This is a genomic window from Tessaracoccus rhinocerotis (assembly GCF_007197885.1).
GTDB lineage: Bacteria > Actinomycetota > Actinomycetes > Propionibacteriales > Propionibacteriaceae > Arachnia > Arachnia rhinocerotis.
In genome coordinates, this window is record NZ_VKKG01000002.1 from 113,161 (window position 1) to 170,831 (window position 57,671).

Annotated in this window: 43 protein-coding genes (1 of these 43 running past the window's edge); 19 read left to right on the forward strand and 24 right to left on the reverse strand. The window is 66.8% G+C overall.

Annotated features, from left to right (window positions below; all coding sequences use genetic code 11):
- Positions 1-165: 165 nt before the first annotated feature.
- The 6 genes from FOJ82_RS05695 (at position 166) to FOJ82_RS05720 (ending at position 6,626) form a co-directional block, all read left to right on the forward strand.
- Complete coding sequence (locus FOJ82_RS05695) at positions 166-1,101, forward strand: carbohydrate ABC transporter permease (RefSeq protein ID WP_143937510.1); 936 nt, start codon at positions 166-168, stop codon at positions 1,099-1,101.
- Positions 1,094-2,020, forward strand: coding sequence for a carbohydrate ABC transporter permease (locus FOJ82_RS05700; RefSeq protein ID WP_143937511.1), 927 nt, complete (start codon positions 1,094-1,096; stop codon positions 2,018-2,020). The genes FOJ82_RS05695 and FOJ82_RS05700 overlap by 8 nt, the downstream gene beginning before the upstream one ends.
- Before the next feature lie 109 nt (positions 2,021-2,129).
- The gene (locus FOJ82_RS05705) at positions 2,130-3,509 is read left to right on the forward strand and encodes an ABC transporter substrate-binding protein (protein WP_143937512.1); all 1,380 of its coding nucleotides are present in this window, start codon (positions 2,130-2,132) and stop codon (positions 3,507-3,509) included.
- A gap of 85 nt (positions 3,510-3,594) precedes the next feature.
- Positions 3,595-5,013: a glucuronate isomerase gene (gene uxaC, locus FOJ82_RS05710; protein ID WP_143937513.1), complete on the forward strand. Its 1,419-nt coding sequence runs from the start codon at positions 3,595-3,597 to the stop codon at positions 5,011-5,013.
- An 81-nt stretch (positions 5,014-5,094) separates the two neighbouring features.
- Positions 5,095-6,093: a LacI family DNA-binding transcriptional regulator gene (locus tag FOJ82_RS05715; RefSeq protein ID WP_143937514.1), complete on the forward strand. Its 999-nt coding sequence runs from the start codon at positions 5,095-5,097 to the stop codon at positions 6,091-6,093.
- 17 nt (positions 6,094-6,110) lie between these two features.
- Complete coding sequence (locus FOJ82_RS05720; protein WP_143937515.1) at positions 6,111-6,626, forward strand: mycothiol transferase; 516 nt, start codon at positions 6,111-6,113, stop codon at positions 6,624-6,626.
- On the opposite strand, the gene FOJ82_RS05725 is transcribed toward FOJ82_RS05720, so the two are convergent.
- The 5 genes from FOJ82_RS05725 to FOJ82_RS05745 all read right to left on the reverse strand — a co-directional run bounded on the left by FOJ82_RS05725 (position 6,620) and on the right by FOJ82_RS05745 (position 12,633).
- Positions 6,620-7,192: a cysteine hydrolase family protein gene (locus FOJ82_RS05725; RefSeq protein ID WP_221933065.1), complete on the reverse strand. Its 573-nt coding sequence runs from the start codon at positions 7,190-7,192 to the stop codon at positions 6,620-6,622. The two genes, FOJ82_RS05720 and FOJ82_RS05725, sit on opposite strands and share 7 nt — an antisense overlap.
- 14 nt (positions 7,193-7,206) lie before the next feature.
- Complete coding sequence (locus FOJ82_RS05730) at positions 7,207-8,658, reverse strand: purine-cytosine permease family protein (RefSeq protein WP_143937516.1); 1,452 nt, start codon at positions 8,656-8,658, stop codon at positions 7,207-7,209.
- 30 nt (positions 8,659-8,688) lie between these two features.
- Complete coding sequence (gene typA, locus FOJ82_RS05735; RefSeq protein WP_143937517.1) at positions 8,689-10,548, reverse strand: translational GTPase TypA; 1,860 nt, start codon at positions 10,546-10,548, stop codon at positions 8,689-8,691.
- A 78-nt stretch (positions 10,549-10,626) separates the two neighbouring features.
- Entirely contained in the window at positions 10,627-11,076 is a 450-nt protein-coding gene (locus FOJ82_RS05740; RefSeq protein WP_143937518.1) for a DUF3151 domain-containing protein, read from the reverse strand.
- Positions 11,077-11,280: 204 nt separating this feature from the next.
- A complete protein-coding gene (locus FOJ82_RS05745; RefSeq protein ID WP_221933048.1) occupies positions 11,281-12,633 on the reverse strand; it encodes a sugar transferase in 1,353 nt (450 codons plus the stop codon).
- Between the two features lie 265 nt (positions 12,634-12,898).
- Here FOJ82_RS05745 and FOJ82_RS05750 point away from each other — a divergent pair, with 265 nt between their 5' ends.
- Positions 12,899-14,233: a glycosyltransferase family 4 protein gene (locus tag FOJ82_RS05750; protein ID WP_143937519.1), complete on the forward strand. Its 1,335-nt coding sequence runs from the start codon at positions 12,899-12,901 to the stop codon at positions 14,231-14,233.
- Between the two features lie 43 nt (positions 14,234-14,276).
- On the opposite strand, the gene FOJ82_RS05755 is transcribed toward FOJ82_RS05750, so the two are convergent.
- Both FOJ82_RS05755 and FOJ82_RS05760 read right to left on the reverse strand, forming a co-directional pair.
- Positions 14,277-14,969 carry an insulinase family protein gene (locus tag FOJ82_RS05755; protein WP_143937520.1) on the reverse strand — a complete coding sequence of 231 codons (693 nt, stop codon included), beginning with the start codon at positions 14,967-14,969 and terminating at the stop codon, positions 14,277-14,279.
- 99 nt (positions 14,970-15,068) lie between these two features.
- Positions 15,069-15,905 carry a glycosyltransferase family 2 protein gene (locus tag FOJ82_RS05760; RefSeq protein ID WP_143937521.1) on the reverse strand — a complete coding sequence of 279 codons (837 nt, stop codon included), beginning with the start codon at positions 15,903-15,905 and terminating at the stop codon, positions 15,069-15,071.
- 123 nt (positions 15,906-16,028) lie between these two features.
- On the opposite strand from FOJ82_RS05760, the gene FOJ82_RS05765 reads away from it, so the two are divergent.
- The 5 genes from FOJ82_RS05765 to asnB (FOJ82_RS05785) all read left to right on the forward strand — a co-directional run bounded on the left by FOJ82_RS05765 (position 16,029) and on the right by asnB (FOJ82_RS05785) (position 22,072).
- Positions 16,029-17,294, forward strand: a complete 1,266-nt coding sequence (locus FOJ82_RS05765) for a Coenzyme F420 hydrogenase/dehydrogenase, beta subunit C-terminal domain (protein WP_143937522.1) — start codon at positions 16,029-16,031, stop codon at positions 17,292-17,294.
- Complete coding sequence (locus FOJ82_RS16860; RefSeq protein WP_143937523.1) at positions 17,291-17,908, forward strand: CatB-related O-acetyltransferase; 618 nt, start codon at positions 17,291-17,293, stop codon at positions 17,906-17,908. Before FOJ82_RS05765 ends, FOJ82_RS16860 begins: the two co-directional genes overlap by 4 nt.
- Before the next feature lie 224 nt (positions 17,909-18,132).
- Positions 18,133-19,017: a glycosyltransferase family 2 protein gene (locus FOJ82_RS05775; protein ID WP_185975644.1), complete on the forward strand. Its 885-nt coding sequence runs from the start codon at positions 18,133-18,135 to the stop codon at positions 19,015-19,017.
- A gap of 227 nt (positions 19,018-19,244) precedes the next feature.
- Positions 19,245-20,204: a glycosyltransferase gene (locus FOJ82_RS05780; RefSeq protein WP_185975645.1), complete on the forward strand. Its 960-nt coding sequence runs from the start codon at positions 19,245-19,247 to the stop codon at positions 20,202-20,204.
- Positions 20,204-22,072 (forward strand): asparagine synthase (glutamine-hydrolyzing), encoded by a 1,869-nt coding sequence (gene asnB, locus FOJ82_RS05785; protein ID WP_143937526.1) that lies wholly within the window; start codon positions 20,204-20,206, stop codon positions 22,070-22,072. The genes FOJ82_RS05780 and asnB (FOJ82_RS05785) overlap by 1 nt, the downstream gene beginning before the upstream one ends.
- A gap of 17 nt (positions 22,073-22,089) precedes the next feature.
- Here asnB (FOJ82_RS05785) and FOJ82_RS16935 read toward each other — a convergent pair whose 3' ends face one another.
- From FOJ82_RS16935 to FOJ82_RS05845, 12 genes are all read right to left on the reverse strand, one after another.
- Entirely contained in the window at positions 22,090-22,704 is a 615-nt protein-coding gene (locus FOJ82_RS16935) for a serine O-acetyltransferase (RefSeq protein WP_143937527.1), read from the reverse strand.
- A gap of 124 nt (positions 22,705-22,828) precedes the next feature.
- On the reverse strand, positions 22,829-23,839 hold the full coding sequence (locus FOJ82_RS05795) for an O-antigen ligase family protein (protein ID WP_185975646.1): 1,011 nt from the start codon (positions 23,837-23,839) through the stop codon (positions 22,829-22,831).
- A gap of 377 nt (positions 23,840-24,216) precedes the next feature.
- The gene (locus tag FOJ82_RS05800; RefSeq protein WP_143937529.1) at positions 24,217-24,672 is read right to left on the reverse strand and encodes a hypothetical protein; all 456 of its coding nucleotides are present in this window, start codon (positions 24,670-24,672) and stop codon (positions 24,217-24,219) included.
- A 207-nt stretch (positions 24,673-24,879) separates the two neighbouring features.
- Positions 24,880-26,067, reverse strand: coding sequence for a polysaccharide pyruvyl transferase family protein (locus FOJ82_RS05805; RefSeq protein WP_143937530.1), 1,188 nt, complete (start codon positions 26,065-26,067; stop codon positions 24,880-24,882).
- Between the two features lie 75 nt (positions 26,068-26,142).
- Complete coding sequence (locus FOJ82_RS05810) at positions 26,143-27,138, reverse strand: right-handed parallel beta-helix repeat-containing protein (protein ID WP_143937531.1); 996 nt, start codon at positions 27,136-27,138, stop codon at positions 26,143-26,145.
- Positions 27,139-27,238: 100 nt separating this feature from the next.
- Positions 27,239-27,883, reverse strand: coding sequence for a right-handed parallel beta-helix repeat-containing protein (locus tag FOJ82_RS16140; protein WP_185975647.1), 645 nt, complete (start codon positions 27,881-27,883; stop codon positions 27,239-27,241).
- Between the two features lie 689 nt (positions 27,884-28,572).
- Positions 28,573-29,892 carry a right-handed parallel beta-helix repeat-containing protein gene (locus FOJ82_RS05820; protein WP_143937533.1) on the reverse strand — a complete coding sequence of 440 codons (1,320 nt, stop codon included), beginning with the start codon at positions 29,890-29,892 and terminating at the stop codon, positions 28,573-28,575.
- Positions 29,893-30,287: 395 nt separating this feature from the next.
- Positions 30,288-31,793 (reverse strand): oligosaccharide flippase family protein, encoded by a 1,506-nt coding sequence (locus FOJ82_RS05825; RefSeq protein WP_143937534.1) that lies wholly within the window; start codon positions 31,791-31,793, stop codon positions 30,288-30,290.
- 3 nt (positions 31,794-31,796) lie between these two features.
- Complete coding sequence (nadE, locus tag FOJ82_RS05830) at positions 31,797-32,789, reverse strand: NAD(+) synthase (protein ID WP_143937535.1); 993 nt, start codon at positions 32,787-32,789, stop codon at positions 31,797-31,799.
- Complete coding sequence (gene asnB / locus FOJ82_RS05835) at positions 32,786-34,783, reverse strand: asparagine synthase (glutamine-hydrolyzing) (RefSeq protein WP_143937536.1); 1,998 nt, start codon at positions 34,781-34,783, stop codon at positions 32,786-32,788. Before asnB (FOJ82_RS05835) ends, nadE begins: the two co-directional genes overlap by 4 nt.
- Positions 34,783-34,989, reverse strand: coding sequence for a hypothetical protein (locus tag FOJ82_RS05840; RefSeq protein ID WP_143937537.1), 207 nt, complete (start codon positions 34,987-34,989; stop codon positions 34,783-34,785). Before FOJ82_RS05840 ends, asnB (FOJ82_RS05835) begins: the two co-directional genes overlap by 1 nt.
- Complete coding sequence (locus FOJ82_RS05845; protein WP_143937538.1) at positions 34,986-35,249, reverse strand: phosphopantetheine-binding protein; 264 nt, start codon at positions 35,247-35,249, stop codon at positions 34,986-34,988. Before FOJ82_RS05845 ends, FOJ82_RS05840 begins: the two co-directional genes overlap by 4 nt.
- Before the next feature lie 89 nt (positions 35,250-35,338).
- Between FOJ82_RS05845 and FOJ82_RS05850 the strand changes: the two genes are divergently transcribed.
- The 3 genes from FOJ82_RS05850 to FOJ82_RS05860 are packed head-to-tail and all read left to right on the forward strand — an operon-like array spanning position 35,339 to position 38,062.
- Complete coding sequence (locus tag FOJ82_RS05850; RefSeq protein ID WP_143937539.1) at positions 35,339-36,829, forward strand: class I adenylate-forming enzyme family protein; 1,491 nt, start codon at positions 35,339-35,341, stop codon at positions 36,827-36,829.
- A gap of 26 nt (positions 36,830-36,855) precedes the next feature.
- The gene (locus FOJ82_RS05855; protein WP_143937540.1) at positions 36,856-37,674 is read left to right on the forward strand and encodes a hypothetical protein; all 819 of its coding nucleotides are present in this window, start codon (positions 36,856-36,858) and stop codon (positions 37,672-37,674) included.
- 1 nt (position 37,675) lies between these two features.
- Positions 37,676-38,062: a holo-ACP synthase gene (locus FOJ82_RS05860; protein WP_143937541.1), complete on the forward strand. Its 387-nt coding sequence runs from the start codon at positions 37,676-37,678 to the stop codon at positions 38,060-38,062.
- A gap of 33 nt (positions 38,063-38,095) precedes the next feature.
- Here the strand turns inward: FOJ82_RS05860 and FOJ82_RS05865 are convergent, their stop codons facing one another.
- The 5 genes from FOJ82_RS05865 to dhaK form a co-directional block, all read right to left on the reverse strand.
- Positions 38,096-41,995 carry a metallophosphoesterase gene (locus tag FOJ82_RS05865; protein WP_143937542.1) on the reverse strand — a complete coding sequence of 1,300 codons (3,900 nt, stop codon included), beginning with the start codon at positions 41,993-41,995 and terminating at the stop codon, positions 38,096-38,098.
- Between the two features lie 100 nt (positions 41,996-42,095).
- Positions 42,096-43,025: a patatin-like phospholipase family protein gene (locus FOJ82_RS05870; protein WP_281279931.1), complete on the reverse strand. Its 930-nt coding sequence runs from the start codon at positions 43,023-43,025 to the stop codon at positions 42,096-42,098.
- The gene (gene ptsP / locus FOJ82_RS05875) at positions 43,006-45,444 is read right to left on the reverse strand and encodes a phosphoenolpyruvate--protein phosphotransferase (RefSeq protein WP_185975648.1); all 2,439 of its coding nucleotides are present in this window, start codon (positions 45,442-45,444) and stop codon (positions 43,006-43,008) included. Before ptsP ends, FOJ82_RS05870 begins: the two co-directional genes overlap by 20 nt.
- A 10-nt stretch (positions 45,445-45,454) precedes the next feature.
- Positions 45,455-46,096, reverse strand: a complete 642-nt coding sequence (gene dhaL / locus FOJ82_RS05880; protein ID WP_143937975.1) for a dihydroxyacetone kinase subunit DhaL — start codon at positions 46,094-46,096, stop codon at positions 45,455-45,457.
- 2 nt (positions 46,097-46,098) lie between these two features.
- Entirely contained in the window at positions 46,099-47,094 is a 996-nt protein-coding gene (gene dhaK, locus FOJ82_RS05885; protein WP_143937544.1) for a dihydroxyacetone kinase subunit DhaK, read from the reverse strand.
- Positions 47,095-47,345: 251 nt separating this feature from the next.
- Here dhaK and FOJ82_RS05890 point away from each other — a divergent pair, with 251 nt between their 5' ends.
- The 4 genes from FOJ82_RS05890 to FOJ82_RS05905 all read left to right on the forward strand — a co-directional run.
- Positions 47,346-48,629: an adenylosuccinate synthase gene (locus tag FOJ82_RS05890; protein ID WP_143937545.1), complete on the forward strand. Its 1,284-nt coding sequence runs from the start codon at positions 47,346-47,348 to the stop codon at positions 48,627-48,629.
- A 5-nt stretch (positions 48,630-48,634) separates the two neighbouring features.
- A complete protein-coding gene (locus FOJ82_RS05895; protein WP_143937546.1) occupies positions 48,635-48,859 on the forward strand; it encodes a hypothetical protein in 225 nt (74 codons plus the stop codon).
- A 176-nt stretch (positions 48,860-49,035) separates the two neighbouring features.
- Positions 49,036-54,393 (forward strand): immunoglobulin-like domain-containing protein, encoded by a 5,358-nt coding sequence (locus tag FOJ82_RS05900; protein ID WP_143937547.1) that lies wholly within the window; start codon positions 49,036-49,038, stop codon positions 54,391-54,393.
- Positions 54,394-54,513: 120 nt separating this feature from the next.
- Positions 54,514-57,671 carry the 5' portion of a beta-L-arabinofuranosidase domain-containing protein gene (locus FOJ82_RS05905; RefSeq protein WP_143937548.1) on the forward strand. Its footprint extends 1,120 nt past the window's final position, so only the first 3,158 of its 4,278 coding nucleotides appear in the window; its start codon is at positions 54,514-54,516; its stop codon lies beyond the right edge, outside the window.

Here is a 57,671-nt window from a genome sequence, read left to right on the forward strand (position 1 = left end):
CCCGAAACCTGTCGATTTGGTCTGATCAGATGGACAGGGGTCAGCGTAGCAGTCGGAGAAAGCGCTAACAGCAGTGTCGCTGGAAGCTCTGGGACGTCGACGAGGATCACCCGAGGAGAGAAGTGAAGCAGCCATCCACCCATCCGAGGCAGGAACGGGGACGCCATGTCCGTTCTCAGTGAACTGGGCAGCCTCCGCAAGTCGAAGTCTCTCGACCGGGGCCCCTCGCAGCGCCACGACGGCAAGTGGGCGCTGTTCTTCCTGGCGCCCTGGTTCGTCGGGCTCGTGCTCATCGTCGCGGGACCGCTGCTGGCCTCGCTCTACCTGTCGCTGACCGACTACGACCTGCTGTCCAACGCGAACTTCATCGGCCTCGAGAACTACGTCGAGATGTTCGGTGACAGGCGGCTGCGCAAGTCGCTGGTTGTCACGTTCACCTACGTGATCGTCTCCGTGCCGCTGCAGCTGATGGCCGCACTCGGGCTCGCGCTGCTGCTGGACCGCGGACTGCGAGGGCTGGCCATCTACCGGTCCGCGTTCTACCTGCCCTCCCTGCTCGGCTCCTCCGTCGCGATCGCGATCCTGTGGCGCCAGATCTTCGGGGCGGACGGGCTCGTGAACCAGCTCCTGGCAGTCATCGGGATCGACGGGCCGGGGTGGATCTCCCACCCGGACTACGCACTCGGGACGCTGATGGTCCTGAACGTGTGGACCTTCGGCTCCCCGATGGTGATCTTCCTGGCCGGCCTGCGCCAGATCCCCACCATGTACTACGAGGCCGCCTCACTCGACGGCGCCAGCAAGCTGCAGCAGTTCTTCACCATCACCCTGCCGCTGCTGTCACCGATCATCTTCTTCAACCTCGTCCTGCAGGTCATCAACGCCTTCCAGACGTTCACGCAGTCCTACATCGTCTCGAACGGCACCGGCGGCCCAGTTGACTCGACGCTGTTCTACACGCTGTACCTCTACCAGGAGGGCTTCGGCAACCTGAACATGGGCTACGCCTCCGCGATGGCCTGGCTGCTGCTGGTGATCATCGCCGGCATGACCGCCGCCAACTTCCTGCTCTCCAAGTACTGGGTGTTCTACAATGACTGACCTCAAGCACGCGCCGCAGTCGGCCGAAGTCGAACCGCTCTTCCAGGAGCCGCAGCCCAGCTCGGAGGCCCGTCGCCGCCGCTCCATGCGCTGGCACCGCGTCCGCGGCGTCGCGAAGCACGTCGGGCTCGTCCTGGCCGCCTTCGTGATGCTCTACCCGCTGCTGTGGATGGTGGCCAGCTCGATCAAGCCCGACGCCCTGATCTTCCGCGAGCCCTGGCTGATCCCCTCCGAGGTCAGCCTCGAGAACTACACGCAGGGCTGGAACGCGCTGCTGCACCCCTTCAGCCACTACCTGGCCAACTCGTTCCTTGTGGTGCTCGGGGCGGTGCTGGGCAACCTCGTCTCGTGCACCTTGGCGGCCTACGCGTTTGCCCGGCTCAAGTTCCGGCTGCGCAACCTGTGGTTCGCGATCATGCTGATGTCGATCATGCTGCCCATCCACGTGATCATCGTCCCGCAGTACATCCTGTTCTCCGAGCTCGGCTGGATCAACACCTTCGCACCGCTCATCGTGCCCAAGCTGCTGGCCACCGACGCGTTCTTCGTGTTCCTGCTCGTGCAGTTCTTCCGGGGCGTCCCCAGGGAACTTGACGAGGCCGCCACCATCGACGGCGCGAACCACCTGCGCATCTTCTTCCAGGTGATGCTGCCGCTGGCCACGCCCGCGCTCGCCACCACCGCGATCTTCACGTTCATCTGGACCTGGAACGACTTCTTCAGCCAGTTGATCTTCCTGACCAAGCCGGACATGTACACGGTGCCCATCGCGCTGCGTTCGTTCCTGGACTCCACCGGCCAGAGCTCGTGGGGCGCGATGTTCGCGATGTCGATCGTCTCGCTCATCCCGCTGTTCCTGGTCTTCCTGTTCGGCCAGCGCTACCTCGTGCGAGGGATCGCAACCACCGGACTCAAGTGATGCCCCCAACCACCCGACCCTGTCCCTACGAACCCAGTCCAAGTCTCGCTCCCGCCGAGGGTCGAGCCGGTAGCACCGCTGCCGAACACCGAGAGATGAAGGAACAGACATGACCAGCAGGACACCCTGGAAGCGGATGGCAGCGTTGCTCGCCGCATCCACCCTCGCCCTCACGGCCTGCGGCCAGGCGGACAACCTCGCCGAGGACGAAGAGACGACCGCCCCTGTGCAGACCGCCCAGGAAACCGAGACCGATCAGCCCCCCGCCACCGAGGGCGACGGGGGTGGAGAGCCCGGTGAGGCCACCATCCGCTTCGCCTGGTGGGGTTCCGACTCCCGCCACCAGATGAACCAGCAGCTGATCGACGCCTTCGAGGCCGAGCACCCGAACATCACCGTCGTGCCCGACTACACCGACTGGGGCGGCTACTGGGACAAGCTCGCCACGCAGACCGCCGCCGGCGACACCCCCGACGTGATGATGCAGGAGGAGCGCTACCTGCGCGAGTACGCCGACCGTGGCATCCTGGCCAACCTGAACGACTTCGACGTCGACACCTCCAAGATCGACCCGTCGATCCTGGGCAGCGGCGAGTTCAGCGACGGCCTCTGGGGCATCGCGACCGGCGTCAACGTTCGCGTCATGATGGCCGATCCGGAGGTCTTCGCCGCGGCGGGCGTCGAGATGCCCGACGACAAGACCTGGACGTGGGACGACTACAACGAGATCATGAGCCAGATCTCCGCCAACACCGAGGACGGCGTCTACGGCGCCCAGGACTTCGGCATCCCGGAGTCCGTCGAGCTCACAGTCTGGGCGCGCCAGCACGGCCAGGACCTTTGGGATCCCTCGGGCGAGATCGGCTTCGACCCCGAGACCATGGCTGCTCGCTGGCAGGTCACCCTTGACCTGATCGAGGCCGGGGGCGCCCCCGAGGTCAGCCAGGGCCTCGAGATCAACGCCGCCGGGCCCGAGCAGTCGCTCGTCGCCACGGGACGCGGGGCGATTTCCCCGTTCTGGAGCAACCAGCTCGAGGCGATCACGAGCGCCGCGGGGCACGAGCTCCAGCTGCTGCGCTACCCGGGTGAGTCCCAGTTCGAGCGCCAGGGCCTGTTCCTGAAGCCGGCCATGGCGCTGTCCATGTCCGCCTCGTCGGAGTACCCGGAGGAAGCGGCACTCTTCCTGGACTGGATGCTGAACAGCCCCGAGGCGGGCGAGATCATCCTCTCCGACCGTGGCCTCCCGGCGAACCTGGATGTCCGTGCCCACATCATGGACCAGCTGGGCGAGGCCGACCAGCAGGCGGCCCAGTTCGTCGAGGACGTCTCCGCCGACATCCTCGACTCCGCGAACACGCCGCCCCGTGGCGCCGGTGAGGTCAACAGCCTCCTCCAGCGCATCAACGAGGAGGTCCTGTTCGGCCAGATCACACCCCAGGAGGGTGCGGAGCGCTTCATCGAGGAAGCCTCCGCCATCACCGGCGACTGACCGCGTGCAGTGACGGGCCGGGAGCCATTGCGCTCCCGGCCCGTCCCCGCAAGCCCCACGAGCCGAGCCACCGTCGAAGGAACCCATGACCATCTCCGTCCACCCCGACCGCCTGCTACCGGGAGACCCGGCGCTGCGCGACGTCGCACGCGAGCTCTACCGCGCGGTCGCCGAGCTCCCCATCACCTCCCCCCACGGACACGTGCCGCCGCAGTGGTTCGCCGACGACGTCCGCTTCGACAACCCCACCGCGCTGCTGCTGACCCCGGACCACTACATCAACCGCCTGCTGCACTCGCACGGCGTGCCACTCGAGAGCCTCGGCGTCGGGCGTGAGGACTTCACCGACGAGGAGGCCCGCGCCGCGTTCCGTACCTTCTGCAGCCACTGGAAGGAGTTCCGCGGCACGCCCATGAAGTACTGGTTCGAGGAGCAACTCGTGGGCGTGTTCGGGTTGGAACTCGAGCCGAGCGAGGCCAGTGCGGACGAGCTCTACGACCGCATCGACGCGTTGCTGGCGACCCCGGCCTTCCGCGCCCGCGCGCTGCACGACCGCTTCAACATCGAGTTCATCGCCACCACCGACGACCCCTGTGACGACCTCGAGCACCACCGCCGCATTCGCCAGGACCCCGACTGGGACGGCGCCGTCGTGCCGACGTTCCGGCCGGACAAGTACCTCGAGGTGGTGCGCCCGGACTGGAACCGGGACGTCGACCGGCTGGGGGAGTGCGCCGGGACCGGCGTCGACACCTACGCCGGGTGGGTCGCGGCGATGGAGGCCCGGCGTGGCTTCTTCAAGGACAACGGCGCGGTCTCCACCGACCACGCCCACCTCGACGCGGGAACCGTGAACCTGACCGCCGCCGAGGCCGAGAAGCTCTACTCCCGGGCCCGCTCCGGCCAGATCAGCACGCCGGAGGCCGAACGGTTGCGCCGCGGATTCCTGTTCGAGCAGGCGAGGATGGCCTCCGAGGACGGACTCGTCATGACGCTGCACCCGGGTGCGTGGCGCAACCACCACACCGAGACCCACCATCGCTTCGGCGCGGATGTCGGCGCGGACTTCCCGTTCGTGACCGAGTACGTGGCCGCGCTGCAGCCACTGCTCGACGCGTTCGGCACCAACCCCGGGTTCAAGCTCGTCCTGTTCACGATGGACGAGACCACCTTCTCCCGCGAGATCGGCCCGCTGGCCAGCTTCTACCCGAGCATCTACGCCGGCGCCCCGTGGTGGTTCCTGGACACCCCGGACGGCGTGACCCGCTACCGCGCGGCGGTCACGGAGTCGTGCGGCTTCGGCAAGACCTCCGGCATGATCGACGACACCCGCGCCCTGCTCTCGATCCCCGCGCGCCACGACATGGCGCGCCGGCTCGACTCCGGCTACCTCGCCCGGCTGGTGGCCGAGCACCGCCTCACGATGGACGAGGCGATGGACACCGCACACGACCTGGTGGTGCGACAGCCACGCCGGGCCTTCAATCTCGTCGGCAGCGACTGAAAGCGCTTACGCAACGGTGTAGCCTGCTCGACGCAACCTGACACTCATCCAACCGGAACCAATCATCGGATAGGCGGGGAAATGACCCGACGTGTGGTGGCGACCAACGCCGAGGTGGCCCGCCAGGCAGGCGTGTCGCCGGCGACCGTCTCGCGCATCATGAACGGACGCTTCACCGGCGCCCAGGAGGTGGCCGAGCGGGTGCGCCAGGTGGCGGCGGACCTCGGCTACTCGCCCAACCACCTGGCGCGCTCGCTGGCGCTGGGGCAGACCGGGTCGGTCGCGTTCCTGGTGCCCGACCTGGGCAACCCCGCCTTCCAGCAGGTCCTCGCCGGGCTCAGCAAGGCCGCCGCCGCGGACGGCCACCGGGTCCTGATCGCCGATTCGGCCGAGTCCTCCGAGGACGAGCCGCTGCTTGCGGTCGACACCCGGCGACGCTGTGACGCCCTCGTGCTGTGCGCCCCACGCATGACGGAGGAGCGCCTGGCCGCCGTCCTGAAGGAAGTGCAGCCGGTGGTGCTGGTCAACCGCACCTCGCCGGGCGTGCCGGTGCCGTCGATCTCGATCGACTACGCCAAGGGCATCCTGAACATCGCCGAGCACCTCCACCGCCTGGGACACCGCCGCTTCGCCTACCTGGCCGGCGTGGAGGGCAGCATGTCCAACCAGCGCCGCCTGCAGGGGCTCGCGACGTTCGAGGCCAGGCACCCGGACGCGACGGTCACGCGGTTGGTGGGCGGCGTGACCGCGCAGTCCGGAAGCGAGGCCGCCGACGCGGTGCTGGAGGCGGACGTGACCGCCGCGCTGGCGTTCAACGACCTCGTCGCCGTCGGTCTGGTCCAGCGGGTCCGCGAACTTGGGCTCAGGGTGCCCGACGACCTGTCGGTCACCGGCTTCGACGACATCCCCTTCGCGGCGTACAACACGCCGTCGCTGACGACCGCGTCCGTGCCCTACGAACTGGTGGGGGAGGAGGCCTGGCGGCGGCTCTACGCCGTCATGAACGGCGAGCCGCCGGCCCCCGACGTGCTCCACCAGCCCCGTCTCCAGGTCAGGGACTCAACGCGCGCGATCCGCTGAGTGGCACGATTGGGGACATGCACCAACGAGAACTGCTCACCGACGCCGCGCGCCGCCCCCTGGAATCAGCAAGGGCCGTCCTGGCCGACATCTCGCAGGAGACCCTGCACGCCATGCCCGGCGGCGGCAACTCCATCGCCTGGCTGGTCTGGCACGCGGCGCGCCAGCAGGACTCCCAGATCGCGCACCTCAGGGGCGAACCGCAGGTCTGGGAGGACGGCTGGGCCTCGCGGCTCGGGGTCTCCCGCGGCCCGGGGGACATCGGCTTCGGTGACTCGCCCGACGAGGTCGCGGAACTGCGGATCGCGGACCCGGCGCAGCTGTTGGCCTACCTGGAGGCGGTGTTCGACGCCGTCGCCGCCTACGTCGGAGCACTGTCGGAGGGCGACCTCGACGACGTGGTGGACACGAACTGGACGCCGCACGTCACGCGCGGTGTGCGCATCATCAGCACCATCGACGACGCCGTCGCCCATGTCGCGCAGGCTGCATACGCCCGCGGCGTGGTGGAGGGCTGGCGAGTCGGCTACTGAGGGTCGGTGCCCCGCCGACGCGGGATGCTCGACAGCACCGCTGCCGTGTCGCTGACCGTGACCTGCGGCGGGTACAGCCCCAGTACGTGGAGCGCCGCGGCGTGGTTCTCGGCCGTGGAGCCCGCGCAGGCGTCGGCCACGACGGTGACTCGCGCCCCCGCATCGGCGGCAGCCAGCGCGGTGGAGAGCACGCAGCAGTCCGTCGACACTCCGGTCAGCACGACGTCGGCGCCCCGCCCGAGGAGCTTCTCGAGCTCCTCCCACTTGCCGAAGGTCGGGGCGTCGAGGGTCGCGTGCCGGCTGAGGCCGACGGCCTCCGGCACGAGGTCGAACAGTTCGTCCGTCGGCGGCTGGTCGGCGAACGGCCAGGCCCGGAAGTAGTCACCCCAGGACGTGGAGCGGTCCGCCGTCGGCAACCAACGTGTCACCAGCACCCGCTGCCCGAAAGCGGCTGCCAGGGCACGGATGTTGGCCATCGCCCCGGCGAAGAAGGGCGAACCCCAGTCCGAATGCGGTGAGGCGAAGATCGTCTGCGGGTCGATGACCACCAGCCACGGCTCACCCAAAGGGTCCGCGAGCCTCACTCGCCCTCCTGTTGCCTGATCCTGCCGGCACGGGCGATCCAGGCGACCACGAAGGACAACACCAGGGAGACGAAGACGCCGAGGTTGGCGTAGGCCCAGTCGCCCTCCCGGCCCCCCACCAGGAACAGCAGGTAGCCCTGCCAGTTGTTCCACGGCGCCGCGTCGGCGAACTGGTTGATCACCAGGCCCCAGCCGATGGCCGAGGCCACCACCATGGTGGTGATGGAGGTCCAGTCCCAGGCCCCGTAGCGACCGGAGGAGTCGAACAGGGCGTCCTCGTCGTAGTCCTTGCGGCGGCGCAGGATGTCGGCGATCAGGATGCCCGCCCACGACGCGAGGGGCACACCGAGGGTGATCAGGAAGCTCTGGAACGGTCCCAGGAAGTCCGTGGCGAAGAAGACCACCCAGATGGTGCCGACCGTCAGGATCGCACCGTCGATCGCAGCCGCTGTCGGACGGGGGATCCGGATCCCGAGGCTCAGCAGGGTCAGGCCTGAGGAGTAGATGCCCAGCACCGCACCGGAGACCAGCGCGAGTACCGCGGTCACGAGGAACGGGACGAGCACCCACACCGGCAGCAGGTTCGCCAGTGCGCCGATCGGGTCGGCGGCGACGGCGTCGAACAGGGCGGGGTCGGAGCCTGCGAGCAGCGTTCCGAAGATCACCAGGATCACGGGGGCCAGCGATCCGCCGATGGTGTTCCAGGCGACGATGGCGCCGTCGGAGGCGGTGCGCTTCTGGTAGCGCGACCAGTCGGCCGCGATGTTGATCCAGCCCAGCCCGAAGCCGGTCATGACCATGACCAGCGCGCCGATCACCTGTCCGAGGCTGCCGTCCGGCACCGCTGCCACCGCGGCGAAGTCGATGTGGGGGATGGTGAGGATGACGTAGACGATCGTGACGGCACCCGTGAGCCAGGTGAGCACGGACTGCATCTTCATGATGGTGTGGTAGCCCAGCACGGAGGCCGCCACGATGAGCACGGCGACGATGACCGTGGCCACCACCCGCAGGGCGACGCTCTCGCCGTCGCCGCCGAGCCGGGTGATCACGGTGGCGGTGGCCAGCACCGCCATGATCGCCAGGAAAGTCTCCCAGCCGATGGAGGTCAGCCACGACACGACGCCGGGGACCTTCTGGCCCTGCACCCCGAACGCGGCCCGGGACAGCACCATGGTGGGCGCCGACCCGCGCTTGCCGGCGATGGCGATCAGGCCGCACAGGAAGAACGAGATGACGATCCCGATGACGGAGACCAGCGTTGCCTGCCAGAAGGAGATCCCGAACCCGAGCACCCAGGACCCGTAGGACATGCCGAACACGGACACGTTGGCTGCGAACCACGGCCAGAACAGGTCCCTGGGCTGCGCGGTGCGCTGGGACTCAGGAATGATCTCGATGCCGGCGCGCTCGATCAGGCCCGGCGCCTCAGTGGTCTGCTGTGACATGGCCCCATCCTTGCAGGACAGGGACTTGGATCAGTGCTTGGCCGCGCGCTTTGCCTTGGCCCGGTCGGTCTGGGACAGGATGACCTTGCGGATCCGCACGATGTCCGGGGTGACCTCGAGGCACTCGTCGGCGGCGCAGAACTCCAGGGCCTGCTCCATGGAGAGGTTCTTGGCGGGGATCAGCCTCTCCAACTCGTCGCCCGTTGCGGAGCGGACGTTGGTGAGTTTCTTCTCCTTGGTGGGGTTGACGTCCATGTCCTCGGCGCGCGGGTTCTCGCCGACGATCATGCCCTCGTAGACCTCGGCGCCGGGTCCGACGAACATGCTGCCGCGCTCCTGCAGGTTGAACAGGGCGAACGACGTGACCGTGCCGATCCTGTCGGCCACCAGCGAGCCGGTCGGGCGGGTCCGGAAGTCCCCGGCCCAGGGGGCGTAGCCCTCGGCGACGTGGTTCATGATGCCGGTGCCGCGGGTCTCCGTGAGGAACTCGGTGCGGAACCCGATCAGGCCGCGGGCGGGGACGATGAACTCCAGCCGCACCCAGCCGGTGCCGTGGTTGACCATCTGCTCCATCCGGCCACGGCGCAGGCCCATCAGCTGGGTGACGGTGCCGACGAACTCCTCGGGGATGTCGATGACGAGCCGCTCGATGGGCTCGTGCACCTTGCCGTCGATCAGGCGGGTGACCACCTGCGGCTTGCCGACGGTGAGCTCGAAGCTCTCGCGCCGCATCATCTCGACGAGGATCGCGAGCTGCAGTTCGCCACGGCCCTGCACCTCCCAGGTGTCCGGACGCTCGGTCTGGTTCACCCGGATCGACACGTTGCCGATCAGTTCCTGGTCCAGGCGGGCCTTCAGGAGGCGCGCAGTCAGGTTCTTGCCGGACTTGCCGGCCAGCGGGGAGGTGTTGATGCCGATGGTCATCGAGATGGACGGGTGGTCCACGTGGATCAGGGGCAGCGGCTTCGGGTTGTCGGGGTCGGAGAGCGTCTCGCCGATGGTGATCTCGGGGATGCCTGCGATGGCGACGATGTCTCCCGGGCCGGCGCTCTCGGCCGGGACGCGGTCCAGTGCCTCGGTGCGCAGCAGCTCCGTGAGCTTGACGTTCTGGATGGTGCCGTCCTGCTTGCACCAGGCCACCTGCTGGCCGCGGCGCAGCTCACCGGCGACGACGCGCAGCAGCGCCAGGCGGCCGAGGTAGGGGGAGGCGTCGAGGTTGGTGACGTGCGCCTGGAGGGTGCCGCCCTCCTCGTAGCTGGGCGCCGGGACGTGCGACATGATCGTGTCGAACAGCGGCATCAGGTTCTCGGAGTCGGGCATCTCGCCGTCGGCGGGCTGGGTGAGCGAGGCGCGGCCGGCCTTGGCCGAGGCGTACACGATGGGGAAGTCGAGGGCGTCGCCGGCATCGTCGTCGAGGAGGTCCATGAACAGGTCGTAGGTGGCCTCGACGACGTGGTCGATGCGGGCGTCGGGGCGGTCCACCTTGTTGATGACCACGATCAGCGGCAGCTTCTTGGCCAGGGCCTTGCGCAGCACGAAGCGGGTCTGGGGGAGGGGGCCCTCGGAGGAGTCGACGAGCAGGATCACGCCGTCGACCATCTCCAGGCCGCGCTCCACCTCGCCGCCGAAGTCGGCGTGCCCGGGGGTGTCGATGATGTTGATCGTCACGGCCTCGCCGCTCGGGCGCATGTGCTTGACGGCGGTGTTCTTCGCGAGGATGGTGATGCCCTTCTCGCGCTCCAGGTCCATGGAGTCCATTACCCGGTTGTTCACGTCCGAGCCCTCCCGGAAGGCACCCGACTGCCAGAGCATGGCATCGACCATTGTGGTCTTGCCGTGGTCGACGTGGGCGACGATTGCGACATTGCGCAGGTCGTTGCGGATGGGCATGCGGTGGCTCCTCGAGATGGACAACGGTGGGAGTTTACGGCAACTGCGTCCCCATCCCCGCATCGACGAGGGCCGGGATCAGCCCTCGGTCGGCTCGGGGGAGCCGTTGAGCACCTGGTGGGCCGTTTCGGAGGAGTCCCGCAGGAACTGGGCGCAGCGTGCCTCCTCCTCGCTCTCGCCCAGTCTGCCGGCGGCCATCCCGAGGGCGTGGACCGCGCGGAGGAAGCCGCGGTTGGGCTCGTGCTCCCACGGGATCTGCCCGGAGCCCTTCCAGCCGCTGCGGCGCAGGAGGTCGAGGCCGCGGTGGTAGCCGGTCCTGGCGTAGGCGTAGGCGGCGACGGTGGAGCCCAGGTCCTCGGTGCGCAGGCACGTCTCGGCCAGCAGTGCCCAACACAGCGACGAGGCCGGGTGCCGCTTCACGACCTCCAGGAAGTGGTCGCGGTCGGACCGGGTGATCTCTGCCAACGCCGGGTCCTGCGGCAGTTCCACGACGACGGCGGCTGCCATCAGGTTGGGGTGCGTCTCCATGCCCACCAGCCTAGCCGTGCGGCGGCTGGAAGCCCGAAGCCGTACCGGCTGCGGCACGCCGAAGACCCCCCGACACCCAGAATCGGTGTCGCAGACTGTGTCCGTGGCACCGATCCCAGGCCGGGGGGTCCAGTTGTGTGACTGCTCGGGTCCGATGGCCGAACCTCGCCGAGGGGTTCCCGGAATCCCTCGGGTCGGACCCGGTCAGTAGGCCCCGGAGGAACCCACGACGGCGCGGGCAGTCTTGGCCAGGATCATCAGGTCCTGCACCACCGACCAGTTGTCCACGTAGTAGAGGTCCAGCCTGACCGTGTCCTCCCAGGACAGGCGCGAGCGTCCCGAGACCTGCCACAGACCGGTCAGGCCCGGCCGGACCTGGAGGCGGCGGCGGGTGTCGAAGTCGTACTGCGCGACCTCCCGCGGCAGTGCCGGGCGGGGACCGACGAGGCTCATGTCCCCACGCAGCGCATTCCACAGCTGGGGCAACTCATCGATGGAGAAGCGTCGGATGAACTTGCCGACCTTCGTGATGCGTGGGTCGTCGGCCATCTTGAACAGCACACCCGCGGCCTCATTCTTGGCCTGCAGCTCTGCGAGCTTCGCCTCGGCGTCGGTGCACATGCTGCGGAACTTCAGGCAGTCGAACTCCTCGCCCTTCAGCCCCACGCGACGCTGCCGGAAGATGACCGGCCCGCCGTCCTCGAGCTTGACCGCGATGGCGGTGGCGAGCAGGACCGGCGAGGCCAGGAGCAGCAGGAGGGCGGCGCCGGTGATGTCAGCGGCCCGCTTGATCCAGCGCAGCGAGTTGATCGCCCGGGGACGTGCCACGTCCACGAGCGGGAGGCCGGCCACCGGCCGGAACTCCAGGCGTTCGGCGCTCACGTCGGCCATCGTCGGTGCCACGATCATCTGTACCTGGGAGTCCTCCAGGCGCCAGGCGAGGCGACGGAAGTCGCCCGGGCAGTCGAAGGAGCCCTCCGCGAAGATGACCACCTTGATTCCGTGTTGGGCGATGATGTCGTCGACGTCCTCGATCTGCCCGAGGACGGGCAGGCCGATGGCGGTGGCCTGCAGGCGCTCCCTGGTGACGGCGCCCACCATCTTGTAGCCCATCCAGCGCTCGCGGCCCAGCACCAACGCGATCTCGTCGACGTGGTGGTCGGCTCCCACAACGAGCACCGGTGTCTGGAACATCTCCATGGCGTGCAGGCGGTGCATCAGGCGGCGGCGCAGGAAGCGTGCCACGCACAGCCCCACGACACCCACTCCAATCCACACGACGAACATCGTGCGCGGGTAGGAGTAGTTGAGCAGGAAGCAGGCGACGCCGAAGCTGCCGGCCGCCCACGCGGTGGCGTTGATGGCCCGCTTGTACTCCATGGAGCCCGCACGCAGGTCGCGCAATGAGTAGGTCCCGGTCAGGGCCAGTGTGGTCATCCAACCCAGCGTCAGGCCGATGCTGACCAGCGCCAACGATGGCGTGTACTGAATGAGATCACGAGCGGCGCCCCAAGCGATGGCCGCGCCGAACCCGGCGCCGATCATCAGAAGGTCCACGGCTAGCAGGAACGCGCGTTGAGTGCTCGATGCCAGCACCCAGCGCGCGCTGCGCGCCGAGGATTTGGTGGTGGTTGCCTGCCATGGCAGAGCATGCTCTAACGTCCGAATGACGGTCATGATTTATCCCCCGATTGATCATGTCCTGATATGGAACCCGCCCAAGAGTGGACGGGTGGTTTTCATTAGTGGCCCAAGTATTGCGCGGAACCGAGGTTGGCGCAAGACCCTAGACGAACGCGTTTCGAGCCCTAGACTGCCACCCATGAGCCGCTCGACCGGGGGAAGCGACCCTCATGTCCTCGTCATCGTCCAGAACCTTCCGATCCAGGTGGATCGCCGGGTGCTCCTGGAGTTCCACGAGCTCCTCGCAAGGGGGTACCGGGTCAGCCTGATCTGTCCCAAAGGGCCGGGGGACCCCTCCCGCGAGCAGATCGACGGGGCCCGGATCTACAAGTACCGCCCCGCCCCGGAGGCGAAAGGCCTGGCCGGTTATGCGCTGGAGTTCGGCTACAGCTGGCTGCGCACCGCCTGGCTCAGCCTCGTCGCCTGGCGGGAGGGCGGCCGGTTCCACGTCATCCAGGCCTGCAACCCACCGGACACCTACTGGCTGCTGGCGCTGCTGTGGCGGATCCGAGGCGTCAGGTTCGTGTTCGACCACCACGACCTCAACCCCGAACTCTTCCTCAGTCGGTTCGGGGAGCCGAAGTCCCGCGGGCAGCGGCTGCAGTTCGAGGGCCTCAAGTGGTTGGAGCGCATGACATTCCGGGCGGCCCACCGAGTCATTTCCACCAACGACTCCTACCGGGCCGTCGCCATCCGGCGCGGCAAGCGCGAGCCCCGCGACGTCGACGTCGTGCGCAGCGGGCCCGACACGACGCGCATGCGCCCCATCTACCCGTCCGAACCCGTGCCCGAGGGCATCACAATGCTCGCCTACATCGGCATCATGGGCCCGCAGGACGGCGTGGACCAAGTGCTGGACCTCGTGGCCGAGCTGCGTCGCCGCGGCCGCACCGACGTGCGTGCCACGCTGATGGGCTTCGGGGACTGCCTGGAGGACCTCAAGCGGCAGTGCACCCGGCAGGGGCTCGACGACATCGTCACCTTCACCGGCCGCGTCGACAAGCGCGAGATCGCCGAGCACATGAGCCGTTCCCACATCGGGGTGTGCCCCGACCTGAAGACGCCGCTCAACGACCTGTCCACCATGAACAAGAGCCTGGAGTACATGGCCTATGCGCTGCCGTCGGTGTCCTTCGACCTGGCCGAGACCAGGGTGACCGGTGGCGACGCGATCAGCTACGTCGTATCCGGGGACATCGGCGCCATGGCCGACGAGGTGGAGAAGCTGATCGACGACCCGACGCGCCGCGCGGAGATGTCGCGGCTTGCTCGCGAACGCGTGGTCGAGCTCTTCGACTGGGCAGGACAGGCCAAGGTGTTCGGGGACGTCTTCGACCAGGTGCTCGGGCGCCCGCCGTTGGGGGAACGCGATGCCGCCCCTGAAGCTGGGGGCAGCGACGAGTGGGGCAGGACCTACGTTCCGCTCGATGATGAGGCAGAGTTCGAACGCTACGTCTTGGCGCGGCGTTCTTGAGTGAGCTTCCAGATCGCCGGCAAGCGCTGAAGAGTAGCTGAACTCAGGAATCAGGTGAGTCGCTCTCGGCCCGGTGAGTGGGCTCCACCTCGTTGGGGGTCCCTTCCTCCGAAGGGTCCGATGCTGCATCGGTGCGGCGTGCGGCTCGGATACCGGCGCGTCGCCGGACCAGTGAATCGACAGCAAACGCTGCCAGGAGAGTGACCACGCCGCCAGCAGCAACCACGACCAGCGCTGGGCGAAGCCAAGGATTGCCTTCAGACGTGGGCACGTTCTCGGATGCGAACACCCGTGCATGTGCGATTTGTGAGTTCGGGGCTCCCTCTTCTTCTTGGAGTCGCCGCAGCTCTGTTTGGAGGAGTGACAGAACCCAGTCGCGCGTGTCGAGGACGTCCCGCGGATCAGTACCACTGACCTGAACGGTGAGCATCGGAGCGTCGCGATCGGCAGCAACCTCGACCGACGAGCCAAGACCCTCCTCTGCCTTGGCCGTCTGGAAGGCAAGGGTGGCCGGCGTGCCGGCGATCAGCCCAGCGAGGACCTGAAGACCGCTCGGCAAGTACAGGAAAGGGCTCCCGATGGCGTCGGGTCCACGAGCGTCGTTGGGTAGGAGAAGGAGGAGACGCGAACTGACGACGTAGCTGGGCGGCGTCGACACCATCAGGTAACCCACTGCTCCACCTGTCAGGAGCAATCCGATGAGGATGACCAACCAACGTCGCAGGAGCACCTTCACGGCACTGAGCAAATCCACTGCGTCCCCTCGCCTCGCTGCAATGACGGATCGTACACAGATTAGCAGTCGGTTCCTCGCGGCCGTGGACTTGCAGATGAGTCATGGTCGGGCCGACTCGCCCCGTCCCCAGTCCATCGAGTCTACCGGGCCGTGAGAGGCCAGAATGCCAGAGTAAGCGGTGAGCGCCGCATAGACGACTCCCGCCGGAAGCAGCTTCGCGTCCTTGGCCACTACATCACGTATCCAAGACCAGGCGTCGGAAGGCCGGGGTCGAATGGGGAGGAGGCCCTGTCGGCCCGCTCGCCGCATGGCCGTGGATCCACGGCGGACACGGACAAGGCGACGCACCAGATCCTTGGTGGTGGCGGGGGCCTCCACCACGACTCGCGATTCTTCAACCAAGATCTTCTCGTGTGGTGCGAATAGGGAGTCTAGGAAAAGGTCATCGGCCACCATGTTCGGGAACTCCTCGAATCGGGCTCGACCTTCTTCGGAGATGGCAATCATCCCGCGGCCGAAGAGCCCTTGTCGAAAGGCGGGGAGCCGACTGTGGATCGCGGCGTGCGACGCCACCGGCCAAGGTCGGCCACTAACGTTGAGTTTTCGCGAGGGGCCTGCCGCCATGATCCCTGGCGTTTCAAGTGCCGTGACCAGGCGATCGACTGTGCCCTTGGGTACGGATATGTCGGCGTCCAGGAAAATCCTCGGGAATGAGTCAGCCGCGATGTCGCCTGTGTTCAGGGCGAGCGGTTTGCTGCCCGGGGAAACCCGGATCACGTCCACTCCAGATCTGGAACGGGCGACTCCTGAAGTGTCGTCGGAGCAGCCGTTCGCGACGACGATGACCTGCGCACCGGGTGCGTCGGCCAGCAGGGTGTCGAGGGTTCTTCCGAGCACAGCGGCTTCGTTGTGTGCGGCGATGATGACACTGACCACAGGCCCCCCTCAAGTTGTCGCGGGAGAGATTCTATGGTGTGCGGCCCGGAATTGTCAGTAGCAGCATCAACCTGTGCCTGGCGCCCTATAGTTGTTTGCGCACAGCCACGGGGGAGGTAGGGCATGTCAATGAGGGCAATGGGATCGCAGGTTCCCGAACATCCGCTTGATCGTGTTCTGGACGGCAGGATGTGCGCTGGTTGCGGTGCTTGTGCCTACCTCGCTGACGAGGTAGAGATGGTTGACCTTCCACACATCGGGCGTCGCCCCGTCGGGGTCAGGGCGCTGCCCATCATGGTCAAGGACCAGATCTACTCGGTCTGTCCCGGCGCAGCCGTCCGCTCTCCTGGGGAGAAGGTTGCGCCCAGCAACAGCGCCGAGCTACTTGTGGGCCCGGTCAAGGAAGTGTGGGAGGGATGGGCTTCAGACGCCGAGACCCGAAGAGGTGCTTCCTCGGGTGGAATCATCTCGGCTCTGGCGACGTATTGCGTGGAGCAGTTGGGGATGCGTCTGGTGGTCCACACCGGCATGGAGAAGGCCGAGCCTTGGACCAACTCGACCGTCGTCAGCTCCGACCGTGCAGGCATCCTGGGGAATAGTGGTTCGCGCTACGCCCCCTCATCTCCGGTCGAGGCGCTGCGGGAGATCGAGGCCAGCGACCGACCATGCGTGTTCATCGGAAAGCCCTGTGACGTCGCAGCAGTGCGGGAGCTCCGCCGGACCCGCCCTCAGCTTGACCGAAATCTTGGGCTGGTGCTCAGTTTCTTCTGTGCGGGTACGCCAGCATCTGCCGGCACCCTGCATGTGGCCGAACACCTAGGATTTCATGATCCTTCCAGCATCGAGTCCATCAAGTACAGGGGAGACGGTTGGCCGGGCCGGTTCCGTGTCCGGGACAGTGCGGGCGAGCACGGTTCCCTTAGCTACGAGGAGTCATGGGGAATGCTGGCACGGCAACATCGTCAGCTGCGCTGCCACATGTGCCCCGATGGACTTGGTGAACTTTCTGACATCACAGGCGGCGATGCTTGGCACAGAAAGGCGGAGGGTGGGGACGGTGTCTCCTTGGTGCTTGCGCGGACCGAACTGGGACGGCGAACGGTGTTGCAAGCAGAGGCTGCCGGGTACCTGACCCTTGCCCCGAGCGACGTGCAGAAAGTTGTGGATGCGCAGGGGCTTGTCGCCCGGCGAGAGCTGATCACCCCTCGACTTGCCGCACTGCGGCTCATGGGATTGCCGGTCCCGTCCTACCCAGGGTTCAGGCTCTGGAGGGCGAGTCTGTCGATTGGCCCGCTCAAGTTTGTTCGCGAGTTCTTGGGCACCTTAAGCCGGGCTGTCATGAGGGGCTACCGGCGCCCTGAGCAAGAGGAGGAGAAGGAGGCGCAGTGAGCTACAACAGGGTGTTGGTGCGAGTGTACGCAGTCCGGCGACGGTCTGTGAGGCGTCTGGTGGTGCGTATCTGTCGTGCTCTGGAGGGCGGCGAGATGACGTCCAAAACCCTGCGTGAGATCTTCCGGCGGTTCCATGACGTCGACGTTGGTATGTACTCTCACGGTGGCTGTTTCGAGCTGTACGCTTTCGGCCCCAAGACGACGATAGGACGGTACTCCTCAATCGCTCGGGGAGCCTTTGCGGCGACTCTGGACCATCCGACGGGGCGAAAGTCGATGCACGGGTATTTCTTCAATCCGCGGCTAGGTCTGGTTTCGGATGAGCTGTCGTACAGTCCACTGAGGATTGGCAACGACGTCTGGATGGGCTACAACTCGATCATCCACAGTTCGGTGAATGAAATTGGGGACGGTGCGGTCATCGGTGCGGGAGCAGTGGTGTTCAAGGATGTCCCGCCATACGCAGTCGTGGTCGGGAACCCCGGAAGAGTGGTTCGCTACCGCTTTGACGAGGAGACGATCACGAGACTGCTGGCTGAACGCTGGTGGGAGAAGGACCTCGAGGAGTTGGACCCTGCCGCGATGATGACCCCACACATGGGAATTGCGTGATCGCTGACACCTGACGATGCCAGGCGGCAGTTCTCGCGCATCACAAACACCAAATCAGCGGCACGCCTGAGAACTGGGGTGGACAACCCGTAACATGGTGGGCATACGGTCCGTGTTGTACGGAGGGGGACGTAGTGGGGGCATGGGGCAGCGCATCGGAGACTTATGGGGTTCCAGGGGAGGTCCAAGGCGTATTCCGGCGTGACGGCGCGGTCGACGTTGCCGTGATCGTCGTCACCTACAACAACGAAGGGGACGTTGATGCCCTAATCAGTTCCCTTCGCAGCGAGGCCATGCAGTGCAGCATGCGCGTCATCCTCGTGGACAACGGCTCCGTCGATGCGACTGTGGCTCGCGCCAGCGCCCACGCGGATGTACACGTGGTGGACACCGGCTGCAACCTGGGCTACGCTGGCGGCATCAACCGAGGTTCCACATTCGTCGGTGAAACCGAGACGTTGCTCATCCTCAACCCCGACACCACCGTCGTTCCGGGGGCAGTCGCGGCCATGCGGCGCCGCCGGGAACTCGTGGGAGCCGATCTGGTGGTGCCCGCACTGGAAGGTTCCGATGGCCGGCGTGCTAGGTCTCTTCGTCGTGAACCTTCCATCTCACGTCGTCTCGGAGACGCTGTTTGCGGGCGTTTTTGGAACTCCAGGCCAAGTTGGCTCAGTGAGGATGTGCGGGACCGGGCAGCCTACGCTCACGCGCACCCGGTGGAGTGGGCCACCGGTGCGGCGCTGATGGTCTCGGCCGAGGCCGCCAACCAAATCGGGCCCTGGGACGAGCGATTCTTCCTCTACTCGGAGGAGACTGACTATTTCCGACGGGCCAGGGAACTCGGATTCTCAGCCTGGTATGAACCTTCTGCGCGCGTGATCCACGCCGAGGGGGGCTCCGGGCGGTCACCAGCACTGGTTGCCCTGCTGGTAGTGAACAGCCTGCGTTATGTCGAGAAGCATCGTCCGGTGGCTGCTCCCATCCACCGTGCCCTGCTCATCCTGCATGAACTGCGTCGCTGGCGAGATCCGGATCATCGACTCGCGCGGACGATCCTGTGGCGGCGCAAGTCATGGGAACAGCTGCCACAGGGAGAGAAGACCAAATGACGGCCCACAGGGAATCGAGCCACAAGTCTTTCCGATTGGAAGGTGGCTTCATCTGGTTCGTGGCGCAGGATTGGTGGTACCACAACCAAGCTCATTCAGACTTCCAACTGATGAAGGAGGTCTCACGTCTGGCCCCGGTCCTGGTGGTCAATAGCCTCGGGATGAGGCTTCCCGGTCAGGCCACGAGCACCAACCCACGACGCAGGATCTGGCGCAAGATCAGGAGCATGACCAAGTTGCTGCGCAGACCACTCAAGGAACTCCCAAACTTCCACGTCTACACACCTCTGATGCTTCCGATCTACGGCTCGAACGGACTCTTGGCTCGTCTAAATGCCGCCCTGATCCGGATTCAAGTCCGAATTGTCGCTCGGCTCGCAGGGCTGAACCGCGACGCAGCGATCGGTGTGACGATTCCGACGGCGTGGCCCGTTGTGGCACCCATGCGCCGCTCGGCCCTCGTGTTCAACCGTTCGGATCTTCACTCGGCTTTCCCTGAGGCAGATGGGGCTTGGGTGGAGGGGTTGGAACGGATGCTCCTCCAGCACAGCGACCATGTACTCTACGTCAGCCACGAACTCATGCTGCGTGATGAGGATCTCGTAGGGGAAAGGGCGTTCTTCATCGATCATGGAGTGGACCTGGAACACTTCCAGCGCGAGGGCAGTGTGCATCCGGAGTTGGCGGGGATCCCGAACCCGAGAATCGGATTCTTCGGAGGGCTGGACGACTATGTGGTTGACATGGCGCTTCTGGAGGAGACTGCACGCTCCTTGCCGGAGGCCAGCTTGGTACTCGTCGGTGACGCAACGTGCTCCATGGCAGCGCTGACCGAGTTGCCGAACGTCCACTGGTTCGGTTTCCGCAACTATGACGAGATTCCTGCTTTCGGCCGCGGCTTCGACGTCGCGCTCATGCCTTGGCTCGACAACGAGTGGATCCAGCATGCCAACCCGATCAAACTCAAGGAATACCTGTCCTTGGGGCTACCGGTCGTAACGACCAACTATCCAGAGGTGGAGCCGTACCGGGATCACCTCCGTGTGGCTCGGCGAGAGGATTTTGCCGCTGAGGTGGCCGCCGCATATGAGGATCCGGGCGATGCCGAGGAGAGGGTGCGGTTTGTACGTCAGTACTCGTGGACCGGGCGTGCTGAGGCCTTGCTCCACCTGATCGGCAACAACTGATGTGTGGGATCGCAGGGGTCTACCACGCTCGGGCGAGCGGCCCGGTAGACGTCTCCCGCTTACGGATCATGGCGGAAGTGCTCGCCCATCGTGGACCAGATGACAGGACCACTTGGATCCAAGGCCCTCTTGGGCTTGCGCACACCCGGTTGTCGATCATTGACGTCGAGGCTTCCCGTCAGCCAATGCACGCAGTTGATGGTTCATGGAGCCTCGTGTTCAACGGGGAGATATTCAACTACAAGGAACTGCGGCGAAACCTCGAATATCCGTTCGAGACCGACGGTGACACCGAAGTCCTCTTGGCCGGACTGGTCTTGCATGGAATCTCATTCGTCAAACTTCTCCGCGGACAGTTTGCGTTCGCAGCCTTTCACAATGCTTCGGGGACGTTGCACCTGGCACGCGATCGGCTGGGGGTGCTGCCGCTCTACTATCACCAGGCCGCGAAGGGGCTGACGTTTGCTTCCGAGGCGAAGGCAATCAACATCGGCTTCCCCCACGAGATCACGGTTGATCATGACAGCCTTGACGCTTACTTGACGGCACGCTCCGTGCCTGCCCCCTACACCCTGTTCAAGGGCATATCCAAACTGGAGCCCGGCCATCGCGCTGAATACCATTCCGACGGTACGCTGACGCTTTGTCGATACTGGGAACCTCCTCCGGTGGAGTCCTCCGCCAACCATCGCTTGCCGACTGTGGTCGACGAGGCCGAGCAGCAGATCCGCGATGCAGTAGGGGCCGCCATGGTGGCTGACGTCCCTGTTGGGGCCATGCTAAGTGGCGGGGTAGACAGCAGCTTGATCGTAGCCGTCATGAAGGAGATCAGGGGGGACGCACCAATCGACACCTTCTCGGCCGGGTTTGGGGATGCTCGCGTCGATGAGCTGTCTTGGGCGCGTCGGGTGAGTGAGCATGTCGGAACCCGGCACCACGAGGTGGAGGTCCGCGCAGAAGACTTTCTGGAACTCTGGCCGCGGCTTACCTGGCACCGGGATGCACCGATGTCGGAACCCGCTGACACCGCCGTTTTTCGGCTGGCGGAGTTGGCGCGACACCACGTGAAAGTGGTGTTGTCTGGGGAGGGAGGAGACGAACTGTTTGGCGGTTACCCAAAATACCGCTATGCATCCATGATGTCGGTCTCTGCGATTGTCCCGGCTGGACTGCGTGGGGAGGCGGGGCGCATGCTCGAGAGCCGTTTGCCACCCAGACTGTCGCGGGCAAGGGTGATGCTGCGCGCACTGGCCGAGGGGTCCAAGTCACAGCAACTGGCAGCTTGGTTCGCGCCTTTCACATCCTCTGAACGGCGTGTTCTGCTGGGGACGGAGCCTCCGTCGGGACGCAGCCGCAACGAACCCCCGGGCGCAGACGATGTAGATCGCCTGCTGCGCCACGACCTTGCTTCCTGGCTTCCCGACAACCTCCTCGAACGCGGGGACCGGATGTGCATGGCTGCCTCATTGGAACTGCGGCCGCCGCTCTTGGACCACCACTTGGTGGAGTTTGCTTTCCGGCTGCCGAGCAAGCTAAAGGTGCGCGGTGGCCGGCCCAAGTGGCTTCTCAAGGAGGTGGCGCGGCGCTACCTGCCGACGGAGGTGGTGGACCGCCGCAAGGTCGGATTTCGTGTGCCTCTGGACACTTGGCTGCGGTCTGACCTCCGGGAATCTGCTTGGGACAGACTGACGGGGACCGGCTCCTACGTCGGTTCCATCTTCAACCGGAATGCGGTCCGTGAGCTATTGGAGAGTCATGAACGCGGCGCAAGCAATGAGGAGAACCGGATTTGGACTCTGTTGTCGCTGGAAGTGTGGCACGAGACGTGCATCTCCGGAGTCCGGAATGGTTGGAAGGGGGTTGCCTGAGGGGCGTGGCGGCAGGATCACGTTCCGGGAAGGAACCCCAGCAGATCGGTGTTGTCGTGGTCGGCATTTAGAATCCTCGCAGGGTTCCCGGCCACCAAGCAACGGTCGGGGATGTCCTTGGACAGTACTGACCCTGCCGAGATGGTCACCCCATCACCAATATGGACTGCTCCCGTGATGATCACACCTGGCCCGATCCAGACGTTGTTCCCGATGGACGCCACGCCATGATCTCCCTTGGCCACACGTTCCCCGATTGTGACCCCGTGATGAAGGACGCAATTTCGTCCGATGGTGGCGGGGCCGATCAGGACCCCATGGCGGTGCATGAGGCGGAGGCCTGGACCTATGCGTGCCTGCGGGCTGATCTCGGTGTGGTGGATCTGTGTCATAAAGCGATTGACGACCCGATGTAAGATTATGAGCAACGTTCCGAGGGTGCGGTTCCGAGCGCGAACTTCCCGTGCGAACTGCCCGAGCCGGTAAATCGCCACGCAGTGGAACTCAGGGTCGAATATCTGGAGACGCCACCACTCCCAGACGGATCGGCCTCCACCAGGCCCTGCAGCGCCAAACGCTCGGGCGCGGTCAGAAGCGAGTGCGCCACCTGTCAGTCTTACCCAGGAATGCATATTCCCACGGCCTCCCCGACTACATGCGGGACAACGATCCCGCCCCGACACTTGGCATGATCCTACCAGCTGGTCTCGGCCAAGCCGCGCAGCTGATGGGCTGTTCTTCCGTCGTCCACTGGGCCTACACGGCGTCGGTGGGGGAGTCGGCGTCCTTGTCAGAGATCGCTTTGATGGCACCGCCCAGACCGATAAGCAAGAAAGTCAGGCCTGCCACCTGCCGAAAACCCAAGGCGTCAAACGTCACGAAGCTCATCGAGATACCGACCAAGGAGGCCGAAATAGACAGCCCCGCATTGCGTTGCACCTCGTCCTTTGCCCTCAGTCGGACCAAAATGCCCTGAACAACACCGGCTCCTGCCATGATGAAGAACGCTAGGGCTCCTACGAGGCCAACCTCAAGGAGCAGCACAAGGACTTGGTTGTCGAGCGTTCGGTACACGTCGGGAACCCACGCGAAGAGTCCTCGGCCGAAGAAGGGCTGTTCCAAGACGAGTCGTGTAACGAGCCCGTAGTCACTGGTTCGGCCCTCAATGCTCGGATCATTGCCGAGATTGGTGAACAGGGCTCTGATCGTACCCAGCAGTCCGGGCAGCACGACGGGTCCAACGACCCCGAAGATCGGCACCAAGATCAGAGCCATGATGCGGAGTCGTGCCGGCCACCCCAAGATTAGGACAACCATTGCGGCCGCAGCTACGATGACCGCGGACCGTGAGACCGTCATCAGCGAAGCTAACCCAATTGCCAACGCTGGCAACCATGAAGGGGCCGTCTTGTCGCGAAAGCCCACATGGATTGCGAGGGGCAGCATCGCGGCCATTGCGACGCCCAACTCGATGGGGTGGGCGGAGGTGCTGACGATCCTGTTCAGATCAGACCTTGACAACGCTCCCCCGAACTCACCTTGTGCGGACAAGCCCGGAATGCTGATGAATCCCGAGATGTCCAAACCGGTGAAGTACTGGATGACGCCAACGACGGCGACCACGGTCGCTGAACCCACCAGCCAGTTGATTGCCTTGTTCAGGTCGCCCCACGAGCGCAAGCCATCCGCCGTCAGCAGCGCTATGCCGACCCAGCCTGCCAGCGCAAGTAGGCCACGATCAGCAGCGCTGGTGAGCAAAGCTGTCATTTCTGGGACATCAGCGACGTACCATCGTGTCGCGCCGAACCTTGGGCGAATGTCTGCTGGTTGGTACCAGCCCTGAAGGTGCCCCGCCGCAAAACTCGCCAAGACCATTGAGGCGAAGAACGCGACCGTTAGTCTCGCAGGGGTCAGGCCCCGGTGCAGTTGGCCACCCACGGTTCCACAGAGCCACCACAGTAAACCCAGCATGGCAAGAAGGTTTGCGGGTGCTCCTGGGGCGCCGATCGCCCCGACCACCAACCTTGTGGGAATGCATAGAAGGAGCACTGAGTAGAGTGCGACGAATGCCGCAGCTGATAAGGTGGCGGGATTGAGCGACTCGACCGCCGCTGGCTCGGTCCCTCCTGAAGGGTCTGGTCTATTCATCGGACGGACTTCTCATAGCCCGCACGCGATGACTGGTGGCGCCGCTGTACGGCCGCTGCCCAGACTGCTGAAAGGATCAGGCCGGCCGCGATCACGCCGATCTTGGCCCGAGCGGAATCGCCGACTATCCTAATGGCTGACGCCTCTGCCATGAAGGTGTGAGCAGAAGCAGTTTGAGTGGTTGGAGCCCCCAACTGTTCTTGTACAGTCAGCAACTCTGATTCAATCACTGCAACGACCCAATCCCTCGTCTCAATGACGTCGACAGGACTGCCGCCCTCAACGCTCACTGTCACGATCGGTTGGGAGTGGTCGAAAGAAATCTCGAACTGAGAACTAAGGCCAAGCGCGTCACGGGCTTCTCTCGAAGAGTCCGTCAAGGGGGCCTCCGCGATCACGCGACTAAGAACTACAAGGCCATTGGGTTGTTCGAGAAATGGATTCGTCGCCATGAGCCCAGTGTTCGGTGGGAGGAGGAGCATGAGTCGGGCGGTGGCTTGGTAATTGGCAGGGAGCAGCTGCGGTAGTGAAACGGCCAGCGCGCACGTGATGACTATTCCGAGGGCAAGTGCGATGGAGGTGTGGACAGTTACTTTACGAAGTGTACCGAGGCTCATGTCTCTTCCTGGTTGCGAACCCTCCACGGCTGACTAAGAATGTCAAATGGCATGTTTTCGATCTGCCTTAAGTTTGCGCGCCATCCCCGCTATGCGTTCCTGAAAGGTGGAAATCCGGCTGGCTGCTACGGCTCTGCCGCGTGCGACCCCCTCCCGGAGGGTGTCGGACTTCTCAACGTAATCGAGTGTCTTGCGCACTGCTTCTTGAGTACCCAGTGCCTTGAGATCAACGTTGATGTCATACCCCATACCGCTGAACAGTCCTGCAAACTTGCGACTGTATGCGGCTGGGATGGTTGCAACTCCGGTGGTGAATGCGGCGATGGTCGCGTGCATCCGTGACCCGATGAACACGTCAGTCTCCGCAATCCAAGACTTTGCCTCCACCGGATTTCGAAATGACGGGGCCAATTGTGCGCCTGGACAGTCAATCTGGAGTGCTGAGCAGGCCGCCACATCCCCTTCGCCCTGTTCGCCGTCACGTGGAACCACGTGTGATACCAAGTGGACGTCATGCCCGGTGTCCAGAAGGCCTTGGACGACACCGCGGCAGTATTCTTGGTAATTCACTTTCAAGTCGAACTGGTTCTTACCCGTGTACCCTCCGGTCCAGAGCAAACCTGAAACATTGAAACCAATCCTTTGGGGCCGTGACGCCGCGAGCTCGGTGTTCGGGCCCGATGGGAGAGTGACCGCCACGTCGGTAGTCAGAATGACGTCGCGTGATGTGAGGCCTCCAAGGAACTTCAGGGAAGGCTCGTCGCGGGAAAACACGAGTTCAGCGCGTTCCACAACGCTGCGTACCCATGGAAGGACTGACCTGTGTGTAAACGGCCCATACGTCTGGGGAGCCAGGACCAGCGCGGCGCCGCTCCTGAGTGCCATCTCCTTGTGCAGGAGGTTCTTGAGGAGGCGCGGCAGACCATAGATGTCTGAGAAGCTGTCCCCTCCCGTGAAGTCCACAATGAATGTGCAGCTCTCCATCTCTCGGAAGGTGTGGAGGAGGCGGCGGGGGCTCTTGTGCCGGAACGGGACCGCCCTGATCGGACGCCCGCCGAGCCCGAGAGTGTCGCTCATGAGCTTCAGGCCGTCGGTGCTGTTGTCGGAGAACAAGACAAACTCTGCTGCGGGATCAGTCACTTGATGTATCAAGTTGACCCCCGCGTACGCCAGAGCTGAAACCCCTAGATTGGGGTTGTCGCACTGTATGCCAAGGAACCCGATTCTCATTCGCCCCCCGAAGAACGTTCACAGTGTTGTCGTTGACAGCGTACTGGCTATGGCGCCCGCGATGGGCGAGTCTTGTCAGGGTGCAGGCTCGCCCGTGTCGTCGTAGACGTTGCTGGCCTCCCACACCACGCCCGCTTGTGGTGTGCTCACGACCGCGTATCGGAAGTCGCGACCGAACCTGTTCTGTCGGATCACTGCGTCATCGAGGTCGGTCACGCGACCCAAGTTGACGGTGATGCTGCCCCCGTTCATGAGGTTGTGCTCAACTACGAGGCCCTGGATGGGATCGTTACCGACCAAGGACCCAATCTGTATCGCGGCATTCATGGGATTGTCATTGCGGTCATTATAGGCTTGAAGATTGTTGTTTCGGATGTGGATATTGTTTCCGCTGCGAATTTGGATCGTGTCGTTGTGGCTGCTCGGAGTGGCGAACAGGTGATGGATATAGCAATCTTCAACTGTGACGTCGTCCCCGGTGATGAAAATGCCGTCCACGCCCGAATGGATGTTGGAGTGACGGACGATGCCGCTGGACGTGTCGAAGAAGATACCCTTACCCGTGGAGTTCTCGTTGGAAACCTCGACGAACTCGATGATCGCATTCTTTACACCGGGGTGCACATGGATCGGATAGCGATGTTCCGCCGTGGTTACGCGACTGTTGCGAATGGTGACATTGTCTGCCTGGATGTCAATCTTTCCTTGGACGTCCAGACCTTCGATGACCGTGCCGGGCTCCGTCACGATCAAGCTCTCCGAAGCTTGCAGATGGATACCATCCGGCACGCCGGTGGTTGATTCGTCAGGGAAGGGGCTCGCTCCGTGCTCAGGAGCCGGGGTCGAAGTGCTCGGAGTTGGCTCGACAGGGCTGGCGGATCTTCCTGAAGGAGCCGAGACAGGTATCGATGGGGATGCGAGGTCCGGGCTACGAGCTGATGTGTTGCTGGTTTCACTGGGTGGTGTTGGAACGCCAACGCCAATGCACGCCGAAAACGTGGCAGCGGTGACCCCTGCCAGCAGCAGGATGCCAATGCTCCTGAGTACGGATCTAGAAAGTGCGTCCCCCATCACTCCAGTGTGCACTGTGCATCGAGAGAATGTCAGGGGAACGGGATCTGGCCAGCACCCTGGAGGGTGCTGGCCAGACGAGGTTGTGGACGAGGTGCCGTCAGCGGGCGGGTTGTCCGTTGTCGTCGTAGACGTTGCTGGCTTCCCAGACGCTGTTCTGGACGTTGGCCTGGACGCTGTACTGGTGGGCGCGGCCAAAGCGGTTGTTGCTGTAGATGGCGCTGTCGACCTCGCCACGGCCACCGCCGTTGACGGTGACGTGGCCACCGTTCATCAGGTTGTCGGTGACGCGCAGGTTGGTGATGGTGTCGCCGCCAGCCAGGGATCCGATCTGGATGGCAGCGTTCATCACGCCGATGGAGGCGGTGTATGCCTGCAGGTTGTTGTGGCGGACGGTGATGTTGTCGCCGCCTCGAATCTGGATCGTGTCGGGATGGGCTCCCGCGAAGCGAGTCAGATCGTGGATGTAGTTGTGCTCGAGCGTCACTCCGTCGGCGACGATGTGGACACCGTCCTCGGCGGAGTGGATGTCGGAGTATCGAACGGTCCCGGTCCCCCCGTCGAAGAAGATGCCCTTGCCGTTGCTGCCGGCGTTGGATACTTCGACGTGGTCGATCAGTGTTCCGGTCACGCCGGAGGTGATGTGGATCGGGTAGCGCGCGTCGGTTGTCACGCGGGAGTTCTTGATGGTCACGTTGTCAGCGCGGACCACGATTGATCCCCGCACGTCCAGGGCGTCGATCACGGTCCCCGGGGTGGTTACCACGATTCCGCTGGACTGGCGCAGAGTCACCCCAGCGGGGACGCCGGTGTTCGAGGCATCAGGGAAACCCGAATACGAAGGAGCGGGACCCGCAGGTGCCGGATTCTGCGACCCGGTCGACCCCCCGGGGCCTGTGCCGCCAGAGCCAGGGCGCCATGAGGTGTCGACGCGCTTGGGTGTTCCGAACGCAACGATGTTGTTGAACACCCACTTGCCGTCCACGAGGATGAACGAACGGCACGCGTTCGGACCAGTCCATTCATCGTTGCAGCTGGTTCGCCACTGCCGTCCATCGGAGTTCCAACGCGCACCGTTCTGGGCCAGTGGATTGTTGGTCCACAGCGCGCGCGGAGCCGGGAGATACGTCAGGTTGTTGAACGTCCACTTACCCATGGAGACGATCTCTGTCCAGCACCGCTGAATAGTGCTGCTGTAATCCTCGCACCAAGTCCGCCATTGGCGTCCGGAGGAGGTGTGTTCTCCCGGCGTCGTGTAAACGTTCACGTCTGCGGAAGCGCTCTGGGAAGGTATTAGGAAGCCAGCAAGGGCTAACATGGCCCCCGAGGCCGCGATCAAGATGTTCTTAAACAATTCTATATTCCTCTCATGGACTGTCCGGAGCTCACGCTGCTAGCGGCGACACGCGCCTTGAGCTCGCGGACGAGGTGCCGTCAGCGGGCGGGTTGTCCGTTGTCGTCGTAGACGTTGCTGGCTTCCCAGACGCTGTTCTGGACGTTGGCTTGGACGCTGTACTGGTGGGCGCGGCCAAAGCGGTTGTTGCTGTAGATGGCGCTGTCGACCTCGCCACGGCCACCGCCGTTGACGGTGACGTGGCCACCGTTCATCAGGTTGTCGGTGACGCGCAGGTTGGTGATGGTGTCGCCGCCAGCCAGGGATCCGATCTGGATGGCAGCGTTCATCACGCCGATGGAGGCGGTGTATGCCTGCAGGTTGTTGTGGCGGACGGTGATGTTGTCGCCGCCTCGAATCTGGATCGTGTCGGGATGGGCTCCCGCGAAGCGAGTCAGATCGTGGATGTAGTTGTGCTCGAGCGTCACTCCGTCGGCGACGATGTGGACACCGTCCTCGGCGGAGTGGATGTCGGAGTATCGAACGGTCCCGGTCCCCCCGTCGAAGAAGATGCCCTTGCCGTTGCTGCCGGCGTTGGATACTTCGACGTGGTCGATCAGTGTTCCGGTCACGCCGGAGGTGATGTGGATCGGGTAGCGCGCGTCGGTTGTCACGCGGGAGTTCTTGATGGTCACGTTGTCAGCGCGGACCACGATTGATCCCCGCACGTCCAGGGCGTCGATCACGGTCCCCGGGGTGGTTACCACGATTCCGCTGGACTGGCGCAGAGTCACCCCAGCGGGGACGCCGGTGTTCGAGGCATCAGGGAAACCTGAATACGAAGGAGCGGGGGTCGTGGGAGCAGGACTAGGAGAGGCGCTGGCCGTGGGCTCAACAGATGGAGCCACGGTGGTGGGAGCGGCGGTCGGTTCGGGTGCCGGCGTGGGCTTGCTCGTCGAGGACGGTTCTGCGGTGGGCGAGGAATCCTCGGTGCTGTAGGCGATGCCGTCGATGGAGGAGTTGGTGACGTTCGCCGGGCGTTCGGCGGTGAAGTAGAAGTCGTGGCGGCATCCGAACAAGTCGACTCGATCGGCCGTGAAGTCGCCGTGGGCGACACCGTTGGCGCGCTCGTCCATGCAGAGCACCTGGGTGTTCTGGATCTTGGAACCCTTGGCTCCCTCGTAGATCCGGATGCTGTTGTAGTTCTCGCTCTCGACGATCGTGTTCTTGATCGTGACGTTGTCTGCCTTGATGTCGATGTAGCCCTTGACCAGCAGGCCATCGATGACGGTGTTGTCCTGTTTGACCACGAGCCGACCCGAGTACGGCTGAAGATGGTCACGGTCGATATCTGCGAACTGGGAAGCGCCCTGAGCCGGCAGTGCCAGCATCGTGACCACCAGTGCCGTACTGGCCAGCAATGTGGCTCCGGCAAGGACCGGATGCTTGGATGACGTCCGGTTGTCTGACGGTCGCGGGCGCGAGAGTATTCGCGACGTTCGGGGCATTGAGTTCCTTCCGGGGGTGACCGACTCAGCGGTCATGGGGGGGAACCGCTGGGGGTAGCGGCGGGACCAGCATAGGTCATTCCTGAGAGATTCTCACAATTTTAACAGCTTGGCCAGCCGTGGGTGGCCCCCGGCTAGGAGAATCTCTCAGGAAACGGCTAGACCCTGGAGGGCGTCGTCGACCTCGGACGCCGTCGCGTCTCGTCACTTCATCTCATGCGCAGCAGTCTTGGCCGTGCACGGTGCAGCAGACCCCACGGCCAGGCGAGATGCATGCAACAAGGATGGAACCTACCGGCTCCCGGGCATCAGCGGAGGTCGGAATGCGGTGTCCCGACCCGTCCTTCGGAAGGGCTTCGTAGGGAGCCTTGGCGTAGCGAGGCGAGGACTCTGCGTTCGCGGAGTAGTAGTAGTGCCCAGCAAGCTCCGCCGAATGCCGCGCAGGTGAGCACTTTCGCCCAGTCGGGAAGGTGGGTCAACGTAACGATGAGGAGCGCAGGGACCGAGACACAGGCAGCGGCCCCGGCTCCCGCACGGATCGTGGCGAGAAACGACACGACGCCGAGCCCGATGACGCGACGTAGGTTGAACAGTTGGACGGCCATCGACCCAACCATTGCGATGAGGAGGGCGAGTGCTGCTCCCTCGATCCCCAGCAGTACTGATAGCGGATAGAGGAGGAGTACGACAAGCAGTGCGCGGACGAGTGTGAATCGCCTTTGGAGCTCTGGTTTGCCGATGGCCACGTAGACGAAGAAGCTCACGATCGAGTTCATGTACACCATGACGAAGGCGCAGTACAGGGCGAAGGCGTGGGCCGCTTCGCCGAAGGGGGGGCCGTACAGCAGCCTGAGCAGTGGCTCGGCGACGATGGACAGCGTCGCCATGAGGGGCAGGCCAAAAAGCCACACCAGCCGAGACAGCGCGAGCACCCGTCTCCGCAGTGCTTCGAAGTCGTCTTGCGCTTGCGACAGGACCGGGACGATCAGAGGTTCGATCACGCTGGTGAACACGCCAAGGGGGAAGCCAGCGAGGGCGATTGCGAATGCGTACAAGCCCAGCTGATGTGCGGAGACAACCATCCCGAGAACTGCGGTGTCAGCTTGGATCACCAGCATCGTGAGGATCGAAAGGCCGGCCATGCCGCGGGTGAACTTCAACAGGTCGCGCACTGACACGCGGTCCAAGCGGAATCGAATCCGAATCGGGCACAGGATGAACGAGAGCACGAAGCGGCAGAAGAACTCGAAGACAGCACCCCACATCAGTGCCCATACATTTTGGAGGAGGAAGCCAAGAACGATGGTGAGCATCGTGCCGAGTAGGGCAGCTCCTTGGTTCGTCCACAGCGTGGCTTTGAACTGGAACTTCCGCTGCAGCGCGAACACCTTGGGGCTGGTGAGGCCGGTGAACAGGATAACCACGGGCGCGACGAGAAGGAGCTTCCCCAGTTCTGGCTCATCGTAGAGGCGTGCCACTGGGCCAGCCAAGAGAATCGCAAGGATGCCCACGACCACACCCCGGACGACCCCGAACCACCAAGCCACGTTCAGAAACTCTGGCGTGTCGCCACGCTTGTTCTGAACAACGGCGTGGGAAACCCCGACCTCTGTGATGGCCCCGAGAACTGCCAGAACGGACATCGTAAGGGCCATCAGACCGAACTGGTCAGGGACAATGATCCGTGCGAGCAACATGTTGCGACCGAGTCGTGCGAGACGCTCAATTACGGTGGCAACGGCCAGAAAGGTGCCGCCCCGGAGCGCCTTCTTGCCGAGACTTGCCGAATCTCTGTGCTCCTGGGGTGCGGACATGGATCAGTACTGGATCTCCGCGACGTCCTCCACCAGCACTGGCGGCTGGTGGAGGTATCCGGTGGTGCGACGCTTCTGCTCGATGTCGGCGTTCACCCGACGCACCTGCTCGACGGTCAGGCCCGTGGCTTCGGCCACCTGCTCCTCGGGCACGTCGTGGTTCACCCCGTAGAGGCACAGGTCCATCAGGTGGTGCGGCAAGGAGAAGTAGAACTCCTCCTGCGACTGCTCGAGCGTGTAGGTGTCCGTGGTGGAGGGGCGGGTCCGGATGGCCTCCGGGACGCCCAGGTGCTCGGCCAGCGCGTACACCTGGGTCTTGTACAGGTGGGCGATTGGTTTCACGTCCGCCGAGCCGTCGCCGAGCTTCACGAAGAACCCCTGGTCGTACTCGAGCCGGTTGGGCGTGCCGGTGGTCACGTAGTTCAACCGGTCCGCGTGGTAGTACTCCATCATCTTGCGCACCCGCTGCTTGAAGTTGGTGGCGGCGACGATGCCGAGGTAGGCCTCGGTGGTCAGGCGGTGGCTGCTCTGTTCGCCGTCGGGGTTCTCCACCACGACCTGGTAGACGCGCAGGGTGCCGTCATCGACGACGCTGGGCAGCACTATCTTCGACTTCCAGCCCTCGCCGTACTCGGGCACGACCTTGCGCACGGATTCGTCGTAGCGGCTGTAGCAGCCGGCGGCGGCCAGGGTCTCGGCGATCTCCTCCAGCACGGAGTCGAAGCCGAAGTGGTCCGAGATGGAGCGGCTCAGGGAGATGGTCTCCGGCGACGACGCGCGCTCGGGCATGTGCAGCCCGAAGGTGCGCTCGGGGCCCAGTGCGGCGACGCAGAGCGCGGCCGTGACGCTGGAGTCGATGCCGCCGGACAGTGCGATCACCGCCCCCTTCCGGCGGGCTCCCCGCAGGTAGTCGCGGATGGTCTGCGAGATCCGCTCGGTCTCCGCCGCCAGGTCCAGCGCGAGGGTGTCGGGTCCGAAGGTGGTGGTGTGGGTCATTTGTCCTCCTGGGCTTGAGCGACGAGGTCGATGGCGTGCACCGGCTCGGGTGGGCGCCTGCGCTGCGCCCGAGGCCCGGTCCCGGCGATGAACTGGTGGTGGAGCAACTGGGTGGAGACCACCCCGACGATCCGCATGTTATCCGTGTTGCCGAACGCTCGGCTGCGGTTGCGAGCCTTTGCCACGAGCCCTTCGACCTGGCGGGCGTCGAACAGTCCGCTGGCGAGCAGCGCGGAAGGGGAGAGCACCTCGGAGAGCCAGTCCGGCGGGTCGCCGTCGGCGAAGAAGCTCGCCGCGTCGGGGGCCCGGTAGGGCTGCTTGGCGCGGTTGCGGATCTCGTCAGGAACGAGGTCGGCGAACGCGTGCCGCAGCAGGAACTTCTCCTCCAGGCCGAAGAGCTTGTGCCGCGCGGGCAGCGCGTTGGCGAACTCGACGACGTCGCGGTCCAGGAACGGGAAGCGGCCCTCGACGGAGTTTGCCATCAGCATCCGGTCGCCCTGCGAGGCGAGGATGTAGCCCGGCAGCAGCGTCGTCATCTCCAGCCACTGCGCGCGCCCCAACGAGTCCCACTCCCTGCTATCCGCGGGAAGGAGGGAGGCGGGGTCGGCCTGGCGCCCGGACCCGATCGCCTCCTGCACTCCCGGGCTGAGCAGGGTGCGCAACGCCGCCGTCGAGTTCCAGCGGGTGCGGTGCGACATGCCCGGGTCCGCCGGGTCGAAGTCCGCACCGAAGAAGCTGCGCGCAAACGCAGGGGCCTTGCCCGGGTTGCGCGACAGCCACGGGTAGAGCAGCTCGGTGGCCCGGTTCCGCAGCCCGGAGTCCGGCCCGCGGGCCCAGAACTCCCTGACCTTCGCCTCGCGGAAGATGTCGTAGCCCCCGAGCACCTCGTCAGCGCCCTCGCCGGTCACCACCACCTTGTATCCCGATCCGCGCACCAGCTTGGACAGCAGGAACAGCGGCGCTGGCGCGGTGCGCAGCAGCGGCGCCTCGGCGTGCCAGACCACCTCCGGGAAGACCTCGGCGATGTCGGAGTGCGAGACCTCCACGTCGTGGTGGTTGGTGCCCAGTTGCTCGACCATCCGACGCTGGTGGACACCCTCGTCGAACTCGTCGTCGGTGAACCGGAGCGAGAAGGTGTCCAGGTCGGCGTCGGTGAAGTGCCGGATGGCGGCCGCGGTCACCGACGAGTCGAGCCCTCCCGACAGGTAGGCGCCGACTGGGAAGTCGCTGCGCTCGAACCTGAGCCGGGTGGCCCGCACGAGCAGCTCACGCAGGCGCTCCGAGTTCTCCCGCAGGTCCTGGCTGGGTTCCCCTCCGCGCGGGGGGAACCCGATGGCCCAGTAGGGCTCGCTGCGGAAGCCGCCGGCGTCGAAGACCGCGACGTGCCCCGGTTCCAGCTGCTGTATGCCCTCGAAGGGGGTGCGCGGCGCGACGGTGGACCACAGCGAGAACACCTGACCCAGCCCGACCGGGTCCAGGGCGCGCGGTACCCCCGGGTCGGCGAACAGCGCCTTCACCTCGGAGGCGAACACGATCCCGTCCGGCCGCAGGTGGTAGTACAGCGGCCTTACCCCGAGGCGGTCCCGGGACAGGATCAGTTGCCGGTTGCGGCGGTCCCAGATCCCGAGCGCCCACTGCCCGTTGAAGCGGGAGAAGCAGTCCTGTCCCCACTCCTCCCAGGCGTGCACGATCACCTCGGTGTCCGACCTGGTGCTGAACCGGTGCCCGCGGGCGAGGAGCTCGTCGCGGAGTTCGATGTAGTTGAAGATCTCCCCGTTGAACGTCACCCAGACGGTGCCGTCCTCGTTGCCTAGCGGCTGCGCGCCGCCGACGTAGTCGATCAGCGAGAGCCGCGTGTGGCCGAGGATGGCGCCGTGGTCACGCAGGTAGCCGGAGCCGTCCGGTCCGCGGTGGGTGAGGGCTCCGATCATGTCCTCCACCACGCCCAGCTCGGGTGGCTGCCCGAGCGAGACCACCCCGCAGATGCCGCACATCAGACACGCGGGTGGCGCGTCGCCGACAACCTGCGCAGGGCCGCCGGATCGGTCAGGACGTGGTGCGCGATCTGCTCGTCGGTGAGACGGACGCCCAGGACGTCCTCCACCAGCAGGGCGCGCCGCAGTGCGTCGAGCTCCGGATCATCGAGTGGGCGCAGGTGTACGCACTCCTCGAGGAGCCGGTCGACCAGGGGGCCGGTCACGCCGCGCCCTGGGCCCGCTTCGACGAGACGTAGCGCGTGAGACCCGAGATGCTGCCGAGGTTCTCCGGGACCGTCTCGGTGTCCTCGACGCTGAAGCCGAACTCCTCCTCCAGGAACTCGATCAGCTCGAGCACGCCGGTGGAGTCGATGATCCCGGTCTCGAGCAGGGACTCGTCGTCCGCGGGCATCCGTGAGCTGTCCCCGAACAGGTAGCTCTCCTCGATGAAAGCCCTGAGAGTGGTGGTGACCTGAGTGTCCATTTGATCGTCCCCCCGAACGGTCGTGTGATGGTTCATGGGAAGTGTACTGTCCCAGACATAGATTGAGCCAGTGCTTTCCGGGGGTGGACATGTTCTGCGACTTTCTGCTGACTGCGGGCGATGACGACGCGGTGGTCGTGATCGACGGCGGGCAGGAGTACACCTACGGGCAGCTGAGGCGCTCCGTCGACCGGCTGGCCGCCGAGCTCGGTGCCCTCGGACTCGCCCCGGGCGCCCGCATCGGCCTGCTCGGGGTGAACTCGTTCTTCTGGGTGGCCGCCTACCTCGCGGCGTTCCGCGTCGGCGTGGTGGTGCCGCTGTCGGACAAGCTGGGAGCCGACGAACTGGCCGCCCAGGCCGATTTCGTCGAGCTGGGAGCGGTGCTGGCCGACCGACGGCAGCTGCGCCGCGTCGCGAACGCCTTCGGGGACCGGGCCGTCGTCACCGACGCCGCCCTCGCCGGGGACGACGTCGTGCGAGTGGCCGACGTGCCACCTCGGGCGGTGTCCCCGGACGACGACGCCGCCCTGATGTTCACCTCCGGCACCACCTCGCGCCCGAAGGTGGTGCGCCTCACCCACCGCAACCTCATGGCCAACGCCCGCTCCATCATCAGCTACCTCGAACTGGACGCCACGGAGCGGATGCTGGTGATCCTGCCCTTCCACTACGTCTTCGGCGCCTCCCTGTTGCACAGCCACCTGGCGGTCGGCGCCAGCCTCGTGCTGTGCAACACCTTCGCGTTCCCCGAGACCGCCATCGAGCTCATCGACAGGCACTCCTGCACCGGGCTCGCGGGGGTGCCGTCGTCGTACCAGCTGCTGCTGAAGGCCAGCTCATACTCCAGCCGGAGACTTCCGTCGCTGCGGAAGGTGCAGCAGGCCGGCGGCCGGCTGGCGCCGGAACTGATCCAGCGCCTCGTGGAGGCCCAGCCGGACAGCCGGGTCTTCGTCATGTACGGCCAGACCGAGGCCACCTCCAGGCTGTCCTATCTGCCACCGGAACTGCTGCCCACCAAGCTGGGCTCCATCGGGCGCGGCATCCCGGGCGTGACGCTGACGGTGGAGGGCCCGGACGGGCACCCGGTGGCGCCGGGGGAGCAGGGTGAGATCATCGCGGCCGGGGAGAACATCTCGCCCGGCTACCTCGGCGACGAGGCCGCCACGGCGGAGAAGTTCGTCGGGGGCCGGATGCGCACCGGTGACCTGGCCACCGTCGACGAGGAGGGCTTCATCCACATCGTCGGGCGCAGCGGCGACTTCATCAAGTCGTGGGGCTACCGCATCTCCCCGCAGCAGGTGGACGAGGCGGCTCTCCTGCACGACAAGGTGGCGGCCGCCGTCACGGTGGGGCTGCCCGACCCCGACGCGGGGGAGGCCGTGACCCTGGCCGTCGCGCCGGTGCCGGGCGGCTCGCTCGACGGCGACGAGGTCCTCGCGTTCCTGCGGGGCCACCTGCCCAAGCACATGGTCCCCAGCCGGGTGCACGTCCTGGACGAGATCCCCCTGACCGCCAACGGGAAGATCTCGCGCGGCCACGTCCGCACCCTGTTGGCCGGCGAGGCCTCGGTGATACCATAGGTGGCACGCCGATCTTGGGGGAGATCATGACGAAACAGCCGTTGTTGCGCATCGTTGCCGCACTCGTTGCGCTCGGACTGGTGGGAGCAGCCACCTACACCTTCTTCTGGGACCCGGATCCCAGCTACGACGCCGCGCCCGACACGGCAACCGCCCAGGCTGACCCCGCCGAGCTCGCGCGGGCCGCAGAGCTGCGGATCTTCTTCGGTCACATGTCAGTGGGGAACAACATCATCTCGGGCATGCGCCAGGTCTACGACGCGCACGAAGTCCGCCGGCCGGGCTTCGTGGAGACGGGGATCGGCGACGTGCCGGACCTCCCGCAGGGCGGGGCCTTCGTCCACACCCTGATCGGCGAGAACCGCCACCCGTACCGCAAGCTCGAGAACTTCGCCGCGATGCTGCGGGGCGGCATGGCCGAGCAGGTCGACGTGGCGCTGATCAAGTTCTGCTACATCGACATCCGCTGGGACACCGACGTCGACAAGCTGTTCCGGACCTACCGCGACACCATGGCAGAGCTCGAGGCCGAGTTCCCCGACGTGCGGTTCATCCACGTCACCGCGCCGCTGACCACCGGTCCCCACGGCATCAAGGACCACGTCAAGCACTTCGTCGGACGCAACGACAACGCAGCCCGCGAACGCTACAACGAGCTGATGCGCGCGGAGTACGGCGCCGATCGGCTGCTCGACGTCGCAGCCCTCGAGTCCCGCGCACCCGACGGCACCGTGGCGCCCGAGCTGTATGCCGGCTACAGCAACGACGGGGCGCACCTCAACGGCACCGGCTCGGCCCTCGCCGCGCTCGAGCTCGTGCGCATGCTGAACCTGGCCCGGGACTGACGTGCGGCTCCACGGCGTCGGGGTGGACATCGTCGACGTCGCCCGCGTCACCCGGCTGCTCGCGCGCGGTGGCTCGTTCGCGCGCCGCTGGTTCTCCGACGACGAGGCCGCCCGTTGCCGCGCCTCCGAGGCGCCGGCGCTCGCCTTCGCCCGGGTGCTGGCGGCGAAGGAGGCGGCGTGGAAGTCGCTGCGCATCGGCTGGGACGCCGCCGTGCCGTGGCGGTGCGTGCTCGTGGGGGAGCAGGGGGTCGTGTGGTTCGAGGGTGAGGTGGCCGAGGTCGCCGCGCGCGCCGGGGTGGCCCGGGTCACGGTGACCACGTCGTCGGTGGCCGAAGTGGCGATGGCCCAGGCGATGGCCTTCGGCCCAGAAATGCCACTGGTCGAGTAGCCCGCCCAGCGAGCTACTCGACCAGCGATGGGGTCAGCGGAAGCGGACGATGTTGTTCAGGACCCAGTCCTTCGTCTGCCTGTGGGTCCAACCGCCGTCAGCGGCCTGCGAGGATGCCACCACGTCCGAGCGGACCCAGGTGCGGCAGCCGCCGCGGCCGGTCCGGGCGGTGTCGCACTCGGTGCGCCACTGCCGACCGTCGGCGGCGGTCCACTCGCCGTCGTTGGCCAGCGGGTTCGAGCCCCACGCGGCGCGCGTCATGTACGGCAGGTAGGTGAGGTTGTTGAACACCCAGCCGTTGCTGGAGGTGAACCGACCCGCCGCGTAGCTGGTGCTGGTGGCCCAGATGTCGGTGGTGCAGCGGATGGTCTGCGAGTACGGCTCGCACTCGGTGTACCACCAGCGACCGTTCACGTTGTGGAAGCCGGGGGTGGAGTAGACGTCGGTGACCGCGGGGGTGGTGGGCCCGGCGGTCGGCTCCTTCGTGGGCTCCTGCGTCGGTTCCTGGCTGGGCTCGGGGCTGGGCTCCGGCTCGGTGGGCACCGTTTCGCCGAAGAGCTCCCCGGGGGCGGGGACCATCCCGGAGACCAGGTGGCCACCGGTCAGCGTCTCGGCCTCGAGGTACCACGCCTGCAGCACTTCGGCATCGACCGTCGTGGACAGGCGCTCGTCCGCAGGTCCCTCGTCGGTCCCGAGGACCTCGTCGGTGGGTGAGAGGACCAGCATCGCGTCGGTCTGGATGGAGGTGCTGCGGGTGTTGAGCTCGATCGGGACGACGAGGTCGTCCTCGGTGCCGTCGTAGCGCTGCTCGAGGTCGTACTCCGTGGCGTTGAAGTTGTCCAGGAACGGCGAGTAGGTGTCGATGACCAGTTCCGAGCGGTCCAGGTCGAACTGCAGCATCCGCAGGAAGCTGGCGCCGAAGCGCAGCGTCTGCTCCGGGCTGTAGCCGCCGATCTCGGTGAGTCCGAGCTCCTCGACGCCGATCTCGTAGAACTGGTAGTCGGCGAGCATCTCCACGACGTGGTTGCCCTCCTCCGAGACGTTGGTCAGGACGTTGAGGCCGACTCCGTGGTGGTGCCCCGACAGCGTCAGGAACACGTTCGGGTTCTGCGAGACGATGTTGCGGAACTGGTAGAGGCCGCCGGCGTTCGAGTACGGGGCCTTGCGGCCGTCCGGCTCGGAGCTCGTGGTCAGGTAGGCGTGCGAGAGCAGGATGGCGTTGCGCTCGGGGTAGCGCCCGAGCACCTCGTTGGCCCATGCGACGTCGGCCTCGTCGACGCCGTAGGACAGGTAGACGGCGATGAAGTCGGCCCCGGCGGCGCTGAACAGGTCGTAGTGGTTCTGGTTGTCGTCCTCGGTGAAGCTCCCGCCGAACTCGGCGTCGGCCCAGCCCTCGGACAGCGCGCGGTACTTCTCGGGGCCGAAGTACTCGTTGTAGAGATCGTGGTTCGTCCCGGTCCAGTTGTCGTGGTTGCCCGCGAGCACGCCGTGCGGCAGGCCGGAGTCCTCCAGGATCTTCTGGGCGCGCGAGGCGACCTCCCACTCGGCGCGGGCGTTGGCCTCGTCGTTGGTCTCGCGGATCCAGTTCTCGATGATGTCGCCGGTGTGGGCGGCGTAGGCGATCTTGCGCTCCTGCGCGTTGTCGACGATCCACTGGGTCAGGTCCGTGTAGGACTTCTCCCACACTGCCCGTTCCTCCGCGGTCTCCTGCTCCACCGCACCCTCGGACAGGTACTGGGTGTCGGTGAAATGGGCGATGGCGAAGTCGTACTCGGCCGGGTCCGCGAAGGCGTCGTCGACCGGCTTGGCGATGTCGTCGGCGAACGGGTCACTGCCGGCGACCAGCGCGTGGACGACGCTGTCGTCGACGTGCGCGGTGGCGACGGGGGCGGTGAGTACGGTGGCGGCATCGGAGTCGCCGCGGCCGGTTGCCGCCTCCTCCCACTGCGCGGACACGGTGTTCCACAGGTAGAGCGTGGCGGTGCGCTGCGGGTCGACGTAGCCGCGCCAGTGGGCGCGCGCGTCGGTGGCGGGGACGTCGGTGACGTCCACGTCGAAGCGCTGGTAGGTCACCCCAGAGCTGGCCGGGCTGGTGACCAGCGCCTCGTCGTCGGCGAGGAGTCCGTCGACGGGGATCGCGTCGCCCTCGAAGTCGAGGGTGTCCGGGATCCCGGTGCCCTCGGCCTGGCGGCCCGAGATGGCGAGCGCCGCCTCGGCCCGGTAGAACGTGCCCGAGACGGAACCGCCGCCGGTGACGTCCACCGCTGCGGACAGCTCGATCCCCTCCGCGGTCTCCTCTGCGCGGAGGTCGATGATGCCCGCGGGGATCTCGGCGGTGCTGAACTCGATGGTTGTCGTGCCGGTGTTGCCGATGCCGTCGGTCGCGGTGATGGCCAACTCGTGGAAGCCGAGGCGCAGCTCGGGACCGATCAGCGAGCCGCTCGCGACGGGTGCGCCGTCGATTGTGATGGTGAGGTCCTCGACGCCGTTCGGGTCGGTGGCCTCCACCTCGAGCACCGTGGTCTCGGTGAGGTGCTGGCCGGCGGTGATGGAGCTGGTCGCCACCGGGGCGGTGTTGTCCACGTCGAAGGTGCGCACCGAGACCGCGCCGCTCGCGGTGGTGGCGGCCAGCTGGTGGGTGCCGTCTGCCAGGGCGGTGGTGTCCAGGGCGGTCCGCAGGCCGGTGCCGTCGGCGGCGACGTCGAAGTTCATCTCGGCCGTCAGCAACCGGCTGGAGTTGCTGCCGCAGTTGCCGTCGCCGAAGGAGTACTGGTCCTGGACGTCATCCGGGGTCGCGACGGTGCCGTCGACCACGAGTTCCACGCCGGTGACGTTGAAGTCGTCGTAGTTGGTCCCGCAGCTGCTCTCGATGGTGCCGGCGTTGAACACGACGGTGTTCCGGCCGGGGACGAGGTATGCGCCGGGCACCGGCAGTTCGTGGGTCTCGCTCACGATGGTGTCGTCGAGCACGATCGTGAAGCCGTTGACGACCACGTGGTTGCCGTAGCGGGCGTCGGCGGAGTTGGAGCCCACGGCGAACCGGAAGACGCCGTCGGAGGCGCCGAGGGTGGGGGCGGTGTCCAGTCCTCCGCCGTCGAGAGTGATCCCGGTGACGTTCGGCGTGCCGAGCGGGGCGGCCGTGACGTGGACGTTCCCGTGCAGGACGCTGCCGTCGACGATGCTGATGTCCGCGCCGTCGGCGGGGTCGTTGTTCACGTTGATCGTCTGTGTGGCGGTGCCGCCCGCGGCGGTGGTGGCGGTGACCGTGTGCGGGCCGTTCTCGAGGCCGGTGGTGTCCACCTCGGCCACCAGGCCGCTGGTGTCGGCCGGGTCGTCGCCGACGGTGAAGGTGATGTCGAACTCCTTGAGGAGCGTGGCGTTGGTGCCGCAGGAGCCGTCGCCCATCGAGTAGACGAGCTTCGGGTCCCCGTCCATGGTGACGGGCCCGCCCGTGACGACGGCGACGTCGGCCACAACGTAGTCGTCGTGGTTGGCTCCGCAGCTGGTCTCGAAGGTGCCGACGCGCCAACCGAGGGTGTTCTCACCCGCGACGAGCCACTCGGCCGGGAACTCCACGACTCCGCGCTCGGAGACCCAGTCGCGTTCGGTCAGGTCCACGCGGTTGCCGTTGACCAGGACGTAGGAGCCGTACCTGGCCTCGATGGAGTTGGAACCGACGTCGAACTGCAGCTCTGCCGACCCGAGGTCGGTGCTGGTCTCGAGTGCCTGCCCGTCGAGGGCGAGCTCGGTGACGTCGTCACCGCGCTGTCCGGGCAGCGCGGTGACGGTCTGGGTGCCGGAGACCCAGGCGCCGTCGGTGGGTGTGATGGAGGGGGAGGCCGGCTCCGCCCCGGCGGGGGAGGCGGTGATGAGCGAGCCGGTCAGGGCGAGGGTCGCGAGCAGCGCGCCCGTTCGTCTGCGGGTGGGTGACACCTTCGAACTCCTTGGGGGAGGGGTATGAACAGACCCATCCGACCCGATCCGAAGGAAGCCGGGCAAGGTTTGCCGGAGGTGTTAACCGACTGTTAAGCGCCTAGTCACGAGCCAGTTGCCCTTCCGTTGCCGGGGGTTGGGGCAGGCCTACGAAATCCCTGATCGCGGCCAGCTCCCGCCGGCCCTGGACCAGGCCTCGCTGGTACATGGTGCGCAGCCTTGCGAGGTTGCGCTCGCTGTTGCCGATGGGCATCTCGTCCGGGAACACCAGGTGTGCGCGGCCGTGCCGTTCCAACTCGTGGAGCTCGTCGAGGGTGCGGTTGTAGTTCCTCGGCCTGTCGATCAACCCGCGCGCCACGGCCGGGAACCGCCGCAGGAGGGTCCTCATGGTGCGCTCGGAGCGGACTGCGGTCTTGCGGTAGCCACGTGGCCGGGTGAGCACCACCACGAACCTGTCGTAGCCGGCCGCGCGGGCGGCGTCGACGGCGAACCCGCCGGTGGGGCCGAGGGCGCCGTCGCAGTACGGTACGCCGTCGATGTCGGTCCACGGCATGAGCAGCGGCATGGTCGACGACGCCCGGACCCGCTTCATCAGCGCCTGCCGGGTGGCCAGCTCTTCGCGGCCCCAGTAGACCATCTCGCCGTCGGTGCAGCGGATGGCGCCGATCGCGCAGCCGGCGGGGTTGGCCGAGTAGGCGTCGAAGTCGAACGGGAGCACCTGATCGGGCCCGGAGGTCTGCTCGTAGATCCACTCCGCGTGGAACATGCCCTTGCCCCGGACCCAGCTGCCGAGCCCGCCGAAGTTGGCCTCCCCGGCGAAGTCGGTGAACGAGCGCTCGGCGCGCCGCTGGTCGCGGGACAGGTAGTTGGCTGTGCAGCTGGAGCCGGCGGAGATGCCGCCCACCCAGTCGAAGTGGACCTCGCCCTCCAGGAGCGCGTTGAGCACGCCGGAGGAGTAGCTGGCGCGCATGCCACCGCCCTCGAAGACGAGGGCGACACCTTCGACGTTGCTATGCAGCAGCGCGCCCACCCCCGAGGACGTCGGCCACGGCCTGCTTCGCGGCGGCGGCGGTGGGTGCGGCGCAGGCGGCGTCGGCGGCCCGACGGCACTGCTCGAGGCTGGCCGCGGCGAGCGTCGCCCCCACGGAGTGCAGCGCACGCGGACCCATCGAGAGGCTCGTGATCCCGAGGCCGACGAGGACGCTCGCGAGCAGCGGGTCGGAGGCGGCCTCGCCGCAGATCCCCGCGGACTTCCCGGCCTCGGTGGCGGCCCGGCCCACCTCCCGCAGGAGGCGGAGCACACCTGGTTGCCACGGGTCCTGGAGTTCCCCGAGCGAGGTGGCCTGCCTGTCCGCGGCCATCGTGTACTGGGTCAGGTCGTTGGTGCCGACGCTGACGAAGTCGACGTGCTCGAGGAGGTCGGCGGTCTGCAGGGCGGCCGACGGCGTCTCCACCATCACGCCCACCTTGCGCACCCCGGCCTCCCGGGCCAGCCGGGCGAAGGCCGCGGCCTCGTCGACGGTGGAGATCATGGGTGCCATCACCCACACGTCGGCCTCCGAGTCCTCCGACGCGCGCACGATGGCAGCCAGCTGGCGGGCGAGCACCTCGGGGTTGTCCACGGCGGTGCGGTAGCCGCGAATCCCCAGCGCTGGGTTCGGTTCGCCCGGGATGGTGAGGAACGGCATCGGCTTGTCGCTGCCTGCGTCCAGCGTGCGGATGACGACCCGCCGGCCCGGGAACGCGTTGAGGACGGCGCGGTACTGCGCCACCTGCTCCTCCACGCCCGGCTCGTCGGCACGGTCGAGGAAGGCGAACTCGGTGCGGAACAGGCCGATGCCCTCGGCGGCGGCGAGCGCGGCGCCGCGGGCGTCCTTGCCGGAGCCCACGTTTGCCAGCAGCGGCACCTCGAACCCGTCGGAGGTCCTGCCAGGCTCGGCAAGCGGCACCAGCTCGGCCGGTTTCGTGCGTGCGCCGTCGAGCTCGTCGTCGGCGGGGGAGATGATCACCTGGCCGCTGCCGCCGTCGATTAGCACGCGGGTGTCGTCGGCGATGTCCAGCGCGTCGACGACCCCGGCCACTGCCGGGATTCCCATGCTGCGGGCCAGGATCGCGGTGTGCGAGGTGGGTCCGCCCTCGACGGTGACGATGCCCAGGCAGGTGGCCGGGTCGAGCGCCGAGGTGTCGGACGGGGCCAGGTCCCGCGCCACCAGGATGAACGGGTGGCCGGGATCGGGGATCCCGGGCATGGGAACGCCGAGCAGGTGCGAGACCACGCGGTCCCGGATGTCGGTGATGTCGGTGGCGCGCTCGGCCAGCAGCCCGCCGGCGGCCCGCATGGTGGCGGCCACCTCGTCGGCGGCCTGCCAGAAGGCGTTTGGGGCGCCGAGGCGCTCCTCCTCGACGCGCCGACGGGCGGCTGCGAGCAGGGTCGCGTCCTCGGCGAGCCCGGCGGTTGCCGAGAGGATCTCTGCGGCCTCGTCCTGCGCGGTCGACGAGCGGCGCCGGTACTCCGCCACCACGGCGGCCACGGCCTGCTCCAGGCGTTCGCACTCCTGGGCCACGCCGTCGCGGGGGACCTGCCGACTCGGCGGCTCCTCGGCGAGGGCGGGCAGCATCCGGCGGCTGGGGCCCACCACCCTTCCGGGGCTCACTCCCAGCGGGGAGCGCGATGCGGCGGCATTGGAGGGGGACGCGGCGGGTTCCTGCTGCTGGACCGGTTCCTCGGGGCCCGCCTCGCCGAAGCCGTCGCGGACCATCTCGAGCAGGGCGGCCACGGCCTCGGAGGCCTCGGGGCCCCTTGCCTCAACGCGGAGTGTCTCGCCGTACTTCGCAGCCAGCGTCGCCAGCGCGAGCGGGCTGCGGGCAGCCACCGTGCCGCGCTCGTGCAGCACGCGGACCTCCGCGTCGAAGCTCGCGGCGGTGGACGCGAACAGCGAGGCGGGTCGGGCGTGCAGCCCCATCTTGTTGGGCAGGGAGGCCTCGTCGGCGGCCTCCGCACCCCAGTCGTCTGCGGGCGCCTGCGGGGCGGGTTCGGGTTCCTCGTCGCCACCGGGCAGTGCCTGGATCTTCGGGCTCAGGGCGGCGGTGGCCTCCCGGGCCACCTCGTCGAGGGTGGCACCACCTGCCGCGAGGACGGCCGCGGCCAGCAGCCCCTCGACGAACGGTGCCGCCAAGATCCGCACGTCGGCGGCCTCGTCGTCGAGGAACTCACATGCCATCTCGGCGCTCATGACAGCGGAGCCCAGGTCCACCAGGACCACGACGCCGGCGCCGGCGGAGACCTCCTGGATGGCGGCCATCACCTCCATGGCGTCGGTGCCCAACCCGCCGTCGGGCATGCCGGCGGCTATCCGGATGGGTGGCTGCTCGCCATGGACCATCTGGAGGGCGAGCTCGACGGCGGCTTCAGCCAACCGACGCGAGTGGGAGACGACGACGAGACCCACCGACGCCATCTCAGGCCTTGTCCACCGACGCGGCGAGCGCCTCGAAGAGGTAGGCGGTGGAAGTGGCCCCAGGGTCCTGGTGTCCCACGGAACGCTCGCCCAGGTAGCTTGCGCGACCCTTCCGGGCGAGCATCTCGATGGTGGCCTCCCGGCCCTGTCGGGCTGCCTCGGCGGCGGCGGCGGTGCCGGCGGCGAGCGACTCGCCCTCGCCGAAGGCCTTCTCCATGGCCTCGACCGCCGGGACCATGGCGTCAACCATGGTCTTGTCGCCCAGTTCGGCCTTTCCGCGGGCCAGCACGCCGTCGAGTCCCGCGCGCAGGGCGGCGGCCAGTTGCTCCGGCGTGAGCTGGTCAGCGGCCCCGGTGGAGGTGCCGAACTTCATGAAGAACGTCCCGTAGAGAGGGCCGCTCGCGCCGCCGACGCTGCTGACCAGCGTCATCCCGGCCTTCTTGAACAGGGTGCCGACCCCGTCGGCGCCGTCGGCGTCGACGAGGTTCAGCACGGAGGTCATGCCGCGGGCCATGTTGGCGCCGTGGTCGGCGTCACCGATCGCCGAGTCGAGCTCGGTCAGGTAGGACTTGTTCTGGTTCACCAGGGTGCCGAACTCGTGCAACCAGGCGACCAACTGCTTGAAGGAGACGTTGTCTGTCATGCTCACAGTCCCCAACGTAGCCCTGCCGTCTTCACCGGCGCATCCCAGAGGCCGAGAATCTCCTCGTCGGCCTTGAGCAGCGTGACCGAACAACCTGCCATGTCGAGGCTCGTGATGTAGTTGCCGACGAGGTTGCGGGCGATGGTGACACCGGCCTCGTCCAGCAGGGCCTTGACCTCGCCGTACATCAGGTAGAGCTCGATCAGCGGGGTGGCGCCCATCCCGTTGACCATCACGATGACATCGCTGCCGGCGTAGTCCAGGTCGTGCAGGATCGGGTCCACGAGCTGCTTGGCGATGTCGCGGGCGGAGCCGATCTTCTCGCGGTGGCGGCCGGGCTCGCCGTGGATCCCGATGCCGATCTCCATCTCGTCCTCCGGCAGGTCGAAGGTGGGCTTCCCGGCGGCGGGCACGGTGCAGCTGGTGAGTGCCATCCCCATGGAGCGGCCGCCCTCGTTCACCTTGTTCGCCACGGCCACGACGGCGTCCAGGTCGCGTCCCTCCTCGGCGGCGGCGCCGACGATCTTCTCGAGCAGCACGGTCAGCCCGACGCCGCGTCGTCCGGCAGTGTAGAGCGAGTCCTGGACTGCCACGTCGTCGGCGACGACGACGGTGGCCACCTTCACGCCCTCGTCGGCTGCGATCTCGGCCGCCATCTCGAAGTTCATGACGTCGCCGGTGTAGTTCTTCACGATGTGCAGGACACCCGCACCGGCGTCGACGGCGGTGGTTGCGGCCTGCATCTGGTCGGGGGTCGGCGAGGTGAACATCTGTCCCGCGCACGCGGCGTCGAGCATGCCGAGCCCGACGAACCCACCGTGCAGCGGCTCGTGGCCGGAGCCACCGCCGGAGACCAGGGCCACCTTCCCCTTCTCCTTGGGCGTGGCCCGGAGGATCACGCGGTTCTGGTGGTCCACGCGGACGTTCTCGTCGGACGCCTCGATGCCCTTGAGTGCATCGGTGATGACGTCGTCGACCTCGTTGATGAGCTTCTTCACGGTGTTTCCTCCTGCTTCGCTGCTGGGGTTCTCCGCAAGGCGGATGGGCGCCGGGCGCCCTGACCTCTGAGCTTCGCCCGCCGGGGGTGCGGAATCAATGCCCCTGACCTTTGGTGCACGGCCAGCTCTGGGAGCGCGCAAGAACGTGCACGATGAATGGAATCGCCGGATGGCGGGGTGACTCGGTATTGTGGGGTGGTAAGGCCCCAGCACGCTCTGCGGGGCTTGATCCATTCTTGGAGGTGGCTGAGATGCCCAGCGTTGTCGTGGTCGGTGCCCAGTGGGGGGACGAGGGCAAGGGGAAGGCGACGGATCAGTTGGGTGATCGCGTCGACCTGTGTGTGCGCTATTCCGGTGGCAACAACGCCGGTCACACCCTGGTGGTCGGCGGCGAGAAGTTCGTGCTGCACCTGCTGCCCTCCGGCATCCTCAACCCGAACACCACCACCGTCATCGGCAACGGCGTCGTCGTGGACCTCGACGTGCTGGCCGAGGAGATGGCCGTCCTGACCTCCCGCGGCGTGAACGTGCCCCACCCCTACGTGAGCTCCAACGCACACGTCATCACCGAGTACCACAAGGTCCTCGACAAGGTCACGGAGCGCTTCCTCGGCAAGAAGAAGATCGGTACCACCGGACGCGGCGTCGGCCCCGCGTACTCGGACAAGGTGAACCGGATGGGCATCCGGATCCAGGACATCTTCGACGAGCCGATCCTGCGCCAGAAGGTCGAGGCCTCGCTGGACCAGAAGAACCAGCTCCTGGTGAAGGTGTACAACCGGCGCGAGATCGAGGCCGACGAGATCGTGGAGAGCCTGCTCAAGCACGCGGACAAGATCCGCCCCTACGTCATCGACAGCGCGCGCTTCATCAACGACGCCCTCGACGAGGGCAAGGTGGTCCTGTTCGAGGGCGCGCAGGCGCACTTCCTCGACGTGGACCACGGCACCTACCCCTACGTGACCTCCTCCAACCCGATCGCGGCCGGTGCCTGCACCGGCGCCGGCGTCGGCCCCACCCGGCTCGACCGCACCATCGGCATCGCCAAGGCCTACACCACCCGCGTCGGCGAGGGCCCGTTCCCCACGGAGCTCTTCGACGAGGACGGCGAGAAGCTGCGGCAGATCGGCGGCGAGTTCGGGGCCACCACCGGCCGGCCCCGCCGCTGTGGCTGGTTCGACGCGGTCCTGGTGGAGCAGGCCTCGAAGATCAACGCCTTCACCGACATCTTCCTCACCAAGCTCGACATTCTCTCCGGCTGGGAGAAGATCCCCGTCTGCGTCGCCTACGAGGTCGACGGGGTCCGCCACGACCACATGCCGATGACCCAGACCGACTTCCACCACGCGCAGCCCGTCTACGAGTACCTCGACGGTTGGAGCGAGGACATCTCCGGCTGCCGCACCTTCGAGGAGCTGCCGGCAACCTGCCAGGCCTACGTCAAGCGACTCGAGGAGCTCATCGGCTGCCGGATCTCCGGCATCGGCGTCGGCCCGGGTCGCGAGCAGTCGATCGCGATCCACGACCTGATCTGAGCGCCGTGCCGAAGCGCGGAATCTGGGCAGCGGTGGTCACCTACATCGTCTTGTTCATGACGGTGACCCTCGCCATCGCCCTGTTCCAGGAGGAACTGGGCTGGGGCTGGTGGTGGGTGGTGCCGATCGGCTTCGTCTTCGTCGCCGCCATCATCGGTTTCCGGCTCCTGGTCCAGCACTCCCACGAGGCCGCCGAGCGCGCGGACCGCGAGGCCGACGCGCAGCGCTAGGCCTCGGCCGAAAATCCCGATCGCCGGTCCCGCCATCTCCGAAACCAACCGGGTGAGTTTCGAAGAACCTATTGCGACCAGCACATGTTCCCGGTAACATCCATCGCATCGCCGGACACCGCACAGTCCCGGCCCAAGAACCAGTCATTTGTTCAACGACGAAAGTGGCTCAGCGCATGCGTGTCTCGAACCCTGCCCCTTCCCCGGTCGATCGACTGGCCGGGACCTCCGTGGTGACGGTCCTCAGCACCGCCCTGCTCCTCGGCGCGATGGCCGTGCCGTCATGGGCCGCGGGCGAGGACCCGGCCGCCGACGTGGCCGCCGTCTCGGTCCACAACGCCGACGACGTGCGCGGCAACGTGCACCTGCCCGGGGCCGGCGCCACCGGCTCCATCCTCGAGTGGACCAGCTCCGACCCGGCCGTCGTGACCGCCACCGGTGAGGTCAGCCGCCCCCCGGCGGGCAGCGAGCCCGTCGACGTCGTGCTCACCGTCGAGGCCAGCGCCGAGGGCGCGCCCGGCGCGCAGGCCACCATCGCGCTCGAGGTGCAGCCCCTGCCGGCGGACCAGGCGCTCGTGGGCTACGTGTTCCCCTACTTCAAGGGCGAGACCACCGCCGACGGCGAGAAGATCTACATGGCCGCCAGCACCGGCAACTCGCCGAAGTCGTGGACGGTCCTGAACGACGACCAGCCCGTGCTCGAGTCCACGCTGGGGGAGCAGGGCCTCAGGGACCCGTTCATCATGCGCAGCCCCGACGGCGACAGGTTCTACCTACTGGCCACCGACCTCAACATGTACGCCAACTATGACGGGTTCGACTTCGGCTCCGCGCAGGAGCGCGGCAGCCACTCCCTGATGGTCTGGGAGTCGACTGACCTCGTGAACTGGTCCGACCAGCGCATGGTGGAGGTCTCCTCCGAGTTCGCGGGCAACACCTGGGCCCCGGAGGCCTTCTACGACGACACCCGCGGCGAGTACATCGTCTACTGGGCCTCGGCGCTCTACGACACCGCCGAGGTGGCGGGCCGCAACATCGCCGACAGCTACCAGCGCATGATGTACGCCACAACGCGCGACTTCGTGAACTTCAGCGAGCCCCGGGTCTGGGTCGACGAGGACAAGGGCTCCGGCCTCGGCATGATCGACGCCACCATCGCCGAGGAGGACGGCACCTACCACCGCATCATCAAGGACGAGGGCTACATGGCGATGCGCCAGGACACCTCGAGCGACCTGCGTTCCACCTCCTGGACCACGGTCAAGGAGAAGGTGGGCGTCGGTCAACCGAACCCGTGGGGCGGCACCTACACCCATGGTGAGGGACCGTCGGTCTTCCCGGCCAACGACCAGCCCGGACACTGGTACCTGCTGCAGGACCAGCCCTCCTACCACGGCGGCCAGGGCTACATGCTCTTCGAGACCGACGACCTGGCCAGCGCCGAATGGACCGCCGCGCTCGACGCCGACCTCCCGCCCGCCCGCCACGGCGGCATCATCGGCGTGACCGAGAGCGAACTGCAGGCCCTCTACGCGGCCTACCAGCCCGACGCCATGCTCACCTCCGCAGCCCCCGTCGAGCTGAGCGTCCAGGTGGGCGACACGCTCACCCTGCCCGAGGCCATCCCCGCCACCGGCCTCGACGGCCAGACCCGCGACGTCACCGTCGAGTGGGACGCCGTCGACCCGGCCTCGCTCCAGACCGTGGGCAGCTTCACCGTCGAGGGCGCCTTCGCCGCCGCCGGCGACGTAACCGCGCGTGCGGTCGTCACCGTCACCGAGGACGCAGTGCCGGTCTCGTCCCTGGCGCTGGAGCCGGAGACGCTGGAGGTGGTCGTCGGCTCATCGGCCCACATCGAGGCGCGCGTCGAACCGCTGAACGCCACCGGGCGCGCCATCGCCTGGAGCAGCTCCGACGAGGCGGTGGCCGCGGTGGCCGCGGACGGCACCGTCTCCGGCAGGGCAGCCGGCACCGCCACAGTCACGGGCACCACCGCCGACGGGCTGGGCACGGACACCGTCGAGGTCACCGTCGTCGCCGACGGCGGCCCCACCATCCCGGCGCACGCCTGGACCGACTCCTTCGACGCCCCCGAGCTGGGGAGCGAGTGGCAGGTCCACAAGCCGCAGCTCGACCGCATCAGCCTCACCGAGAACCCGGGCACCCTGACCATCAACACCCTGCCCGGCGACATGTGGCAGACGGCCAACGACCACGAGAACATCCTCATGGTCGACGCCCCCGAGGGCGACTTCACCGCGTGGGCCAAGCTGGACCAGGCCGTCGCGGCGGACCACAACGGGGCCGGGCTGCTCGCCTGGCAGGACCAGGACAACTACGTGCGCACCGGTGTGGCACACGTCAGCTGGGCTGAGGGTGGCCCCATCGTGATCGAGGACGCGCTCGAGCGCAACGCCTCCTACGCATCCAGCTTCGCCGCCCGCCCGGGCTCGACGACGGAGTGGCTGCGGCTGCAGCGCACCGGCGACCAGGTGGCGATGGCCCACTGGGACGGAACGGACTGGGTCACCACCAGCACCCTCACCGTCGACTTCCCGATCACCGAGGTCGGACTTTGGGCGCTGGCGGCCGGTGCCGCGCCGTCGCACCGCGTCACCTTCGAGTGGTTCGCGCTGGCCGGCGAGGAGCCCGTCGAGGTGACCCCGGCACAGCAGGCGGCCAACGCCCTGGTGGTCCACGACGTCGACGACGTCCGGGGCAACCTCACGCTGCCCGCCACCGCCGGCGCCGACGCGAGCGTCATTTGGGCGAGTTCCGAGCCCGGTGTCATCACCGCCACCGGTGAGGTGACCCGTCCCGCGAGCGGCGGGGAGGCGGCCGTCGTGACGCTGGCCGCCACCGTGACCGTCGGCGACGACGTGGCCACCCGCGAGTTCGAAGCCACGGTGCCGCCGCTGCCCGAGGCCGAGCCACTCGAGGGCTACCTGTTCTCCTACTTCGTGGGAGAGGGCTACGCGGACGGCGAGCAGGTCTACTTCGGCCTCAGCCGGGGCAACGACGCGCTGCACTACCGCAACCTGAACGACAACGAGCCCGTCCTGACCTCCGAGCTGGGTGAGCAGGGCCTCCGGGACCCGTTCATCATCAGGTCCCCCGAGGGAGACAAGTTCTACCAGATCGCCACCGACCTCAAGATCCACGGCAACGGTGACTGGGACGCGGCACAGCGTACCGGTTCCCGCTCGATCATGGTCTGGGAGTCCACCGACCTCGTGAACTGGACCGACCAGCGCCTCGTGGAGGTCTCGCCCCCCGAGGCCGGCAACACCTGGGCCCCCGAGGCCTTCTACGACGAGAGCATCGGCGCCTACGTCGTGTTCTGGGCCTCGAAGCTCTACGCCAGCGACAACCCGGCCCACACCGGGTCCAGCCACAACCGGATGATGTACACCACAACCCGTGACTTCCACACCTTCACCGAGCCGCAGGTCTGGATCGACCCCGGCTACTCGGTGATCGACTCCACGGTCGTCAAGCACGACGACACCTACTACCGCTTCACCAAGGACGAGCGGAACTCTGGTTCCTGCGCGAAGTTCATCGCCGGCGAGAAGTCCACCGAGCTGCGCTCCCTCGACTACGAGTTCATCGACGAGTGCATCGGCTCGGGAAGCATCGCCCGCGGTGAGGGGCCGACGATCTTCAAGGACAACCTGGCCGAGAAGTGGTACATGTTCATCGACGAGTTCGGAGGCCGCGGCTACGTCCCGTTCGAGACCACCGACCTCGACGGCGACCGCACTGCCTGGACGGTCCCGGCGGACTACGAGATGCCCGACCGCCCCCGCCACGGCACCGTGCTGCCTGTCACCCGCGCCGAGTACCTGCGACTGCTCGAGGCCTACCAGCCCGACGCGCTCGTCTCCGCCGCTGACGTGCTCGCCCTGACGGTCCAGGCCGGAACCGTGCCGACGCTGCCTGCCGAGGTCCCCGTGACCCTGGCCGACGGCACCAGCGGAACAGCTGCGGTGCAGTGGTCCGAGCTCGACCCGGCCGACTTCGACGAGATCGGCACGGTCCGTGTCGAGGGCATTTTCGCGGATGCCTTCGACGGGGTCCTCGCCGTCGCCGAGATCACCGTCCAGGACGGGCCGGTCCTGGTCACCTCCCTCGAGGTGACGCCGACGACCGTGGCGCTCAAGCCGGGCGGCTCCCGGCAGCTCTCGGCGCAGGTCGCACCCAGCTCGGCCAGCGACAAGACCCTGGCGTGGGAGTCCTCCGACGAGACCGTCGCGACGGTGGACCAGCAGGGTCTGGTGACGGCGCACGCGCTGGGCGCCGCCACCATCACGGTGGTGGCCAACGGCTCCGCGGACGGTGCCGTCTCCGGCAGCGTGTCCGTGACCGTCACCGAGGACGTCTCGGCCGGCCTGCTGCTGCGCTACGAGTTCGAGGACCTCGACTCCACCGTGGTGACCGACGTCTCCGGCAACGGCAACGACGGCACCCTCGCGGGTGCCCCCTCCGGCACCGAGGGGGTGAACGAGCAGGCGCTCGGGCTCGACGGGGCCGACGACCACGTGGTGCTCCCCGAGGGGCTGCTCGCCGCTGGCGACCTCACCGTCGCCACCTGGGTGAGGTGGGAGGCCGTGGGCTCCCAGAGCCCGTGGGTGTGGAGCCTCGGGGCCGATCGCACCCGCTACCTGTTCCAGGCGGCGAGGCACTGGAGCGGTGGTTCGGCCACCGGCATCACCGTCGACACCTGGAGCGGGGAGGAACGGGCCAACGGTCCCGAACTCACCAACTCCTGGACCCACACGGCGGCGACACTGGCCGACGGTGTGCTGAAGTACTACGTCGACGGTGAACTCGTCGGCGAGGTCGCAACCACCTCCTCCCCGGCCGACCTCGACGACCCGGCGGACCTCCTCTCCGGCTTCATCGGCCGCTCGATGTACGCGGAGGACCCGCTACTGCGGGGAGCGGTCGACGACTTCCGGCTCTACGACCGGGGCCTCACCGCCGAGGAGGTGCAGCTCCTCGCGGGACCGACCACGGAACCCTCACCGGAGCCGAGCCCCGAGCCGTCGGAGGAGCCGAGCCCGGAGCCCACGCAGGCGCCCTCGCCGAAGCCGACCGAGACGGTCCGCCCCCCGGTGGACGTCTACACCACCCCCGGCTTCCACAACTCCTCGGGACGCTGGTGGCACACCACCTGCGAGCCGTACTCGCAGACCCTGCGCTGCCGCACGGAGATCTGGGCCACCCAGATCAACCAGGGGGTGTCCGGCTACGTGCGTGACACCGGCTGGCACTTCAACAACCTCACCTACCTTCCCCGGATGACCCGCGCACAGTGGGGCACCAACCCGCTGGCCAACGCCGGGGAGTTCACCAGCCAGGGCCGCAAGTGGCGCACCGAGTGCGACACCGCCGCCACCGGCAGGGGAGGCTGCCGCTCCTACATCTGGGGCGACTACATCGGCTCCAGCCAGCTGTCCTCGGGTGCGTGGGTGCACGGACCCACCCAGGGCTGGATCTTCAACAACATGGTGCGCTTCAGGCAACCCTGATCCCCCCGAACCCCGGGGACCCGGCAACGGGTCCCCGGGGCCCCACCACAACGCAAGTGTGAACGCTCACATCACCGGCCCAACGACGGGCGAACCGCAATCCCGAGGAGCTATTCGACGATGAACAAGCATCCCTTCAGAACCCTCACCCTGTCGCTGGCGGCAGTGCTCGCCGTCCAGTGCCTGGCACTCGCCCCGGTGACGACGGCGTCGGCCGCCGACCCCTCCATCGAGGACGCCAAGGTGCTCGGACTGCACTTCGACGGCAACCTCGAGGACGCCGGCCCGGCGGGCCACGACGTCACCATGCGCAGCGGCGAGTCCAGCTGGGTGGCCGGCATCTCCGGTCAGGCGCTGTCGTTCGACGGCTCCACGGTGGTCGACCTCGGCACGGCTGAGGCGTTGCAGCCGTCTGACCTCACGCTGTCATTCTGGTACCGGCCGGACGCGGACATGGGCTCGGGAGAGCAGGTGTTCACCTGGAGCAAGTCCCAGTACAACTCCGACGGCTGGTACCTGTCGTCGGAGAACTCCGACACCCCACTGGCACTGTCCATCGGCCCCGCGAGCGGCCAGCCCTACAAGGTGGCCGTCGGAGCCCCCCGCGCCGAGTTCTTCCCCACCGGGCAGTGGACCCACGTCGTGGTCACCTACGACGGCGAGTCCAAGGCGGTCAACTTCTACCGCAACGGCATTGCGCAGGACGCGGTCGTGCGCAGCGGCATCGGCGGCGACGCCACCGGCGTGCTCGGCTCGGACCCCACGATGCCGAAGACCATCGGGTTCAACGGACCGGTGTACAACGGCTCGCACCTGCGTGGCACCCTGGACGACTGGTTCCTCTACGACGCTGTCGCCGACGTCGCCGACGTCGTGGTCCTGCACCAGCAGCACGTGCCGGACTTCGAACCGGCGGACGTCGCCGCCTCCGACCTGGAGCAGGTGGTGGTGCCACCGACGGTGCGCGCGTCGTTCAACCTCCCGACGCGCGGCGTCGGCGGCTCGGAGATCACGTGGCTGTCGGACTCGCCGTACCTGCAGGTGACCGACGGCGTTGCCACGGTCACCCGCCCGAGCGACGCCCCGGCGACGGTCGCGCTGACGGCGTCGGCCAGCTACGGCGGCAGCGAGGCGGTCACGAAGGTGTTCGAGGTGGTCATCCCCGTCGGCGGCGAGGTCGGCGTCCCGTTCCTGGCGCTGCCCGCGCTGGCCCAGGTGGAGATCACCGACCCGTACCTGGCCAACGCCCACGACAAGACGGTGGACTACCTCCTGAGCCTGGACTCCGAGAAGTTCCTGTACTCCTTCTACAAGCAGGCGGGCCTCGAGCCCACCACCGCGGAGGGCTACGGCGGCTGGGAGCGCGAGACCGGCACGCGTTTCCAGGGCCACTTCTTCGGGCACTACATCACCGCGCTCGCCCAGTCCTGGTCCACGGAGGACGACCCGGGACGCCGGGACCTGCTGCTGGCCGAGCTGACCGAGGCCGTCGACGGGCTCGCCCGAGTCCAGGCCGCGCAGGCCGAGCTGGACCCCGCCAATGCGGGCTACGTCTCGCCGTTCCCCGTCTCCTACCTCCCCGGCGGCCGCGACGGGCTGCTCGTGCCGTTCTACAACTTGCACAAGGTGCTGGCCGGACTCCTGGACGCCCACGAGTACGGCCCCTCGGAGCTGGGCGACAAGGCGCTCGGTGTGGCCGCGGGCTTCGGCTCGTTCGTCAAGGCCTACGGCGACCGGCAGGCCGACCCGGGCAGCCTCCTGCGCATCGAGTACGGCGGCATGAACGAGGCCCTCTACGAGCTCTTCGACCTGACGCGGGACCCGGACCACCTGCGCGCGGCAGAGTACTTCGACGAGGTCCAACTCTTCCGGGCACTCGCCGAGGGCCGCGACGTCCTGGCCGGGCTGCACGCCAACACCACCATCCCCAAGCTGGTCGGGGCCATGACGCGGTACCGGATCTTCACGGAGGACGCCGACCTCTACGCCACCCTCGACGACGCCGGACAGGCGGATCTCGAGATGTACCGGATGGCAGCCGAGAACTTCTGGCAGATCGTCGTCGACGACCACACCTACGCCAACGGCGGCAACAGCTACTCCGAGCACTTCCACGGCCCCGACACGCTGTTCGAGTACGGCACCAGCGGCGTGACCGGAGGCTACGGGGAGAACTCCACCTCGGAGGGCTGCAACGAGTACAACATGCTCAAGCTGACCAACCTGCTGTTCCGGGCCGGCAAGGACGTCAAGTACGCCGACTTCTACGAGACCACGTTCATCAACGCAGTGGTCTCCACCCAGAACCCGGAGACGGGGATGGTCACCTACTTTCAGCCCATGACAGCGGGCTACGCGAAGGTCTTCGGGCACCCCCTGGACGAGTTCTGGTGCGACCACGGCACCGGCATCGAGAAGTTCACGATGCTCTCGGCCGGCTTCTACTCCACCGACGCCGAGTCCGTCTGGGTGAACCAGTTCCACTCCTCGACGTTCACCTCCGCCGAGCACGGCCTCGTGCTCACGCAGAACGGGGACATCCCGGTGACCGACACCGTCACGCTGACCGTCGCGGGCACGGGCGACGGCGTCGTCGAGGGCACGGTGCTGCGCCTGCGCAAGCCGGCCTGGCTCGCCTCCGGGCCGATCCTGACCATCAACGGCGAGACGGTCGACCAAGCGGCCCTCGCCGAGGCGACCGAGCAGGTCCCCGGGTACGTCTCGTTCAAGATCGCCGAGGGCGACCGGATCACGTGGCGCCTGCCGGCCGAGGTCACCGTCGACGACAACACCGAGAACCCGAACTGGGTCGCCTTCTCCTACGGGCCGGTGCTGCTCGCCACCGAGTTGAGCCGCGACAACGTCGAGGCCGACTACGTGGCCGGGGTCCTGGTGCGGATGAGCAACGCCGACAAGTCGCTCAGCGGCGACGTCGTGGTCGACGACGCGGCGGCCTGGAAGGCCGACATCGCCGAGAACCTGGTGCGGATCCCCACCGACGCATCCGGTCCCGACGGCCTCGTGTTCCGGCTCCGCAACGTGGACCCGGCCGCCGCGGAGCTCGAGTTCACCCCGTACTACAGCCTCTACGAGGCCCGCTACGCCCTCTACATGACCCTGATCAGCCCGGACTCGCCCGAGGCGCAGGCGAAGATCCTGCGGGAGAAGGAACAGCTGCGCGAGGCGGAAACCACCATCGACTCGCTCACCTCGTTCGACAACAACAACAGCGAGGCGGACAAGAACTACAGCGCCAGCGCGAACTCCACCGTCGGGTC

Bases quoted from the DNA above. Each gene is read 5' to 3' on its own strand.
- FOJ82_RS05780 (WP_185975645.1), top strand. From the start codon at position 19,245: ATGACCAAGTTGCTGCGCAGACCACTCAAGGAACTCCCAAACTTCCAC.
- FOJ82_RS05705 (WP_143937512.1), top strand. From the start codon at position 2,130: ATGACCAGCAGGACACCCTGGAAGCGGATGGCAGCGTTGCTCGCCGCA.
- FOJ82_RS05845 (WP_143937538.1), bottom strand. From the start codon at position 35,249: ATGGACACTCAGGTCACCACCACTCTCAGGGCTTTCATCGAGGAGAGC.
- asnB (WP_143937526.1), top strand. From the start codon at position 20,204: ATGTGTGGGATCGCAGGGGTCTACCACGCTCGGGCGAGCGGCCCGGTA.
- uxaC (WP_143937513.1), top strand. From the start codon at position 3,595: ATGACCATCTCCGTCCACCCCGACCGCCTGCTACCGGGAGACCCGGCG.
- FOJ82_RS05850 (WP_143937539.1), top strand. From the start codon at position 35,339: ATGTTCTGCGACTTTCTGCTGACTGCGGGCGATGACGACGCGGTGGTC.
- FOJ82_RS05825 (WP_143937534.1), bottom strand. From the start codon at position 31,793: ATGTCCGCACCCCAGGAGCACAGAGATTCGGCAAGTCTCGGCAAGAAG.
- FOJ82_RS05750 (WP_143937519.1), top strand. From the start codon at position 12,899: ATGAGCCGCTCGACCGGGGGAAGCGACCCTCATGTCCTCGTCATCGTC.
- FOJ82_RS05810 (WP_143937531.1), bottom strand. From the start codon at position 27,138: ATGGGGGACGCACTTTCTAGATCCGTACTCAGGAGCATTGGCATCCTG.
- FOJ82_RS05695 (WP_143937510.1), top strand. From the start codon at position 166: ATGTCCGTTCTCAGTGAACTGGGCAGCCTCCGCAAGTCGAAGTCTCTC.
- FOJ82_RS05730 (WP_143937516.1), bottom strand. From the start codon at position 8,658: ATGTCACAGCAGACCACTGAGGCGCCGGGCCTGATCGAGCGCGCCGGC.
- asnB (WP_143937536.1), bottom strand. From the start codon at position 34,783: ATGTGCGGCATCTGCGGGGTGGTCTCGCTCGGGCAGCCACCCGAGCTG.
- FOJ82_RS05700 (WP_143937511.1), top strand. From the start codon at position 1,094: ATGACTGACCTCAAGCACGCGCCGCAGTCGGCCGAAGTCGAACCGCTC.
- typA (WP_143937517.1), bottom strand. From the start codon at position 10,548: ATGCCCATCCGCAACGACCTGCGCAATGTCGCAATCGTCGCCCACGTC.
- FOJ82_RS05805 (WP_143937530.1), bottom strand. From the start codon at position 26,067: ATGAGAATCGGGTTCCTTGGCATACAGTGCGACAACCCCAATCTAGGG.
- FOJ82_RS05795 (WP_185975646.1), bottom strand. From the start codon at position 23,839: ATGACAGCTTTGCTCACCAGCGCTGCTGATCGTGGCCTACTTGCGCTG.
- nadE (WP_143937535.1), bottom strand. From the start codon at position 32,789: ATGACCCACACCACCACCTTCGGACCCGACACCCTCGCGCTGGACCTG.
- FOJ82_RS05720 (WP_143937515.1), top strand. From the start codon at position 6,111: ATGCACCAACGAGAACTGCTCACCGACGCCGCGCGCCGCCCCCTGGAA.
- FOJ82_RS05890 (WP_143937545.1), top strand. From the start codon at position 47,346: ATGCCCAGCGTTGTCGTGGTCGGTGCCCAGTGGGGGGACGAGGGCAAG.
- FOJ82_RS05800 (WP_143937529.1), bottom strand. From the start codon at position 24,672: ATGGCGACGAATCCATTTCTCGAACAACCCAATGGCCTTGTAGTTCTT.
- FOJ82_RS05765 (WP_143937522.1), top strand. From the start codon at position 16,029: ATGTCAATGAGGGCAATGGGATCGCAGGTTCCCGAACATCCGCTTGAT.
- FOJ82_RS05900 (WP_143937547.1), top strand. From the start codon at position 49,036: ATGCGTGTCTCGAACCCTGCCCCTTCCCCGGTCGATCGACTGGCCGGG.
- dhaL (WP_143937975.1), bottom strand. From the start codon at position 46,096: ATGACAGACAACGTCTCCTTCAAGCAGTTGGTCGCCTGGTTGCACGAG.
- FOJ82_RS16935 (WP_143937527.1), bottom strand. From the start codon at position 22,704: ATGCATTCCTGGGTAAGACTGACAGGTGGCGCACTCGCTTCTGACCGC.
- FOJ82_RS05855 (WP_143937540.1), top strand. From the start codon at position 36,856: ATGACGAAACAGCCGTTGTTGCGCATCGTTGCCGCACTCGTTGCGCTC.
- FOJ82_RS05740 (WP_143937518.1), bottom strand. From the start codon at position 11,076: ATGGAGACGCACCCCAACCTGATGGCAGCCGCCGTCGTCGTGGAACTG.
- FOJ82_RS05715 (WP_143937514.1), top strand. From the start codon at position 5,095: ATGACCCGACGTGTGGTGGCGACCAACGCCGAGGTGGCCCGCCAGGCA.